Raw genomic sequence first — 46,154 nt, 5'->3', positions numbered from 1 at the left:
CGGCGACTGGTGTCCGGAGATTTTGCCAAATTAGGAAGTCTTTTTCAGAGTTTCCCTAACACATTCACTTCTTTTGTGGTGGCAGCGCCACCCAACTTGACGTGACCGTAGAACAACCGTTCATAGTCACTGGTATCAATAGAAGATGCCGAGCAGAAACCAGGCGAGCGCTTGAAGTGGTCTTCATTGAAAATCACTTTATACGTTGCGAAATAGTCGCTCTTACTACTGTAACTTACGGACTTGATCCACGGAGACGATTGAGCAACGACAGTGCCGTGCTGATCGATAGTCGCGGTGTGCAGCACAGGCAAGGCCAACGCACTGACGGAGGCGGCCATGACAGAGGCAGCCATTAGCAGTTTAAGACCAGTGTTCATATAATTTCCTTATTTAAATATAGAGCATTCAACCGCCCTGACAGGGCGACCTTACAGAATCAGATATAAGACATTCGATCAGCACACTGAAGGCGCCAACCAACAAAACCAGCTAATACCAGCGAAGATGAGAAATCAAGTACCTGATCGCATTAAACAAAGAGCAAGTCAGAAACTTCAATAAACAAGGAAATAACTTACATTGGCAAAGAGAAAGTCTTACCTGACGATGCGTGGAAGCACACAACGTTGTATCACATGAAAACAGCGCTCCTCTGCGCCATCAACCAAATCATGCCAGTAGAATGCCCGCACATCCCAAAATGCTATTAAATGCAGACGTCGGCCTCTAACCAAAGCCGCGCCAGGTGCCCAGCTCCCCTGGCCCGCCAGAGCTAAGGCTTGGCCGCCCAATAGCGGTCGGCAGTAAAAAACACCAGCAACAGCGCACCCGTAACCCCCAAGGTTGCGGGCGCGCCCATGAACGCTGCGCCCAACCCGGCCAATAGACCGCCGATGGCCTCAAAGCCGAAACGCATTGCGATATAAAACGCCACGACTCGCCCACGCAGTGCTGCGGGCGCCTTGCTTTGCAACAGCATGTTGGTGCTCACGTTACTGGCAGTAATACCGAACCCCACCAGCGCCAACAAGCCAAGCGCAGCTGCCAAAGGCACATTCAAGGCCATTCCCAGCATCGCCACCGAGCAACACAGAACGGCAGCCGTGATGAACGCGCCAAGCCGGTTGAGAGTCCCACCCAATGCCAGCATTAACGTCGAGACGAACGCCCCGGCGCCAGCAGCGCCCCACAACCAACCCAGGGTCTGCGCATCCCCTCCGTAAATTGACTTGGCCAGTATTGGCAGCAGCACGGCGTAGTTCGACGCCAGCAGATTGACGACGACCACGCCGATCATCAAGCGGCGAATATCAGTCGTACGCCAGATATAACTCAATCCTTCCTTGAACACCTGACCAGTGGAACCGCTGGCTTTTACCTCGGCAGCCACACGGGTTCTGATCAGGCTGACCAGCAACAGGCCGAAGGCAATCGAGGTCATGAAAAAGCAGGCGCCTTCACCGCTGACCGTGATCAGAAAACCCGCCAGCGGCGGGCCAATGAAACGAGCGGCGTTGATCAGCATGGCATTTAGCGCCAACGCATTGGGGAGATCGGCGGGCTCATCCACGAAACTGCTGATCAGAGCCTGGCGCAGCGGCGTTTCAACCGCGTTGAGCAGCCCCAGCAGCACAGCCATGACAATGATGATGGTGTCATCTATCCAGCCCAGCCAGGCGAGGATAGCGAGAGTGAGCGATTGCCCGGCCAACAGTGCCTGGGCAATGATCAGCAAACGACGCTTGTCGTGCCGGTCGATCCAGGCCCCGGCCAGCGGGCCGACCACCAACTGCGGCGCCAAGGTCAGAAATGTCAGCAGGCCCAGCAGGAATGCCGAACCCGTGAGATGGTAAGCCAGCCAGGAGAGCGCAACCTGCTGCACCCATTTACCCAAGGTGGAAATGGCCTGACCAGCGAAATAAATCTGAAAATTTCGATGCGCCAGCGCTCTGACTGGAGCAGGCCACCGCTTCAAAACGGGCGGATAGGAAGACGACATCAGAACCTCACATTAAGGCCCCACGCGATCGTCTTCTACCAGCGACGGTGATCGTGCGCGAGAGGCACGATACGCCTGCTCATTCGGGGAGCAGGCAGCCTTTCTTTTTCAAGGAATCGAGGACCCACGAACGGTCGTTTTCACCCTTGGCAATCTGATCAAGCTGCTTCTGCTCGGCATGATGCTTGGCAGAGGCGCGGTCGTAGACTTCCGCTACGTGGTCGTAAGGTACACACAGCAGGCCATCATCGTCACCTATCACCAAATCGCCCGGCTCGATCACCATGCCATCGATAGCAATAGGCACGTTGATTTCCCCAGGCCCGTCCTTGTAAGGACCACGGTGAGAAATACCTGCCGCGAACATCGGGAAATCACCGGCGCCGATGCTTGCCGCGTCGCGAATCGCCCCATTGATGACAATACCCGCCACACCGCGTTTGACAGCGTACGCCACCATCATTTCGCCGATCAGGGCGTTACTCAGATCGCCGCCTGCGTCCACCACAATCACATCCCCAGCCTCGGCGATGTCGATCGCGTGATGCAGCATGAGGTTATCGCCAGGCCGGGCTTTAACTGTCAACGCAGGGCCTGCCAGGACGCCCTCGCGGTGCATGGGACGCAGCCTGGCACCCGCAGCAGTCATTCGGTTCATCGAGTCGCTGATATTGGCCACCGGCACATCGCGGTAGCGATTGACCCACTCCAGGCTGACTTTTCGAGCTGCTTTGAGGACACGAAATCCAATGGTCATGTGGCATTTCTCTCTTGAAATTATGGGATGCCGCCGGGTATCAACTAGCCATTTACAGAATGGCATTTCATTAAAATAGAATCAACACCCAATAATCCGGAAATTTTGCGAGATAATAAATTTAATTATGCCTATATTGCAACGCCATTTCGTTATGGTAGGGTTTTGTTAACGACGGGGCAGCGACCCTTGCCGCCAACGACACAAACAAGAACAAGGTAACGACCATGACCCGCAAAATTCTGCTGACCGGCCCCGCGCTCGCGGCTGATGCAATGGCATTCGCCGCTTCGCAAGACATATCGATCATCCCTACAACGCCCTACCTGCCAGCCGAAAAGCTGACCGCGCTCATCTACGAGGAGCAGCCAGACGCGATCATCGTGCGTCAGGGCAAGCTGACACGTGAAATGATCCAGGCGTCGCCCAAATTGAAAATCATCGCCAAACACGGCGTTGGCTACGACACCATCGACATCCAGGCCGCCGCCGAACAGGGCGTGCCCGTGACCATCGCCCTGGGCGCCAACGCGCAATCGGTGGCCGAGCATGCCTTCGCACTGATGTTCAGCGTTGCCCGTCAAACCGCTGCGCTAGATGCCCGGATGCGCGCCGGTCACTGGGACAAAACCACGGCCAATGGCACCGAACTGTTCGGCAAAACTCTGGGACTGGTGGGGCTGGGCTCGATCGGCAGCATCCTGATGGACCTGGTCGCTCCGCTGCATATGAAGGTGAAAGTGTTTGATCCGTACCTGAAAACACTGCCGCAGCGCGATTACGTCGAGCGCGAAACCGATTTCGACAGCTTGCTGGCCACTAGCGATATCATCAGCCTTCACTGCCCCCTGACAGATCAAAACCGCGCTCTTTTTGGCCGCGATCAGTTTCGGCGCATGCGCTCAAGCAGCATCCTGATCAACACCGCGCGCGGCGAGTTGGTCGACACCGCGGCGCTGGTCCAGGCACTGATTGACGGCGATATTTCAGGGGCCGGTCTGGACACGTTCACCCCTGAACCACCACCTGCCGACAGCCCGCTATGGAGCCTGCATAACCTGGTAGCCACCCCCCACGTGGGCGCAAATACCACGGATGCACGCGACCGCGTCGGCCTGTTGGCGGTGCAGCAAATAGTCAAGGTCTGGCAGGGTGCCGAGCTTGATCCGCGCTGCGTGGTCAATCGCCAACTGTTGGGCACTGAAGCCTGATTAACCTGAGCCAGGGTTGACGATCAACCTTGCACTCAACCGAACAGCGTTTCTCCAGAAAAATAATCACAGGAGAGCACCAATGGCCATCGCTCAAACATCCCCCCCGATCAGCGATCTCGAACGCCTCACCATGAAGCGGGTCGCCTGGCGACTGCTGCCGTTTCTGATCGTGTGCTACCTCATTGCGATCATCGACCGTGGCAATATCGGCATGGCGTCGCTGCAAATGAATCAGGACCTGGGCTTGAGCCCGGCGATCTTCGGTTTTGCCAGCAGCCTGTTTTTCTTCTCTTACTTCCTGGTAGAAGTGCCCAGCAACCTGGCGCTGCAGAAGTTCGGCGCACGGATCTGGATTGCCCGAATCATGGTGACCTGGGGGATCATCTCCGCCGGGACGGCATTCGTGACGGGCGCGAATTCTCTTTATGTCATGCGCTTTCTGCTGGGCGCTGCTGAAGCAGGTTTCTTCCCGGGCGTGCTGCTGTACCTAACCTACTGGCTGCCATCGGCGTATCGGGCCCGCATGGTTGCCATCTTCATGGTCGCCATTCCTGGAGCCAATTTCATCGGTTCCCCCTTGTCGGGGCTGCTGCTGAGCCTGGATGGCTGGATGGGTATGCGTGGCTGGCACTGGCTGTTCATACTGGAAGGTATTCCCGCGGTCCTGCTGGGCATCGCGTGCCTGTTCGTTTTGACCGACAAACCCGATCAGGCGAAATGGTTGAGCGACGAGCAGCGTCACTGGCTGGTCAACAAGCTGGCCGAAGAGCGTCAACGCAAGACCAACATCGGCCATATCTCCCTATGGAAACTGCTCAGGCACAAAGACATCTGGGTCTTGGCGCTGGTCTACTCCGGGGCATCGGCGGCGGGCAGCACGATGAGTATCTGGGCCCCGCAACTGTTGAAGACCTTCGGCCTGTCGAACATGGAGATCGGCCTGGTCAATGCCATCCCCTACGGGATCGCATCGGTGGCAATGATCATCTGGGGGCGTAGCTCCGACCGGACCGATGAGCGGCGCTGGCACACCTCGCTCACCTTGCTGCTGATCACTGCCGGCTTGCTTCTGGCCTCCGTTACCTCCTCACTGCCGGCAACCGTGATGCTGTTGAGCATGGTGCTGATCGGTGCCTACTCCATGAAAGGACCGTTCTGGGCGCTGGTGTCCGGCTGGCTGTCTTCGTCGACAGCAGCTGCGGGGCTCGCCGCAATTGGAGCCCTGGCAAACCTGATCGGTGGTGGTGTGATGGTCAACGTCTACGGCGCCATTCATGGCGCAACCGGTAGTTACGCCCTGGCCATGCTGCCGCTGGCAGCATTGTGTGCGGCAGGAGGTGTGATGGTGCTGGTGATGGGCCGCAAGCGTCTGAAACAGGAAGCCGCTGAAGTAGAGCCTGTATAAAGCTCTCTGTCTTGCTGGACAAACAACGCCGCGCGCTTCATGCAAGCGAGTGGCGTTGTTACTTGTTTACCCTGTTATCTTCTGAAATCCCGAACTCCCTCCTGCGCCAGACCTGATTCATCCCTTCGCGAACTCAGCTGACCGCTTCGATACTGTCCGATTCAGCAGATTGCCGATCATCACGAAGCGTCTTGCCACCCAGGCTGCGCATCAAATCATCGGCCACTTCCGAGAAAATCTTTCTCAGGCGGCCGGCATGCTCCTCGGTCAAGCGACTGGCCGGACCCGACAACACCAGAGCGCCGATCAATTCTTGAATAGGCCCGTAAATCGGCAACGCCATGGAGGCTGCGTGAGGATCGGTGGCACCACATGAATAAATAGGATCGAGCCCATTGCGTGCCTCTTCTAAAGTGGTGCGCAAAGCTTGAGCGCCCGCAGCGCCGTCCATCGGCCGCATATCGCCTGGTTGCAAATGCAACCGCAGCCGATGAGGCGAGTTGACCCTGTACTGGCAGAGCCGGTAAGCCCCATGCCGCACATAGAAGGACGCAGTCTCGCCGGTTTCTTCGGTCAGGCGATGCAGTCGAGGCATCACATGCCGCTCCAGATCGAGGGCCTCCTGATAAACCGCATTGAGCCGCATCACCTCGCTGGCCAGCATGTACCGACCATCCGCAAGACGAGTGACAAGGCCGTAGGTTTCCAGGGAAACCATCAAACGCATGATGGTGCTTTTGATCAGGTCTGTGCGCTGCACCAGCTCAACCAGACTCAATGCAGTGTCACCCACCTGGAATGCAGTCAGAACGGTCAACACCCGATCAGCGGAAGCTACCCCGTTAACCGCAGGTCTTGGACGCGTTTTAACCATTGGATGCTCCTTAGCGCTTATAGGGCTCGTGATACCGAGCTAATGAGCGGGCATTATCAGCCAGGCAGACCCGAACCGCCACTGCGCGGGTTTTCAGGTGCTCTTGCATCCCGAGCAACCCCGCCACCCTACGGCCCGCCATCGCACGCGCCACTGATGAGCCTATTTGCGGCTCAGGCCGGGACAGGTGCCTAGGGAAATACGCAATTGCTTATCATGCCGATAGAAACGGAAATGCCAGCGCCTTCAACCCGCTTGGGGACGCAGGCAAGACGGGGAATATAACCCCCGCATTAGACGAACCCATACGAAACCTGATGCGCAAGGAGCCGTAAAAGGCTTTGCCAGCGGCGTACATGAATGTGTACTTAAAAACCGTGGCTGAAGATGGATTCCAACGAAATTCAGACACAAAAAAAAGCGGCACAAGGCCGCTTTTTCAAATAGCAGAAAGCCCGCACAAGGCGGGCTTTCTGTTTGCTTCAAGGAGTTCAAGGGCCTTGAAGCTGAATATGGCGCAGCGGACGGGACTCGAACCCGCGACCCCCGGCGTGACAGGCCGGTATTCTAACCGACTGAACTACCGCTGCGCGTAACACTAAAAGCGAGTTTGGTGGGTGATGACGGGATCGAACCGCCGACCCGCTGCTTGTAAGGCAGCTGCTCTCCCAGCTGAGCTAATCACCCTTCACTCTCGGTGTGGCGCGCATTCTACGGAGCGACCTGCACTCTGGCAAGCACTTTTTTAAATAATTTTTATAATCCTTCCAAAGGCTTACAAACGCTCTGTGCAGGGTTGGCCGCAGCCGCCGAGGAGCGAATAATGCCCGCCTTTGTATAGAAAGAGAGACTCACCTCATGTGGTTCAAAAACCTGCTTGTCTATCGCCTGACCCAGGACGTGCCTTTCGATGCCGAAGCGCTGGAGACAGCACTGGCAACCAAACCGGCTCGTGCCTGCGCCAGCCAGGAGGTGGCCACCTATGGTTTCGTCGCTCCTTTCGGCAAGGGCGAGGACGCTCCATTGGTACACATCAGCCAGGACTTCCTGCTGATTGCTGCACGCAAGGAAGAGCGCATTCTGCCGGGCAGCGTTGTACGCGACGCGCTCAAGGAAAAGGTCGACGAGATCGAAGCCGAGCAGATGCGCAAGGTCTACAAGAAGGAACGTGATCAGCTCAAGGATGAAATCATCCAGGCCTTTCTGCCGCGTGCGTTTATCCGCCGCTCCGCTACTTTCGCTGCCATCGCGCCAAAGCAGGGCCTGATTCTGGTCAACGCCTCCAGCCCGAAACGCGCCGAAGACCTGCTGTCGACCCTGCGTGAAGTGATCGGCTCGTTGCCGGTACGTCCGCTGACCGTCAAGGTTTCGCCAAGTGCGACCATGACCGACTGGGTCAAGACCCAGAAAGCGGCCGACAACTTCTTCGTGCTGGACGAGTGCGAACTGCGCGACACCCACGAAGACGGCGGCATCGTACGTTGCAAGCGTCAGGACCTGACCAGCGACGAAATTCAGCTGCACTTGAACACCGGCAAGGTCGTCACCCAGCTGTCGCTGGCCTGGCAGGACAAGCTGTCGTTCGTGCTGGACGACAAGCTGGTGGTCAAGCGCCTGAAGTTCGAAGACCTGCTGCAGGATCAGGCGGAACAGGACGGTGGCGACGAGGCACTGGGCCAGCTGGACGCCAGCTTCACACTGATGATGTTGACCTTCGGCGAGTTCCTGCCGGAACTGTTCGACGCGCTGGGCGGCGAGGAAATCCCGCAGGGGATCTGATCCCCGCCCGTCACTGCCTGCAACACCGCGCCGTCCTGTGAGACGGCGCGTTCATTTCACACAGGTTTTTTACAGGAGGGAGCACTCCATGCGTGCGTTGGCAGCCTTGAGTCGGTTTGTCGGTAATACCTTTGCTTATTGGGTGCTGCTGTTCGCCATCCTGGCGTTTCTGTTCCCGCAGGCCTTTATCGGTCTGAAAAGCTGGATCGTACCGCTGCTGGGTCTGGTCATGTTCGGCATGGGTCTTACCTTGAAGCTGGAAGACTTCTCTGAGGTGGCGCGAAACCCGTGGCGCGTTGCGCTGGGTGTGGTCGCGCACTTTGTGATCATGCCCGGCGTGGCCTGGTTGCTGTGTCAGGTGTTTCAACTGCCGCCGGAAATCGCTGTGGGTGTGATTCTGGTCGGCTGCTGCCCGAGCGGTACGTCATCCAACGTCATGGCCTGGCTGGCTAAAGGTGATCTGGCGCTGGCGGTGGCAATCGCGGCGGTGACCACCCTGCTCGCCCCGCTGCTGACCCCGACCCTGATCTGGTTCCTGGCGTCGGCGTGGCTGCCGGTGTCCTTCCTCGATATGTTCTGGTCAATCCTGCAACTGGTCATGCTGCCGATCGTGCTCGGTGTGGTTGCACAGCGTCTGCTGGGTGCGCGGGTCAGCTACGCCGTGGACGTGCTGCCTCTGGTCTCGGTGGTGAGCATCGTAATGATCGTCTGCGCCGTAGTTGCCGCCAGCCAGGCGAAAATCGCCGAATCGGGCTTGTTGATCATGGCCGTGGTGATCCTCCATAACACCTTCGGCTTTTTGCTGGGTTATTTCACCGGCAAGGTCTTCAAGCTGCCATTGGCGCAACGCAAGTCACTGGCGCTGGAAGTCGGCATGCAGAACTCCGGCCTGGGTGCTGCGCTGGCCAGCGCACATTTCTCGCCGTTGGCGGCGGTGCCGAGCGCGCTGTTCAGCGTCTGGCACAACATTTCCGGTGCGTTGCTATCGACGTATTTCAGGAAGATGCCGGAGGAAGAAACCAGGCAGGGTCGTTGATGAGCGGCGCATGACTGGGATGCAGAAATGCATGCCTACGAGCATTGGCACGATAGTCATATCGTGCCAATGCAGCGCGGAGCGCTTATTGCACCTTCCCTCTCAGCGCCTTCACCTCTTCACGCACATCCACCGGCGTTGCAACATCTGCTGCAATGGGCGAACCCGCGACCAGCACCACACGCGACCAGAGGCGACGGAACAGGGTCTTGCTCGGGTCACGGCTGAAAAAGCTGCCCCACAACCCTTGTAGTGCCAGCGGAATGACCGGCACCGGGGTTTCCTCAATGATGCGGCTCATGCCGCTCTTGAAGCCGCTGATCTCGCCGTCGGTGGTCAGCTTGCCTTCCGGGAAGATGCACACCAGCTCGCCTTCCGCGAGGTACTGAGCGATGCGCTTGAACGATTGCTCGTAGATGTCAATGTCCTCGTTGCGGCCGGCAATCGGGATGGTCCCGGCCGTGCGGAAGATAAAGTTTAGGACCGGCAACTGGTAGATCTTGTAGTACATAACAAAGCGGATCGGCCGCCGCACGGCACCGGCAATCAGCAACGCATCGACAAAGGACACATGGTTGCAGACCAGCAGCGCTGCGCCCTCATCTGGTATCCGGTTCAAATCGCGATGCTCGACGCGGTACATGGAATGGCCCAGCAGCCAGATCATGAAGCGCATGGTGAACTCGGGGACGATTTTGAAGATGTAGATATTGACGGCGATGTTCATCAGCGACACCGCCAGAAACAGCTGCGGAATCGACAGTTTGGCGAAGCTCAGCAGCAGGATCGAAACAATCGCCGAAACCACCATGAACAGCGCGTTGAGGATGTTGTTGGCAGCAATGACCCGTGAGCGCTCTTTCACCGGTGTTCGCGACTGGATCAGGGCGTACAACGGCACGATATAGAAGCCGCCGAACACGCCAATGCCCAAAATATCGAACAACACCAGCCAGCCCTGCCCGTAGGAAAGGACCGCCAGCCAGTCGTTGGCCTGCACGTTCTGCGGGAAACCGCCCGAATGCCACCACAGCAACAGACCGAAAATCGTCAGCCCCATCGAGCCAAACGGCACCAGCCCGATCTCGACCTTATGCCCGGATAACCGCTCGCAAAGCAGCGAGCCCAGCGCGATGCCAATGGAGAACACGGTCAGGATCAGCGTGACGACCGTTTCGTCGCCGTACATCCACTCTTTGGCGTAAGCGGGGATCTGCGTCAGGTAGATAGCACCGACAAACCAGAACCACGAGTTGCCGACAATCGAGCGCGAGACTGCGGGCGTCTGTCCAAGCCCCATGCGCAGGGTCGCCCATGACTGGGTGAAAATATTCCAGTTGAGTTTCATCTCGGGCGAGGCGGCAGTCGCGCGCGGAATACCGAAGCTGGCAACGAACCCCAGGCAGGCGACCAGCACGATAGCGGCCGCAACAACCCAGGCATAGTGCGCAGAAGACATCATCACGCCAGCACTGATGGTGCCGGCCAGAATCGCCAGAAAGGTGCCCATCTCGACCAGCGCGTTGCCACCGACCAGTTCGCTCTCGCGCAGGTGCTGGGGCAGGATCGAATATTTGACCGGCCCGAACAGTGCTGAATGCGTGCCCATGGCGAACAGCGCCGCCAGCATCAATTCAAGGTGATCGAACAGAAAGCCCGCAGCCCCGACCGCCATGATGACGATCTCGCCGAACTTGATAATGCGGATCAGCGTGTCCTTGGGGTACTTCTCGCCGAACTGCCCGGCCAGCGCCGAGAACAGGAAGAACGGCAGGATGAACAGCAAGGCACACAGATTGACATAGATCGAACGATCCCCGTCGATGCTCAGCTTATAGAGGATGGCGAGGATCAATGACTGCTTGAAAATATTGTCATTGAACGCCCCGAGGGACTGCGTGATGAAAAACGGCAGGAAACGGCGTTTCCCGAGCAAGCTGAATTGTGACTGTTGGCTCATCGTCCGTGGTCCTGAGAGGCTGGGGTGAACTGACGTAGCCGCCAATCCGAGGCACATTGAAGACGTAACGCTGCCGAATGTCGATAGGACATTTCTTTTTACAAAACACCCCGCACCTTTTTTCATCGTTACTAGCGTTTGCGTAACAGCTGCGACACCCCGCCACGCTCGACCTTGGTCGACAAAGACGAAGCGCGGCCATCGTGCGAGACTGCGCGCTATCGATACGGTGTGGAATTTCATATGTCGCTGTCCAGCGGGCTGATTGCGGCCGTTGCCCTTACCTACATGGCCATCATGTTCGCCATCGCCTTTTACGGCGACCGGTACAGCGCATCGCTGCGCCCGACCATGCGCGCCTGGGTGTACAGCCTGTCGCTAGCGGTCTACTGCACCAGCTGGACGTTTTTCGGTGCGGTGGGTCAGGCCGCCGAACAGCTGTGGTCGTTCCTGCCGATTTATCTGGGGCCTATCGTGCTGATGGTGCTGGCGCCATGGGTGCTGCAGAAGATGGTGCTGATCAGCAAGCAGGAGAACATCACCTCCATTGCCGACTTCATCGCGGCACGCTACGGCAAGTCCCAGTCACTGGCGGTCATGGTCGCGCTGATTTGCCTGATCGGTATGCTGCCGTATATCGCGCTGCAACTGAAAGGCATCGTGCTGGGCGTGAATATCCTGATCGGTGCCGTGGCTGATTCCACCGGCACCCGCGCTCAGGACACCGCGCTGGTGGTGTCGCTGATTCTGGCGTTGTTCACCATCGTCTTCGGCGCACGCAATCTGGATGTGACTGAACACCATCGCGGTATGGTGCTGGCTATTGCTTTCGAAGCGCTGGTCAAGCTGTTCGCGTTCATGGCAGTCGGCGTGTTTGTCACGTTCGGCCTGTACGACGGATTCGACGACCTGTTCAATCAGGCCAAACTTGCGCCACGCCTCGAGGAATATTGGAAGGACACGATCAACTGGCCGTCGATGTTCGTGCAGACCGGTGTGGCGATGATGGCGATTGTCTGCCTGCCCCGACAGTTTCACGTCACGGTGGTCGAAAACATCGAGCCTCAGGACCTGAATCTCGCCAAATGGGTGTTCCCGGCCTATCTGGCACTGGCGGCATTGTTCGTCGTGCCGATTGCGCTGGCCGGACAAATGCTGCTGCCCGCGTCCATGCTGCCCGACTCGTTCGTGATCAGTCTGCCACTGGCGCACGCTCACCCGTCACTCGCCCTGCTGGCCTTCATCGGCGGCGCATCGGCGGCAACCGGTATGGTGATCGTCGCCTGCGTGGCGCTGTCGACGATGATATCCAACGACATGCTGCTGCCCTGGCTGTTAAGGCGCAAAAACACCGAGCGGCCGTTTGAAGCGTTTCGTCACTGGATGCTCTCGGTAAGGCGCATCAGCATTGTGATGATTCTCCTGCTGGCCTATGTCAGCTACCGGATGCTGGGCTCAACGGCCAGCCTGGCGACTATCGGGCAGATTGCCTTCGCCGCGATCACCCAGTTGGCACCGGCCATGTTCGGTGCGCTGTACTGGAAACAGGCTAACCGGCGTGGTGTCTTTGCAGGCCTGGCGGCGGGGATCTTCATCTGGTTCTACACCTTAGTATTGCCGGTCGCGGCGCATGGCATGGGCTGGTCGCTGAGCAATTTCCCGCTACTGTCCTGGCTGCACAGCAACCCGTTCGACCTGCCGATCTCACCGATGACTCAGGGCGTGGTGCTGTCGATGGCCGGCAACTGCACGCTGTTCGCCTGGGTGTCGATGTTGTCCCGCACCCGAGTGGCGGAGCACTGGCAGGCAGGTCGTTTCATTGGCCAGGAAACCCAGGGGCGCGACTTCAGCCGACCGCTGCTCGCCGTCCAGATAGAAGACCTGCTCAACCTCTCGGCGCGCTTTGTTGGTGAAGACCGGGCGCGTCAGAGCTTCATTCGCTTCGCCAACAGACAAGGCAAGGGTTTCAACCCCAGTTTGAATGCCAACGGAGAATGGATCGCGCACACCGAGCGGCTGCTGGCTGGCGTGCTCGGCACTTCCTCGACCCGCGCCGTGGTCAAGGCTGCTATTGAAGGGCGCGACATGCAACTGGAAGACGTCGTACGCATCGCCGACGAAGCGTCCGAAGTCTTGCAGTTCAACCGTGCGCTGTTGCAGGGGGCCATCGAAAACATTACCCAGGGCATCAGTGTGGTGGATCAGTCCTTGAGGCTGGTGGCCTGGAATCGCCGCTACCTCGAGCTGTTCAATTACCCCGAAGGCCTGATTGGCGTCGGCCGGCCGATTGCCGACATCATTCGCTACAACGCCGAACGTGGGCTGTGCGGGCCGGGTGAGGCCGAAGTGCATGTAGCGCGACGCCTGCACTGGATGCGTCAGGGCCGCGCGCACACCTCGGAGCGGCTGTTCCCCAACGGGCAGGTGATCGAGCTGATCGGCAATCCGATGCCCGGCGGCGGTTTCGTCATGAGTTTCACCGACATCACTGCGTTTCGTGCCGCCGAACAGGCCCTCAAAGGCGTCAATGAAAGCCTTGAGCAGCGTGTCGCCGCACGTACCCATGAGTTGTCGCAGCTCAATCAGGCGCTGACCGAGGCCAAGGGCACCGCCGAAGCCGCCAACGAATCGAAAACCCGCTTTCTGGCCGCCGTCAGCCATGACCTGATGCAGCCGCTGAATGCTGCAAGGCTGTTTTCTGCTGCGCTGTCGCATCAGCAGGACGGAATTTCCAGCGACGCCCAGCAATTGGTCCAGCATCTGGACAGCTCATTGCGTTCTGCCGAAGACCTGATCAGCGACCTGCTGGACATCTCGCGCCTGGAAAACGGCAAGATCACCCCGGACCGCCAACCATTCCCGCTCAACGCGCTGTTTGACACCCTGGGCGCCGAATTCAAAGCGCTGGCCCAGGAGCAAGGTCTGGATTTTCGTGTCAGAGGCACTTCACTGCGCGTCGACAGCGACATCAAGCTATTGCGCCGGGTCCTGCAAAACTTCCTGACCAATGCTTTCCGCTATGCCAAAGGCCCTATTCTGCTGGGTGTCAGGCGTTACGGCGACAGCCTGAGCCTTGAGGTCTGGGACCGCGGGCCGGGCATCCCCGAAGATAAGCGCCAGGTGATCTTCGAAGAATTCAAACGCCTCGACAGCCACAAGACTCACGCAGCGAAGGGGCTGGGCCTGGGGCTGGCTATTGCCGATGGTTTGTGTCGCATTCTCGAGCACCCTTTGCAGGTGCGTTCGTGGCTTGGCAAAGGCAGCGTTTTCAGCGTGCGGGTGCCACTGGCAGCAGCCCCGGCGACAATGCCCGACACGCTGCCGGATATCAGCCGACCCGCGCTGAACGGCACGCAGGTGCTGTGTGTCGACAATGAAGACAGCATCCTGATCGGCATGAACAGCCTGCTGTCACGCTGGGGTTGTCAGGTGTGGACCGCTCGCAGTCGTCAGGAATGCGAAGCACTGCTGAACAATGGCGTCAGGCCGCAGATTGCGTTGGTGGATTACCATCTGGATGAGGGCGAGACCGGCACTGAACTGATGGCCTGGCTAAGAACACGCCTGGGGCAACCAGTGCCGGGCGTGCTGATCAGCGCTGATGGTCGTCCGGAGTTAATCGCTCAGGTGCACGCAGCAGGACTCGATTACCTGCCAAAACCGGTCAAGCCTGCAGCGCTGCGAGCGCTGCTGAGCCGGCATGTGAATCTGGACTGAGAAAGGGCTGACGGTTGTTCGCCGTGCCGCGGACAACCGGATCAAAGCGGTTGCTTAACCAAACAACCAGTAGCCCAACAATGTCAGCACCACTACCGCCAGCACAGGCCGCAAAACGCGGTAAGCCTTGGGATTGGCGCGCTTGAACTGCTTGACCTTGCCGCTGAAGCCGTCGCTGAAGCGCTTGCTGAACGCATACGCCTGATTGATCCCGCCGACCCGCTCGTCGTCCAGATTCTGCGGCGCGGTTGCGCGGCCCAAAAACGCACTGACGCTGCGGTTCACACGCGTCATGAAGCGGTTGGTCAGCGGACGCTCGACGTCACAGAACAGAATCACCCGGGTCTGCGGCGTTTCATTCTTGACCCAGTGCACGTAGGTCTCGTCGAACATCACGTCCTGGCCGTCACGCCAGGCGTATTCCTTGCCATCGACAAAGATCCGGCAGTCATCGGAGTTCGGCGTGGACAGCCCCAGGTGATAACGCAGGGAACCGGCAAACGGATCGCGGTGCGGATTGAGGTGGCTGCCGCCCGGCAACAGCGCGAACATCGCGCCTTTGACGTTGGGAATGCTGTTGACCAACTCAACGGTCTTCGGGCACAGCGCTTCGGCAGATGGCAGTGCCTTGTCATACCATTTCAGATAAAAACGCTTCCAGCCCTTCTTGAAGAACGAGCCGAAACCGACGTCGTTATTCTTCTCGGCCGCACGAATGTAGCCTTCATCGAACAGGTGCATGGCTTCGTCGCGAATGGTTTCCCAGTTGTCCTTGAGGATATCCAGCTCAGGGAATTTGCTGCGATCCAGATAAGGTTCGGACGGCACACGGGAAAACAGGTACATCAGTGCGTTGTAAGGCGCGAACAATGCCGAATGGTTGACGAACTGCCGCAACAGGGGCAGCCGGGCCCGACCGCGCAAATGAACGTACAGCGTGCTGCCCAGAAACAGCATCAGGATCGATGCCTTGGCAACAAATGAAAGGGTCATGAAGCTCTCCTTGAAGCGGGCAGATAACGCCAAACGTCACGCGGGCAGTACTGATGCATGATTCTGAATGAAGGACCGCAAGCACCGGACGAACAGAGATAATCGTCCGGTGACGCGTAAGCTGGCCATCATAAACCCTTGCGTTGCCCGCATGAAGTGCACACTTGCGAAGATGTGTTACTGAGAAAGCTCCTGATCGGTAAACAGGTCGCTGAACAGCATGCTGGACAGGTAACGTTCGCCAGAGTCAGGCAGGATCACCACGATAGTCTTGCCCTGCATCTCCGGTTTTTCAGCCAGACGAACGGCTGCCGCCATGGCCGCGCCGCAGGAAATACCACAGAGAATGCCCTCCTCCTGCATCAGACGCCGGGCCATGGCCTTGGACTCTTCATCGGTGACACGCTCTACCCGGTCGACAATCGACAGATCGAGGTTTTTCGGAATGAAACCGGCACCGATGCCTTGAATCTTGTGCGGGCTGGGTTTGATCTCTTCACCGGCCATCGCCTGGGTGATAATCGGCGAACCGTCTGGCTCGACCGCAACCGACAGGATCGGCTTGCCTGCGGTGTGCTTGATATAGCGGGAAATACCGGTGATAGTCCCGCCAGTCCCGACGCCTGCCACCAGTACGTCGATAGCGCCGTCGGTGTCCGCCCAGATTTCAGGGCCGGTGGTCTTTTCATGGATGGCCGGGTTGGCCGGGTTCTCGAACTGTGCGGGCATGAAATATTTTTCCGGATCGCCCGCCAGCAGCTCTTCTGCCTTGGCAATCGCGCCTTTCATCCCCTTTGCCGGTTCAGTCAACACCAGTTCGGCACCCAACGCCTTGAGTACCTTGCGACGTTCTATGCTCATGGAAGCGGGCATGGTGAGCATCAATTTGTAACCACGGGCGGCGGCAACGAATGCCAGGCCAATCCCGGTATTGCCCGAGGTCGGTTCGACGATGGTCATGCCGGGCTTGAGTTTGCCGCTGCTTTCAGCGTCCCAGATCATGTTGGCGCCGATACGGCACTTGACGGAGTAGCCCGGATTACGCCCCTCGATCTTGGCCAGAATCGTGACACCGCGTGGCGCAATACGATTGATCTGCACCAGCGGCGTATTACCGATGGAATGGGCGTTATCAGCGTAGATACGGCTCATGAAAGTGTCCTTGTGCACATCGGTTAAAGACCCAAAGCCTATGCCGCCAGCCCTGGGGCGTCCAGTCTGACCGAACGGATGACCGCGTGCGTAGTCAATCCCTCATTGAAACAGGAGACTCATGTCATGAAACGTCGCTACAGCTGGCCGCTATGGACCCTGGCCGCTCTGGTAGTTCTGCTGATCGCGATCAATATCGCCTTGCCCTATCTGGTGCGCGACTATCTGAACGACAAACTGGCCGACATGGGCGACTACCGAGGTGAGATCACCGACGTAGACCTCGCACTATGGCGAGGGGCTTACCGGATCAAGGGACTGAAGATCGTAAAGACCGATGGCAAGGTCCCGGTGCCCTTTTTCGACGCACCGATGATCGAACTGGCTGTCAGCTGGCATTCACTCTGGTATGACCATGCAGTGGTCGCGAAAGCCCTCTTCACCGGCCCGCAGATCAACTTCGTGGACGGCGGCAGCAAGCAGAACTCGCAGACCGGTCAGGGCACCGACTGGCGTACCCAGATGGACAAGCTGCTGCCCATCACCCTCAACGAATTGCGCATCGATAACGGGCGCATCACGTTCAATAACTTCAACTCCACGCCCAAGGTCAAAATCGAGGCGGATCAGGTCAATGCCAGCATCTACAACCTGACCAACGTGGTCGACGTGGAAGGCAACCGCGATGCCGAGTTCAAGGGCAAGGCACGTCTGCTGGGCCATGCCGATCTGGAGAGCACCGCCAGATTCGATCCGTTCAGCAACTTTGAAGATTTCGACTTCAAACTGCGCGCCACCGGCATTCAGCTCAAGAAGCTCAACGACTTCTCGTCGGCGTATGGCAAGTTCGACTTTAACGCCGGTGACGGCGATCTTGTGATTGAAGCGCAAGCGGATAAAGGGCAGCTCAGCGGCTACATAAAGCCCCTGCTACGCAACGTGGACGTGTTCAACTGGCATCAGGACGTCGAGAACAAGGACAAGGGCGTTTTCCGCTCGATCTGGGAAGCGCTGGTCGGCACCAGCGAAACCGTGTTGAAAAACCAGCGGGAAAACCAGTTCGCCACCCGTGTCGACCTGAGCGGCAGCGTCCATCAGCAGGACATCAGCGGCTTCCAGGCGTTTCTGCAGATTCTGCGCAACGCCTTCGTACAGGCATTTAATGCGCGGTATGAGAGCAGCAAGGGGTCTTAGTGGTTTTTTTTATCCACGGAATAAACGCCCCGCTCCTCGGCGGCATGTGCCTGTTGCTGCAATGCATCCCAGCCCAGGCAAGCCAGCGCAAGGGTACGTGGCGTAGCTTCGCGAGAGTTGCTGTAGCGAGTGATACTGCGAGGGCTGACACCCAACGCCTGTGCGGCCTTAGCCAAGGGCAAACCCGTGCGGGCACGCCACCCGATGAAAATACGCGTGTTTTCGTCGGTGGCAGCTTGAGCCTGAGCGTCGAGATACAGGGTATCCGCACCGATCTGGATATCCAGTTCCGGCCATTCAACCGTCCAGCCATCATCGCCCACTTGGGCGTGGGCGAAAGCTTCAGCAGCAATCAAGGGTCGTAACCCCGGAAAAGCCTGCACATCAGCGCTCATGTCGAGGACGAATTGTTGATCGTCGATGAATGTCAGGGCCAGCCGGTATCCGGACTGCGCCTGAACATCCTTGAGCCGGGGTCGTTTCATGGATGCCATCGTTTCCACTCCTCCATCAGTTCGTCGCGGTGAATTCGTATCCATTCGAGAGCTTCCTTAAGCACAACAGTCGGGGCATGTCCGCGCATGGGCTCTACGAGCTCAAGGCAAATCAGTACATCCAGACCACCACCGGTCAGATGCACATGCGGCGGCAGGTGGTCTTTTTCCCTCAACTGAATCCTGTATTTATCCCTGAATCTGTATTTAGTCGACATGAAGTGTATGGTATAGCCAAATTAGCCATACAGAAAGCAGCGTTACAATTTCGACCCGGTCACTGCGTGACGCCCCATTCAAGAACTGAATGAGGCGTCTGCGTTCACAGCCGTCCGGCAGCCGCGTTATAGTTCCGGCATTGCTTGCCCCTGTTACGGTGTGCGCACCGACAGGCTGCGCCTACCCACGTGAAAAGGATTGATCATGAAGTTCGAAGGTACCCCGGCATACGTCGCCACTGACGATCTCAAGCTGGCGGTCAACGCGGCAATCACGCTGGAGCGTCCGCTGTTGGTCAAGGGCGAGCCCGGCACCGGTAAGACCATGCTGGCTGAGCAACTGGCCGAGTCCTTTGGCGCGAAGCTGATCACCTGGCACATCAAGTCCACCACCAAGGCGCATCAGGGCCTGTACGAATACGATGCCGTCAGCCGTCTGCGTGACTCGCAACTGGGCGTCGACAAAGTCCACGACGTACGTAATTACCTGAAAAAGGGCAAGCTCTGGGAAGCCTTCGAGTCCGATGAGCGGGTCATTTTGCTGATCGACGAGATCGACAAAGCCGACATCGAGTTCCCCAACGACCTGTTGCAGGAACTCGACAAGATGGAGTTCTACGTCTACGAAATCGATGAAACGATCAAGGCCAAAAAGCGCCCGATCATCATCATTACCTCCAACAACGAAAAGGAATTGCCGGACGCCTTCCTGCGTCGCTGCTTCTTCCACTACATCGCCTTCCCGGACCGTGCCACGCTGCAACGCATCGTCGACGTGCATTACCCGGACATCAAGAAAGACCTGGTGAGCGAAGCGCTGGACGTGTTCTTCGACGTGCGCAAGGTGCCTGGCCTGAAGAAGAAGCCTTCCACGTCCGAGCTGGTGGACTGGCTGAAGCTGCTGATGGCCGACAACATTGGTGAAGCCGTGCTGCGTGAGCGCGACCCGACCAAGGCGATCCCGCCGCTGGCCGGGGCGCTGGTCAAGAACGAACAAGATGTGCATTTGCTGGAGCGTCTGGCGTTCATGAGCCGCCGCGGCAACCGTTGAGCGCCTTCATCCACCCCGTTACGTAAAAGGGCGACAGCCATGCTGCTCAACCTGTTCAACGAAATGCGCGCGGCCAGAGTGCCGGTGTCTCTGCGTGAATTGCTGGACCTGATCAATGCGCTGAAACAGCGGGTTATCTTTGCCGATATCGATGAGTTCTACTTTCTTGCGCGCACGATTCTGGTCAAGGACGAGCGCCATTTCGACAAATTCGACCGGGCCTTCGGTGCGTATTTCAAAGGTCTGGAAAATCTCGATGATCATTTGCAGGCATTGATCCCCGAAGACTGGCTGCGCAAAGAGTTCGAGCGCTCGTTGAGTGACGAGGAACGCGCGCAGATTCAGTCCCTCGGCGGCCTCAACAAGCTGATCGAGGAATTCAAGAAGCGTCTGGAAGAACAGAAAGAACGCCACGCCGGTGGCAACAAATGGATCGGCACAGGCGGCACCAGCCCTTTCGGCTCGGGGGGCTATAACCCTGAAGGCATCCGTGTCGGCGACGCAGGGGAACGCAAGGGCAAGGCAGTCAAGGTGTGGGATCAGCGCGAATATAAAAACCTGGACGATCAGGTCGAGCTGGGTACGCGCAATATCAAGGTGGCCCTGCGCCGTCTGCGCAAGTTTGCCCGTCAGGGCGCTGCGGATGAACTGGACATCGACGGCACCATTGATCACACCGCTCGCGATGCGGGCCTGCTGAACATTCAGATGCGCCCTGAGCGGCGCAACACCATCAAATTATTGCTGCTGTTCGACATCGGCGGTTCGATGGACGCGCACGTCAAGATCTGCGAAGAGCTGTTCTCGGCCTGCAAGACCGAGTTCAAGCATATGGAGTATTTCTACTTCCATAATTTCATCTACGAATCGGTGTGGAAGAACAACCTGCGCCGCGGCTCGGAGCGGACCGCCACTCAAGACCTGCTGCACAAGTACGGCGCAGACTACAAAGTGATTTTCATCGGCGACGCTTCAATGGCACCGTATGAAATCACCCAGCCCGGTGGCAGCGTCGAACACTGGAATGAAGAAGCAGGCTATGTATGGATGCAGCGCTTCATGGCTAAATTCAAGAAGATCATCTGGATCAATCCCTATCCGAAAGATGCCTGGGACTACACCACGTCCACGCATATCGTGCGCGACCTGATTGAAGGACAGATGTACCCGCTAACCCTGCGCGGCCTGGAGGAAGGCATGCGTCATCTGGCGAAATAAGCATGACGGGCGCGTGCTGACTCTACGCAACGCCCGTTCTCGTTATTACCCTCTCCAGCGATCAGCGCCAGTCCCGCTCAAGTTGCGGCTTGCGTCGTCCACCGTGGATCACCCAGCCGAGTAACAGCCCGACGCTTTCCACCACAAGAGCCAGCAGCAATGCACTGATGATGCCCCAGGCAATGACTTCGGGGGCCAGCAGGACTTGCCACGTATAACCGTTAAACGTTTCCCGGCGAATATCCGCATCGGCAGACGTGACGACGAACAGGGCTTTGGAATACCACGGTCCCTGGAGTCCGAGCCACTGACGCTCAAGGATATGGGTACGACTCATCAACGTATCGATGTTGTCCGCATCGGCTCGGAAAACCGGATCTTCGCTGCTGCGATAGTGCTGGATCAGCGCCTGTATATCGCCCTTGAAGAACTGCTGCGCAGTAGCGGTGTAGCCCTTGACGGCCTGTTGCGCCTCGATCAGATGCGCTTCGACACGCTTGCTGTAATCACTGATGAATCCGGGGATCTGTACCCCGAACAGCAGGCCTGTGGTGAACAGGACCAATCGCAGATAACTTCGCAGCATCAATATCCCTCTTCTTTTATCCAGTATGCCGGTGGAGGCGCTGTTACTGCACCGCTGTCTCGACCGAGCCTTGCGCCACGCACTCACCCTTGCGCCACAGGCTCCACTGGCCCGGCTCATAGCGCTTCCAGTTTTCGTTCTCGGTCAATGGCTCGGTGGCGATCACAGTCACCACGTCGTGCGGCGTTGTTTCAGCCTGAAAATCGACAATCACGTCGACATCTTTCAACCTTGCCGGGCCGAACGGCGCGCGCCGGGTAATCTGAACCAGTTTGGTACTGCAAAAGCAAAACAGCCAGTCGCCATCGCTCAACAGGCAGTTGAACACGCCTTTACTACGGTATTCAGTGCAGGCCTGGATCAGCGAAGGCAGTAATTGCTCAACCTCAACCGGCTCGGGAAAGGCTTCGCGAACGCGATTGAGCAGGTCGCAGAATGCAGCTTCGCTGTCGGTATCGCCCACCGGCCTGTAAAAGGTGGCAACGGGGGTGAAATCCGCCAGCTGGCCATTGTGCGCAAAGCACCAGTTGCGACCCCAGAGTTCACGCACGAAAGGATGTGTGTTGGACAGACACACCTTGCCGACGTTGGCCTGACGAATATGGCCAATTACCACTTCGCTTTTGATCGGATAGCGCTGCACCAGTTGCGCAACTTCAGACTCACTGCTGGCTGCGGGGTCCTGGAACAAGCGCAGGCCGCGACCTTCGTAGAAGGCAATGCCCCAGCCATCGCGATGCGGACCAGTACGCCCGCCACGCTGCATCAGCCCGGTAAAGCTGAAGACTATGTCGGTCGGGACATTGGCGCTCATGCCCAGTAGTTCACACATGCTCAGGTTCTCGCTTCAAGACGTTTTGCAGCAGGTCATGCGCCGACAATGACGGCGCATGCCAACGAAGCGGGATCTACAACCGCGGTTCGACTCGCGCAGCCCTGGTCGGAGGAAGCGGCGCAGCGGATTTGCGAGGGTAATGATCGTCCTCGGCAAACGGTTCGTCAGCGGGGTCTGTGTCGACAGGCTGAGCGGCGGGCCGGGGCTGGCGAGCCTTGCGGCTGCGCTCGATCGGCCAGCGGATGAGCACGAACAGCGCGTACGCAGCGAAGGCGAACATGCCATACATGGCCAGATCCGACACAGCGGTCCAGACATTGCTGCCGACCTTGAACATCAGGTCGAGCGCGGTAATCGCCACGGCTGGCGCCATCGCATCCTTGGCAGGGTCGACCATGGTCGGCGTAAACAGCAGCACCGCGACTGCTACCAGCAACGGTTCCTTGAGATAACGCCACATCCAGCGGGTCATCAGGAACCATACCAGCAGGCAACCCAACGCGGCGAAGGCGTAGACGCTCCAGGCGATCAGATAGTCGTTTTCGGTCATGACGTCCGTGGTAAGGCAGGTAAAGAGGCGCTTATGATAACGGCTTTTGCCTGACGCGGCTTGCCTCGCTTCAGTAATCGGTTCAGCGTGTACCGAATTTCCATGATTGATGCCTAAACAGAGAGCCCAGCATGTCCTTCTCGAATGCAACCTCCAGCGCCCCGATTGCTCGCAAGGCCGACGGTTCCGATCCCTATGCCTGGCTACAGAACCGCGACACTGACGAGGTGCTCGACTACCTCAAGGCGGAAAACGCCTGGCAGGAGCAGCAACTGGCAGAGCAGACCGGGTTGCGCGAAAACCTGTTTCAGGAGATCAAGGGCCGTATCCTTGAAACCGATCTGTCGCTGCCCTCCCCTTGGGGGCCGTACCTTTATTACACGCGCACCACACAAGGCGATGAATACGCCCGTCACTATCGCTGCCCGCGCCCGGCCGACGACTCCAATACCGTAGACGAAAGCCGTGAAGAACTGTTGCTGGACCCGAACGCCATGGCCGATGGCGGCTTCTTTTCGCTGGGCGCGTTCAGCATCAGCCCCGACCATCAGCGCCTGGCCTACAGCCTGGACACCAGTGGCGACGAGGTGTACCAGCTTTACGTCAAGGAGCTGAGCACCGGCCAGATCAGCAGCCTGCCGTTTGAGGACTGCGACGGCAGCATGACCTGGGCCAACGACAGCCAGACCCTGTTTTTCGGTGAGCTGGACGAGACCCATCGCCCCGGCAGGCTGCATCGCCACACATTGGGCAATGCATCGGCAGAGCTGGTGTTCGATGAGCCGGACGGTCGATTCTTCCTGCACTGCTTCCGCAGCAGTTCCGAACGCCAACTGATCATTCTGCTCAATAGCAAAACCACCAGCGAAGCGTGGGTGCTGGACGCCGATCATCCGCAACAGGCCTTCACCTGCCTCGCGCCGCGCAGCGAAGGGCACGAGTATTATCCGGATCATGGGCTGCTCGATGGTGTGTGGAGCTGGTTCATCCGCAGCAATCAGAGCGGCATCAACTTCGCGCTGTATCACGCAGCGGAACAGGCCAGTGGCGCCCCGGTTCGCGAAGACTGGCAGACCCTGGTTGCGCACGATGACAAGGTCATGCTCGAAGGCGTGAGCCTCAACACCAAGGCGATCAGTCTGAGCCTGCGCGAAGGCGGCCTGCCGATCATCGAAGTGCGCCCGCAGGATCTGCCTGCCTATCGCGTGCAGCTGCCCGACGCCGCGTACAGCCTGTATGTGCAGGACACCCTGGAGTTCGACAGCGACAGAATTCGCCTGCGCTATCAGTCGCTGAACCGTCCGGCACAGGTGCGTCAACTGACCCTGGCCAGCGGCGAGCAGGTAGTGCTCAAGGAAACGCCGGTGCTGGGCACTTTCAACGCCGACGCCTACATCAGCCAGCGTCTGTGGGCGACCGCCAGTGATGGCACTCAGGTGCCGATCAGCCTGGTGGTCAAGCGCGAACTGGCTGGCAAGGCGACCCCGCTGTATCTGTACGGCTATGGTGCCTACGGCGAAAGCCTCGACCCGTGGTTTTCCCACGCGCGCCTGAGCCTGCTTGAACGTGGCGTGGCGTTTGCCATCGCCCATGTACGCGGCGGTGGCGAGCTGGGCGAGGCCTGGTACCGCAATGGCAAGCAGGAACATAAACAGAACACCTTCGGCGACTTCATCGCCTGCGCCGAACATCTTGTTGCTCAGGGCCTGACCAGCGCCGAACAGCTTGTGATCAGCGGCGGCAGCGCCGGTGGCCTGCTGATCGGTGCCGTGCTCAATCAGCGACCCGAGCTGTTCAAGGCAGCAATTGCCGAAGTGCCGTTCGTCGATGTGCTGAACACCATGCTCGATCCGGACCTGCCGTTGACCGTCACCGAATACGACGAATGGGGCAACCCGCAGGAGCCTGAGGTCTATGAGCGCATCAAGTCCTACGCGCCTTATGAGAACGTCAGCGCTCAGGCGTACCCGGCCATGCTGGTCATCGCCGGTTACAACGACAGCCGTGTGCAGTATTGGGAAGCCGCCAAATGGGTCGCGAAGTTACGCGCCCGCAAAACCGACGATAATCTGCTGCTGCTCAAGACCGAACTGGGTGCCGGACACGGCGGCATGAGCGGTCGCTATCAAGGGTTGCGTGACGTGGCGCTGGAGTACGCGTTTATCTTCAAGGTATTGCAGATCGCCGAATGAACTTGGCGTGAAACACCTGTCTTACTAGCATCGGGGGGCACGGAGCTGCCCCCTTCGTATCAGGATTGAAAGACCGAACCATGTCAGAACCATTGTCCAACCTGAACAACGCCATACGCGACATGCTGCTGGACTGCGGCCTGTTCGACACGCTGCTGCCCGGCGACTTCGTGACTGTAGCCGGGTATTTCAGCATTACCGACATCGAAAAAGGCGAGACCATCTTTGCCGAGGGCGATGCCGGGACATTCATGTGCATCATTCATCAAGGCACTGTGTCTGTGCAGAAACTTGCCGCAGACGGTCAACAGGTCGAAATCGCCGTTCTGCGGCGCGGGCGGGCGTTCGGGGAAATGGCTGTACTGGATGGCGAACGTCGCTCGGCCAGCTGTATCGCGGCCACCCAATGCCAGTTATTGAACCTGGGACGCGACTCTCTGGACAAGATGCTCGACGAAGCGCCGAAAATCGCCGCCAAGATCATTCGTGCCCTGGCCATCTCGTTGTCCAGGCGCCTGCGCATGGTCGACGGCCAATTACTGTCGCAGCAGGTGTGAGTTTGCCCATCTGGCGCTAAACTTGCCGATATTCCGCTTTCAATGCGCACACGCACAGGTGACACCATGAGCACGGCCAATCCTCCTTCCCATACTGCCAAGCTGGACCGCATTCTGGCCGACGCCCAGCGCGACCGAGAAATGGGTTACCGCGACAAGGCGTTGCGCATGTACCCGCACGTTTGCGGCCGTTGCGCGCGCGAGTTCGCTGGCAAACGCCTCAGCGAACTGACCGTGCACCACCGCGACCACAACCATGACAACAACCCGCAGGACGGTTCCAACTGGGAGCTGCTGTGCCTGTATTGCCACGACAACGAGCACTCGCGTTACACCGATCAGCAGTATTTCGCCGACGGTTCGCTGAGCACTCCGAAAACCGCCAAGGCAACCCACAACCCGTTCGCCGCGCTGGCGGGATTGATGAAGAAGGACGAGTAACCCGGTACTTTCCCGCAACCGTATTTCCCCGCCCTACCCACGCAGTCTTCGGCCTGCGGCCAACCGACTGACCGGATACTTCGCCATGCCCTCCCGTACCTCAAGAAGAACCTTTGTGAAAGGGCTTGCCGCCAGTGGCATCCTCGGCGGCCTGGGGCTGTGGCGCAGTCCGGCATGGGCGGTTCCGAACCCGGGTCAGCCGGCCGGGCTGTCCGGCACCGAGTTCGATCTGTATGTCGGCGAAACCGAGGTCAATATCACCGGTAATACCAGAACCGCGATGACGATCAACGGCGGTATTCCAGGCCCGCTGTTGCGCTGGCGCGAAGGCGATACGGTGACCATCAGGGTAAAAAACCGTCTCGACGAAGCCACCTCGATCCACTGGCACGGCATCATTCTGCCCGCCAACATGGACGGCGTTCCGGGGCTGAGCTTCGACGGTATCGCGGCCGATGGCATGTACGTCTATCGCTTCAAGGTCAAACAGAACGGCACCTATTGGTACCACAGCCACTCGGGCTTTCAGGAACAGTCGGGGGTTTACGGGCCGCTGGTGATCGACGCCAAAGAGCCAGAGCCATTCAAATACGACCGCGAACACGTGATCATGCTCAGCGACTGGACCGACGAAGAGCCGCTTCAACTGATGAAAACGCTCAAGAAGCAGTCCGATTATTACAACAATAACAAGCGTACTGTCGGCGACTTCATCAACGACGTCGGTGAGAAAGGCTGGAGCGAGACCACTCGTGATCGCTGGATGTGGGCGAAAATGGGGATGGAGCCGACTGACCTGGCGGATGTCAGCGGCGCGACCTACACCTACCTGATGAACGGCCAGGCCCCGGACATGAACTGGACCGGCCTGTTCAAGCCTGGCGAGCGGATTCGACTGCGCTTGATCAACGGCTCGGCCATGACGTATTTCGACGTGCGTATCCCGGGCCTGAAAATGACCGTAGTCGCCAGCGATGGCTTGCACGTCAAGCCAGTAACGGTCGATGAATTGCGCATCGCAGTGGCAGAAACCTTCGACGTTGTCGTCGAGCCTGCCGAAGGAGCCTACACGCTGTTCGCCCAGTCGATGGACCGCACCGGCTATGCCCGCGGCACCCTGGCCAGCAGGCCCGGCTTGCATGCCGTGGTCCCGCCTCTGGATCCACGCCCATTGCTGAGCATGAATGATATGGGCATGGCGGGAATGGATCATGGCAGCATGAACCACGGCGCAGCCCCGGCGATGGACGACATGTCAGGCATGGACCATAGCAAGATGGGCCATGACTCGATGCCCGGCATGGACCACAGCAAGATGCCGATGAAAGAAACACCTGCCATGCAGTCACACCCGGACAGCGAACAAAACAATCCGCTGGTCGACATGCAGGCCATGAGCACCTCGCCCAAACTCGACGATCCGGGCATCGGCCTCAGGAACAACGGGCGCAGAGTTCTGACTTACGCAGACCTGCGCAGCACCTTCGAAGACCCGGACGGTCGTGAGCCCAGCCGCACGATCGAACTGCACCTGACCGGGCACATGGAAAAATTCGCCTGGTCGTTCGACGGTGTGAAATTCTCGGACGCCAAACCGCTCATGCTCAAGTACGGCGAGCGAGTGCGTGTCGTGCTGGTCAACGACACGATGATGTCTCACCCCATCCATCTGCACGGCATGTGGAGCGATCTGGAAGACGAAAACGGTCAGTTCATGGTGCGCAAACACACCATCGATATGCCTCCGGGGTCACGCCGCAGCTATCGCGTCACCGCTGACGCACTGGGCCGTTGGGCTTATCACTGTCACATGCTGTACCACATGGAAATGGGCATGTTCCGCGAAGTACGGGTGGAAGAATGAGGATTTTACCGGTGAATGGATTGCGCAACTCGTCCTGCCTGCCAACCCTGCTGCTGACGGCAGGCCTGGCCATAACACCCTGGGCAACCACGCTGGCTGCCGGAATGGAAGGCATGGATCATGGCAGCCACTCGATGCCTATGGACGCCAGCGAGCACAATGCCGTCCCCATGCAGAGCCGGACACCAATCCCGCCCGTCACCGACGCCGACCGGGCTGCGGTGTACATCAGCCATAGCGGGCATCAGGTCCACGACAGCGCCATCAACAGTTACTTTCTGGCCGACAAGCTGGAATGGCAGGACGCAAACGACGGCAGCGCGCTGGCCTGGGACCTGTCCGGCTGGATTGGCGGTGATGTCGACCGCTTGCTGCTGCGTTCAGAGGGCGAGCGCAGCAACGGCAAGACCGAGGAAGCGGAAGTCCAGGCGTTATGGGGTCATGCCGTCAGCTCATCGTGGGACGTAGTCGCTGGCGCACGCCAGGACTTCAAACCTGGCGCGCCACAAACCTGGGCGGCTTTCGGCCTGCAAGGGCAGGCGATTTCGGATCTTGATATCGAAGCCACCGCATTCATCGGTGAAGCCGGGCAGACCGCGGCGCGCCTGGAAGCCGACTACGACCTGTTGCTGACCAACAATCTGATTCTTCAACCCACTGCCGAGCTGAATTTCTACGGCAAGAACGACCCGCAACGCGGCAATGGCTCGGGCCTGTCGACCAGTGAGTTCGGCCTTCGGCTGCGCTATGAAATCACCCCGCAATTCGCTCCTTACGTGGGCGTAACCTGGGATCGGTCCTACGGCAATACCGCCGATTACGCACGCGAAGACGGCGAGGACGTTGCCGATGCACGGCTGGTCGTCGGTTTACGCATGTGGTTCTGAGAGCGTCGGAATTGAAAATGGCATTGCTCTGACGCTGCCGTATAATCCCCGGTTTTCTTCAGAGCACCCTCCCCGTGGCCAATAAACGGTACGCCTGCATCGGTCTTTACAACCCCAAGTCCCCGGAAAATGTCGGCTCCGTCATGCGAGCAGCCGGCTGCTACGGTGTGGCGTCGGTGTTCTATACCGGTAAACGCTATGAGCGTGCGCGGGATTTCATCACCGACACCAAGAAAATCCATCAGGACATCCCGCTGATCGGCATCGAAGACCTCAAAAGCATTCTGCCGCTGGGTTGTATTCCGGTGGCCGTCGAACTGGTGGACGGTGCCCGTGCCCTGCCTGAATACACGCACCCTGACCGCGCGTTGTATATCTTCGGTCCGGAAGACGGCTCGCTGGATCAGGACATTCGCGACTGGTGTGAAGACGTGGTCTATATCCCGACCGAGGGATGCATGAATCTGGCCGCGACCGTCAATGTGGTGCTCTACGACCGCATGGCCAAAGGCATCAATACCCGCTCGGGGCCACAGTTTGGTCGCGAGAAAATCGATCCGGCCAGCGACCGCTGACGGAAAAGCATTGAACCTGTGTCGCGGGCGAGCAGTCAGTTTCTCTGAACCGGTTTACTACCTACTTCCTGCGAATTACCGCCTCATGGAGAGCCATCATGCGCGACACCCCGATTATCGAACGCATCGACACACCTGAACTGCTGCAGCGCAACCCTGATCAGAACGTCCACGGCTGGGAGCGCATTGGCTCACTGGCTGGCGGTGTACTGATGATGGGCAAAGGTGTCCGTCGTGGCGGCTTTCTGGGCCTGATCCAACTGGCCATCGGCGGCGCAGTGCTGGCTCGCGGCATCAGCGGTCACTGCTCGGCCAAAAGCCTGGTGGAAAAAGGTCGCAGCGACCTGCACAGCGCCCGCTCGACTATCGAACGTGCCGGTGCCCAGTTGAACAACCTGAAAGACGACGCCGAAAACGCGGTGAAAAACGCTGCCGTCAAAGGTGTGGAAGCGCTGGCCGAGCCAAAGCCGGTCGTTTAAACGCTCAACCTGCGCGAAAGATCAGGTAATCCTCCCAGTCGTCTTCGGCCACACTGTTCTCGCTGAGCATGCGGCCTGACTGGGAGATACGCTCGTGATGCACAGCCGTGCGATCACCACACACCAAGTGATGCCAGAGCGGCAAATCCTTGCCCTCGCTGACCAGCCGATAGCCACAGGTCGGCGGTAGCCATTTGAATTCATCTGCCTGCCCCGGCGTCAGCTGAATACAGTCAGGCACCGACGCACGACGATTGGCGTAGTCGGAGCACTGGCAGGTCTTCAGGTCCAGCAGCTTGCAAGCGATCCGCGTGTAATAAACGCTGTTGTCCTCTTCGTCTTCCAGCTTCTGCAGGCAGCACAAGCCACAGCCATCGCACAACGATTCCCACTCCTCGGTGTTGAGCTGGTCGAGGGTCTTGCGAATCCAGAAGGGTTCAACTTTAGCGGCCATGGTTCGGACAACGATATCGAAAATGAAAAGGCCGTCAGTCTAGAGGTACAAGGGGTGCGGGCCAAGCACTTGCGACTGCCGGTAGCCGGGACTTGTCAGCGACAGGGCAAAACAGTAGCGTTAACGGGTTTTCCAGTGCGCTCAAGCGATGCCTGCCGACCACGGCCCATCAAGCCACGCTCGTTTTTCACCTTCGCTATCAAGGACTTTCATGAGCACGAACCCTCGCATCGCCGATCACCCTATCGACCCGCAATTCACCGAGCGCTGGTCGCCACGTGCATTCAGTGGCGAAAGCATCGATCAGGAAACCCTGCTGAGCTTTTTCGAAGCGGCACGCTGGGCACCCTCGGCCTACAACACGCAGCCTTGGCGTTTTCTGTATGCACGTCGCGACACGCCTAACTGGGAGCGTTATCTGGGCCTGCTGAACGAGTTCAACCGCAACTGGGCGCAACATGCAGCAGCATTGGTGATCATCGTCTCCAAGACCACCTTCGTCGCGCCAGGCGCAACCGAAGAAAGCCCGGCCTTGTGGCATACCTTCGATACCGGCTCGGCCTGGGGTTATCTTGCGCTGCAAGCGAGCCTGAGCGGCTGGCACACCCACGGCATGGCGGGCTTCGATCAGGACCTGACCCGCAAGGAGCTGAACATTCCCGAGGATTACGCACTGCATGCCGCGGTGGCCATCGGCAAAATCGGTGACAAGTCGACGCTGCCGGAATACCTGCAAGGCCGCGAAGCGCCAAGCCCGCGCAAGCCACTGGCAGAACTGGCCGCTGAAGGTAATTTTTCGCTGTAACTGACTGTTCTCTGCAATCGATGCCGACGAGCCGACGCCTAAACGTCGGCTCGTTCGGAACGGCTTCAATAACCTCGCGAAAAATCGACCTCTCCGCGCAGTGCTTCTCCAGCCTGAAACGCCTTGAGGTTTTCAACGAAAAGCTCGGTCATGGCTACCGGCGATGTCGGTGCCGAACTGTGACCGGTCAACAGCAGACCATAGGCGGTCCAGAATGGATGGCGCTGCGGCAAAGGTTCCTGACGGCAGACGTCAATGACCGCACCGGCCAGATGGCCTTCCTTCAACGCCTCGACCAGATCTGCGTCCACAACCGCTACACCGCGCCCAACGTTAATGAACAGCGCCGTTGGCTTGAAGCTGGCAAACAGCTTCGCGTCATACAGGTCGTGGGTCTCAGGTGTGTTGGGCAGTAGATTGATGACGTAATCCATCTCGCCAAGCAGCCGCGTCATGTCTGACAGCGCTATTACCTCGATGAACGGCGCCTGAGTGCGCGCACTGGAGGCCACGCCGTAGACGTGCACACCGAACGGCAAAAGAAACTCGGCGACACGCTGGCCGATATCACCGGCGCCCACGATCAATACCTTGCGACCAGACAGACTCTGGCCAGTACGATTATCCCACTTGCGCTCGACCTGACTCATCAAACGCGCCAGCACCTCACGCTCGTGGCCGAGCATGTAGGTCAAAACAAATTCGGCCATGACCTGACCGAAAATCCCGACTGCACGTGTCAGGCGATATTCGCGCGACAGGCTGTCGGCCAGCAGTGGCGTAATACCCGCCCAGGTGGATTGCAGCCACTGAGGCTTGTGCCCTTGACGCAGCAGGTTGGCCATCAGGTCCGGCTGTCCCAGCCAGACCGGGCAATCGCTGGCCATTCGCGACAGCTCGGCAGAGTCGCCCGTGCTGAAGACTTCCAGATCAGGCGCAGCCTTGCGCAACAATTGGGTGTAAACGTGATAATCGTGCTCGGCAATCAGAACGCGCATGTTTCAAAAACCTTAAAAACAGGACAGGCAGCCCACGGCGATGTGGACCGCTTTACAACGTGAGCAACTATTACATCGGATCGTTGCGGCGCAGCAGCTCTTCCGGCAAATGCTCGATGTAGTCATCTTCGGCAGGGGGCATCTGCAGGTGATAGCCCTGGCTGTCGAGATTCTCCAGCACCACATTGATGTCCTCGCGCGACAGCGCACGCTCGGGACTCAGGACCAGGTCAAATGCATGAACCGGCTTGCCAAACGCGACCAGCAGTTCAGGCGGCACGCGTTTGAGGACATCGCTTTTCAAGACGTAAAGGTACATCTCGTTTCTTTTCGGGCTGCGATAAATCGAGCAGATACGCTTCAAGACTGTTCTCCGGGGGTGGCCAGGCTGTCCAGCAGCGCCTGACCCATCAACTCGCGACGCCAGCCACGCAGCGAGTCGGGCAATTGGTAAGGACCGTCGGGGTAACCGCTCTTGAGCAGCGCTTCGAGAGTCTTCTTGCGCAGCATCAACTCCGGGGCCATGTCCAGTTGCTCGGCGTATTGCTGACCGATTGCACGCAGACGCTTGATCGACCCGGCCGCATCAATGGGCAGTGGCTCAGGCAATGCAGGAGGCCACTCTTCTGGCGGAAGCGTGCCTGCGGTCTTTATCAGCTCAAGCAGAAACTCGCCGTCATGGCGAACGGTGCGCGGGTGCATGTCTTCGATACGCCCCAGTGCAGCGAGGTTATCCGGCTGCGTCTTGGCCAATGGCCACAGCGAGTGCTCACGCACAATGCGGTTGCGCGGCAGGTTGCGGGCGCGCGCCTCGCGCTCACGCCAGGCACACAACTCACGCAGCACCGCCAACTGGGCACGGGACAGTTTCCAGGCCAGTTTGGCCTCACGGTACACCTCGTACGGGTCAACTTCGCGGCGCAGGTTGGCGACCAGTTCGGCACCGTCATCCAGCAGCCAGGCGTATTTGTCATCGGACAAACGCGGACGCAGGATGGAGAAAAGCTCGGCAAGGTGCACTGCATCTTCAGCGGCATAGCTGATCTGCGTTTCCGACAGCGGACGTTGCAGCCAGTCAGAACGGGTTTCGCCCTTGGGCAGGTCGATGTTGAGGACCTCCTGCACCAGACGCGAATAGCCCATGGAAAAACCGAGGTTCAGGTAAGCGGCTGCCAACTGGGTATCAAACAACGGCACCGGCAGGCTGCCAGTCAGACGCAGCAAAACTTCGAGGTCCTCGCTGCACGCGTGCACTACCTTGATGACGTCGGGGTTTTCGAGCAGCGCAGACAGCGGCTGCCAGTCGTTGATCAGCAAAGGATCAATAAGCCAGGCGCTTTGCCCGTCGCCAATCTGCAGCAACGCTGCTATCGGGTAAAAAGTATCGACCCGCATAAACTCGGTGTCGAGCGCGACAAAAGGCAGCAACTGCCATTCTGCGCAATGCCGGGCGAGGCTGTCGTCGTCGCGAATCCAGTGAATATCGATGGCCACACGGCTCTCCCTTCAACAATGGCGCGCAGTATATATCGTGATGGGAGATTATCGCGCGTCTGTCGTCCCGGTCTGGCGTATCTTCACGCAAATGACGGACAGGAGGAACTGTTGCCTGGCAAAAGGGCCAAGGATGAGCGTCCCCACGCAAGCGTGGAAACGATCTCTATCCTGAGCAAGCACAGATTTTACTGCTTGTCAGCGGCCGCCAGCTCAGTGCGGCACCCGGCGAACATATCCAGGCTTGGGTTGTAGACCTGAGTGTCGACTTTCAACAAGCCGAGCATTGAATGAAAGAGATTGTCCTGGCTCAACGGCGCATTGCGCTGTTTGGCCAGGCACTCCGGGCTGACTGCAAAGGACTTCTGATAGGTATCGGACAACCAGATAAGCATCGGCACATGCTTTTGCTGATCAGGAGCCAGCACATACGGTGTGCCGTGCAAGAACAAGTTGTACTCGCCAAGCGACTCACCATGGTCCGACAGGTACACCATGGCAGTGTCGACCTTGTTTTGATTACTGCGCAACAGATCAATCAACGTGGCCAGTACGTGATCGGTATACAACAGTGTGTTGTCGTAGGCATTGACGATGCTGTCCCGGCTGCAATTGTTCAAGGCATTGCTTTCACACACCGGCGTAAACTTTTCAAACTCTTTAGGGTAACGCTTGAAGTATTCAGGGCCATGGCTACCCATCTGGTGCAGCACCAGAACAGTGTCCTTGTCGAGGCTGTCGATAAAACCCTGCAGGTTTTGCAACAGTATCTCGTCGCGGCATTCATGGCTGTTGCACAACAACGGGTCCTTGAGATTACTGACATCCTGGAAGGTCACTCGATCACAGGTCCCTTTGCAGCCCGCCTGATTATCACGCCACACCACTTCTATACCGGCACGCTTCAGGACATCCAACAAACCTTCCTGATTACGGGCCTTGGTTGCGTTGTAGTTCTTTCGACCCATGTTGGAGAACATGCACGGCACCGACACTGCGGTTTCGGTGCCGCACGAGTAAACATCGGTAAACGCCACCAACCCGCTCTCCTTGTTCAGGTTGGGCGTGGTGTCGCGACCATAGCCAAGAATTCCGAAGTTTTCGGCACGGGCACTTTCACCCACGACCAGTACGGTCAACGACTTGCGGGCATGCGTGGCCCAGTCCGCCGACCGCTTGGCGTCCTCGCCAATCTTGACGAACGGGCGCTGTGCGGAGATCACTTGCTCGCTCAGGTAGCCAAGCGAGGCACCGATGTAATTGCTTGGGACGACCATCAGGCGCAATTCGTGATGGTTGCGGAACAACGAGGACAAACCTTGATAATTCGCCAGCGCAACGCCGCCTATTGCCACGCAACAGACCACGCCTACCACCAGCTTGCTGAACAGCTCCAGGTGCCAGCGACGGTAGCTGATCGGCAGTTTCCACAGAATCAGCGAAGGCAGTACACCCAACAGAACGATATACAACGCCAGTTTAAAAGACAGCAGCCCCTGCACTTCCGTCACGTTGGTTTCGGCAAAGTTTCGGAACATCCCGGCGTCAATCATGACACCGTACTCGGTCATGAAATACACCACCCCGGCGCTGATCATAAACAGAGCGATCACCACAGGCTTAAACACACGGCGAAATGCCAACAGCGTCAGAACGATATTGAATACGCAGAAAATCATCAGCCCGAATGCAAAGCGCATGGCCAGACCTTTGGCATCGGAGCTGGTAATCGCGAAAAGATGCTGCCACAGATTTATATTGAAACCCAGTAACAGAAAGGCACTGGCAAGTAAGGTAACAACCTCTGGACGAACAGTTCTGGGTGTCGGCATCGTGGTCTGCTTATCGAATTAATACGCATCGGGCATTCAGGAGCCAGATAACTCCCGATGGCGCGCACTCTAGGCAGCGCTTCATCAATTTTATGTGAAAACGGTGAGAGGATTGGGTTGAATGAAGCTTATTTCACCGTGAAGCAATACGCGCCCATGAACGCTCAATAACCCCGCCAATACAGCATCTGCGCAAGCAGGCTCGCGCAGACGCTGTCACTCTGGAAACGCTCGATCAGACCGAACGACGGCGATAGGCACGATAGCCCGGCAGCCAGAAATTACGCTCGATGGCTTCAAGCAGTGCCTCTTCGGAAGTTTCCAGTGCCAAGCCTTCAGCCTGGGCCTCTTTGGCAACAGCCAGGGCAATTTTACGGCTCACTTGCTGAATTTCCTTGAGTGGCGGCAACACCGCATCGCCCTGCCCCGTGACCATCGGCGAACACTCGGCCAGCGCATTGGATGCCGCCATCAGCATACGGTCGGTGATGCGCGACGCCTTGCAAGCCACCACGCCGAGGCCGATGCCCGGAAAGATATAGGAGTTGTTGCACTGAGCGATGTGCACGGTGCGACCGTTGATCTCCACCGGCGCGAACGGACTGCCGGTAGCAACCAGCGCATTGCCATCCGTCCAGCGCAGGATTTCTTCCGGCGTGGCTTCTACCTTGGAAGTCGGATTGGATAGCGGCATTACCAGTGGTTTGGCGCAATGTTTGTGCAGTTCGCGAATCACTTGCTCGGTGAACAGACCACGCTGCCCGGACACGCCGATCAACACCGTGGCCCCGGCGTTCGTCACCACGTCGGGCAACTGCGGGAAGGCTTCTGTGCCAGCAGTCCAGCCAGACACATCGGCGGTCTTCTGCGCCAGACGCTTCTGGAAATCGAGCAGGTTATCCATGCCTTCGGTCAACAGGCCGAAACGATCGACCATGAAGATACGTTTGCGCGCTTCGCTTTCGCTCAGGCCTTCGATGCGCATCGCTGCGATGATGTGCTCGGCGATCCCGCAGCCCGCCGAACCGGCACCGACAAACACCACTTTCTGCTGGCCAAGGGTTTCATTCTTGGCCTTGCAGGCCGCCAGCAATGTACCCACGGCAACCGACGCAGTGCCCTGAATGTCATCGTTGAAGCAGCACAGCTCATCCCGATACTTCTCAAGCAACGGCATGGCGTTGGACTGGGCAAAATCTTCAAACTGCAACAGCACATCCGGCCATCGACGCTGTACGGCATCGATGAACAGTGCGATGAAGTCTTCGTATTCCTTGCCCGATACCCGCTCGTGACGCCAGCCCATGTACATCGGGTCATCCAGCAGCTCACGGTTGTTGGTGCCCACATCCAGCACGATCGGCAGCGTGTAAGCAGGGCTGATGCCGCCACAGGCGGTGTACAGCGACAGTTTGCCAATCGGAATGCCCATGCCGCCGATGCCCTGGTCGCCCAGACCGAGAATTCGCTCGCTGTCGGTCACGACAATGATTTTGATCCGGTCTTTGGTGGCGCTGCGCAGAATGTCATCGATGCGGTCGCGCTCGGGGTAGGAAATGAACAGGCCACGGTGCGTGCGGTAGATCTTGGAGAATTCCTGACACGCCTGACCCACCGTCGGGGTGTAGATAATCGGCAGCATCTCGTCCAGATGCGAGTCCAGCAGGCGGAAGAACAGGGTTTCGTTGTTGTCCTGGATCGAACGCAGGTAGATATGCTTGTCCAGATCGCTCGCGCACTGCTTGTACTGGCTGTAGACCCGGGTGACTTGCTCTTCGATGGTCTCTACGTTCTGCGGCAGGAGCCCGATCAGATTGAATTCGACCCGCTCTTGCGGGGTGAAGGCACTGCCTTTGTTCAGCAGGGGCATTTCCAGCAGTGAGGGTCCTGCATAGGAAATATACAAAGGTCGCGAAGTTTTGGTCATTTTCTCTAATCGCCTTTTTCGTCTACTCATTAATTCTTTACGTCGACCGGGGCGGGCAGCCTGGCTCGTTTCTTGTTATTTTTTCTTGTCGCCAGTTCTCTATCAGGCCATGCCGAAAACCATTCGGCGTGTAAGGTCAGGGCGAACATATTACCCGGCTAAAGGCCCATTGCGACATTTTGTCGCGCAAAGAATGGCTAAGTGACGCTACTACCGGCGCAGCTTTCCAGACCAGCGGGTACACATAGCACGCTGGAGACCGTCATCAGAATGGATGAGAACGCCCCGACGAAAGCCGGGGCCTGAAAAGGTCAGGACACGCCTGGTTTTTCAGCGATGAGCCCGATGGTGAAGCCGTCCACCGCCGAGATCCTGCCGCGCCACAACACACCTGCGTCGCAAATCGGATTACCGTCAGTGGAATAGGTCCGGCAATCCTTCAGGTGAATGAAATGGAATGCTGGCGTGTCTTCGGAAGACTCTCCCGGCTTGAAGGACAGAATCATTTCTTTCATCGTCGCGTCAGTGCCATTGGCAAACGAACTGAACGGCGCCGAAATATCGTCGGCCAACTGCTCAAAATAGGTGTCGTGAGAAATCAGATGCCCGGAAACCAGATTCCCGCCCACCGACAGCGTCACGCCCAGCTCCACCTTGGTGTTCGCGACAAACTTGACCAGCCATTGCAGCAACCAGTCGATCTGCTTGCCCTGCCACTTGAACTGGGCAATCACATCATCATGGCTCTGACTGGGAGAGGGTTGCGACTTTTGTACCTGATCTACGTCCGACATCTGATAGCTCCTCGCCTCACAAAACGTTGAACCCAAGGTATAGATCAGAAAGGGCTAAAGGGGAAACCGGGAGGGGTGAATAGTTTGGGAGTGGTGATGGGGCGGCATCGTCCCGACTTCGCTCAAGCGTTCGGGGTTGCTGTCGATTTCCAAAAAGTGAATAGCAACTCGGCGAAAAGCACACAAATTTGTTGCGCAATCAAGGCCTCAAGTATACTTTTCAGGAGTCTGTATACAATGTTTACAATCACCACCCGTGGAGGCCAATATGGCATCGCCTGTTTTGTCATTCCGTGTCGAAGAAGGCTTGGTCGAAATGCTCGACCAGCTAGCGCTTGCCACGGACCGTGATCGTCAGTACCACCTGAAACGTGCTTTGTCTCGCTATATCGAAGCAGAAGCCTGGCACCTGAAAGCCATTGACGAAGGCTTAGCCGACATTGATGCAGGAAAGACGATTAATCTGGAAACGGTTAAAGCCAAGTGGGTAGCACGTGCCGCAAATCGAGTTAAGTGAAAAAGCCGATAGCGATCTGGAAGCGATTCATGAGCATTATGCGGGGCTGATGGGCCATCAGAGAGCTGACGAAGTCGTCAGCACCATTCTGGAATCCATTGAGCAGCTCGCAACGTTTACAGGTATGGGACGCCCTTCCCAAGCCCCGGACGTACGCGAGCTGGTACTTACTCGCTACCCCTTCTTAGTGAGCTATGTGGTTCGCAACCAGGTCGTGTTCATCGTCCGCGTGCTGCATGAACGGAACGAGCGCCTGAACACTCCAAAAATCCCGGATCAATTCAGCTAGTTCTGACCGGCCAGCTATCTTCGACTGCGGAAAAAACGGAGTCGGGGAAGGGGAAAATCTGGGAACGAGGGAGGTAGTACAACCTAAAAACAAAAAGCCCCGTGAATCAAATATTCACGGGGCTTTTCAAATAATGGCGGAGAGATAGGGATTCGAACCCTAGGTACCGGTGAAGGTACAACGGATTTCGAATCCGTCCCATTCGGCCACTCTGGCATCTCTCCAACGGCGCGCATCATAACAGTATCAGCGCAGAAGGCGAAGCCCTTCTGCTGTTTTTTTTCGTGCTATCAAGCGCTTGCGTGTTTTTTCCGCTTATAGCGGCACGCCCAGACGGTTTGCGACTTCTTCGTAAGCTTCGATGACGTCGCCCAGACCCTGGCGGAAGCGGTCCTTGTCCATTTTCTTGCGAGTGTCCTTGTCCCAGAGGCGGCAGCCGTCCGGGCTGAATTCGTCGCCGAGGACGATTTCACCGTGGAATACGCCGAATTCGAGTTTGAAGTCGACCAGCAGCAGGCCAGCGTCGTCGAACAGTTTGGTCAGAACTTCGTTGACCTTGATCGACAACTCTTTCATGCGAACCAGTTGCTCGGCAGTGCCCCAGCCAAATGCCACAACGTGGGATTCGTTGATGAACGGGTCGCCCTTGGCGTCGTCCTTGAGGAACAGTTCGAAGGTGTACGGATTGAGCCTGGTACCCTCTTCGATGCCCAGACGTTTGACCAGGCTGCCGGCAGCATAGTTACGCACGACGCACTCGACCGGGATCATGTCGAGCTTCTTGACCAGGCACTCGTTGTCGCCCAGCAGCTTGTCGAATTGGGTGGGAATACCCGCTTCTTCAAGCTTCTGCATGATGAAGGCGTTGAACTTGTTGTTCACCATGCCTTTGCGGTCCAGTTGTTCGATGCGCTTGCCGTCGAACGCCGAAGTGTCGTTACGGAACAGCAGGATCAAGCGGTCAGCGTCGTCGGTCTTGTAAACCGATTTGGCTTTGCCGCGGTAGAGTTCTTCACGTTTTTCCATGATGGGCTCCGCTTGCTAAGTAGTTGGGCTAGGCGATATGTCGCCAGTCGAGCCCTGAATCTTGATCGGCCAGTTGCAGCCAGTCCGGGTCGCACCCAAGGGTGTCGACAAAACATTGCCGGGCCAGATGCGGCAGGTTGTTCTTGCTGCTCAGATGCGCCAGCACCAGGTGCTGAAGGTCCTGCCATCCCAGCTCGCTCACCAGGCTGGCGGCCTGATGATTGTTCAAATGACCTGTTTCACAGCCAACGCGCTGCTTGAGAAAGACCGGATACTGGCCTCGGGCAAGCATGTCGCGACAGTGATTGGCCTCGATTATCAAGGCATCCAGGCCTTGATAACGCTGCAATACGTTAGAGCAGTAAGAGCCGAGGTCGGTCAGCAGACCGAAGCGGCGCTTGCCGTCGTTGAAGACAAACTGCGTCGGTTCAAGCGCATCATGAGCGACAGACACCACATCGATGCCCAGCGCGCCAACCTGCAAGCTCTCTCCGCCCGCCAGCAAACCGGCAACTTCAACCGGTTTGCGCATACCGCGCAATGTGCCGCTGCTGAGGTAGACCGGCACATTGTAGCGCCGCGACAGCAAACCCACGCCATGCACATGATCGGCATGCTCATGGGTTACCAGAATCGCACTCAACTGGTTTGCAGCGACGCCCAGACGCGCCAGGCGACGCTCGGTTTCCCGCAGGGAGAAACCGCAATCGACCAGTACGTACGTATCGTTGCTTGCGACCAGCGTGCCGTTGCCACGACTGCCGCTGCCGAGAACCGCGAAACGCACTTAACCCAGGTTGTCTTGAATAACGCTCAACACCCGACGCGCGATATCCGCAGGCGCAACGGTATTGATGTTCTTTTCGACGGTCACTTGAACGTTATCACCCACCTTGCTCAGGCGAACCTGATAACGCTCGGCACGGGCATCGATCTCTTCCTTGCTCGACTTGCTGCCAAACAGGCGACCGAAGAAACCAGGCTCGTTTTCAGGCGTTTTGGCCTTTTCAGCCAGGTTGATGTAGTACAGACCCAGGCTGCGGTTTATGTCCTCGACGCGCCAGTCACCTTGATCAAGCGCACGGCCGACACTCGACCACGCACGGTCGAGATCGGCACCGAGGTTCAAGACCGGGTTGCCGCTACCGTCTTCGCTCAAGGCAACACGGCTCGGGGTGTCGTAGTCACGTGCCGCCAACAGGGAAATAGAACCGCCCTTCTCGGCGTTGCGCCCCATGCTGGCCAGCAGATCGTCGGTCAGTGCGGCATCGAGGCCCAGGTTGGTGGTGCGCGTCGGGAAGGCCACATCGGCAGTGCTGCCGGCAGGACGCTCGACGCTTACCACATAGACTTCACTGGTATTGCGCTGCACGCCCGGCTCAATACGAACCCGCACGCGGGTTTCAGCATCGGCTGAAACGCCAGCGGCGCTCAGGCGCTTGGCAACCGAAGCGGACAGTTCATCAAGACGCTGCCACGAAGAGCTGAATTCGCCAGTCTGCGGGCGCTCTTCAGCGATACGGAAACCATTGTCTTCAAAGTATTGATGAGCCACCGGCCAGACTTCGGCTGGCTGACGCTGAGCCAGAATCCAGCGCGCATCGCCGCTTTTCTGCAGACTGAAATCGCTCGACTCGGAAGTCGTGCCCAGTGGCAGAGGGCGAGGAACCGTGTATTCACCCTCTTTCTGGGTGCTGTCAGCCACATTGCGCGGGATCGGCAGCAACGGGTCGAGGCGCTTGACGCCGGACACATCGGCAGGCACCTGCATGGGTGGGGTCTGGGTAGCCTGGAGGTAATCGCTACCGCGATCACGGAAGTAACCATCTTCGCCCCAGAGCCAACCGCAACCGCTGGTGCTGGAGATAATAAGAGCAAGTGCGGAAAGTCCGGCCAATCGCTTCATTGCGTGATACTTCCTCAATTAAACCAGGACGCCGGACTGGCGCAGGGCCTGACGCAGCGGTTCGTGACAGGCTTCGCTGAGCCAGGTAAGCGGCAGACGGATACCGGCTGGCATCTTACCCATTTCATGCAAGGCCCACTTCACGGGGATAGGGTTGGATTCGATAAACAGGGTGTTGTTGAGCGGCATGAGCTTTTCGTGAATCGCCCGCGCCGTCTCGGCATCGCCACGCATGGCCGCTGCGCACAGATCGCTCATGAGGCGCGGTGCAACGTTGGCAGTGACGGAAATATTGCCCTTGCCGCCCAGCAGCATCAATTCGACTGCCGTAGCGTCGTCACCGGAGTACACCAGAAAATCACTGCTGACGCTGGCCAGAATGTCCTTGGCGCGCTGCAGGTTGCCGGTGGCTTCCTTGATGCCGATGATGTTTTTTACCGCAGACAGACGCGCAACAGTCTCTGGCAGCATGTCGCAGGCCGTACGGCCCGGCACGTTGTAGAGGATCTGCGGGATGTCTACGGCGTTGGCGATGTGGCTGAAATGCTGAAACAGGCCTTCTTGCGTCGGCTTGTTGTAATAAGGCGTTACCAGCAGGCACGCATCGGCGCCAGCGGTCTTGGCGTTGGTGGTCAGCTCGACGGCTTCGCGCGTCGAGTTGGCGCCTGTACCGGCGATGACCGGAATACGTCCTGCAACCTGGGCAACCACACGGCGGATGACCTCGATGTGTTCGCTCACATCCAGCGTCGCCGATTCACCGGTGGTGCCGACGGCAACAATGGCGTTGGTGCCCTCTTGCAAGTGGAAGTCAACCAGTTTGCTCAGGCTGTCCCAGTCCAGACGACCTTGTGCATCCATTGGTGTGACCAGTGCCACCATACTGCCCGCAATCATGCAACCGCTCCTGCCGGAAAAAGAGAGCCGTAATGGTACTGGCGCTATCAGCCTTGTACAAGCGAAGTACCGCGCTCTGAGCATTCCCCTGAGCGATGGTTTTCGCTACCCTTCGTCCTTTGATCGGTACTGGTCACCTGCGCACCTCGCTCAATCGGTCGAATTTGTCGCCAGAAGCCCTGCCCCAGTGCATTCCAGCCCCGTCATGGTACTTCCATGCAAGGCAGGCGCTCCGGGACCCGGGAAGGTATCTCGCGCCATCGATTGTCGAAACAGCCCCGCAAGTCCGAAAAAGTACCGACCGCTCATCGTCTAGGAATGCTGCATGTCGTCCACCCCCACAGTTCGCGAACAATTCCTTGTCATCAGTGCCCTTGGCGCAAACCCCATGGAGCTGACCAACGTCCTGTGCCGTGCCAGCCATGAAAACCGCTGCTCGGTAGTCACCTCGCGCCTTACTCGCCACGGTGAGTGCAGTGCGCTGATTCTTCAGGTGTCAGGCAGTTGGGACGCTCTGGCGCGCCTTGAAACCGGCCTGTCGAGCCTCTCCAAGAAGCATGCGTTCACCACCAGCGTGGTACGCAGCGCTACCCTGGAGAACCGCCCGGAAGCCCTGCCCTACGTGGCTTACGTCAGCTCGGCGTACCGCCCGGACATCATCAATGAGCTGTGCCAGTTCTTCATTGACCACAACGTCGAGCTGGAAAATCTGATCTGTGACACGTATCAGGCTCCGCAGACCGGTGGCACCATGCTTAATGCCACATTCACGGTGACACTGCCTGCCGGGACCCAGATCAGCTGGCTGCGCGATCAATTCCTCGATTTCGCCGACGCGCTGAATCTCGACGCACTGATCGAACCCTGGCGCCCACAAGCCCCAATGTAAGGAGTTCCCATGACCGTCACAGTAGATCAACCGGTTCCCGACTTTCAGGCACCTGCGACCAGCGGACAGACCGTAGAGCTGTCCGCGCTCAAGGGTCAGCAGGTCGTGATTTATTTTTACCCGAAAGACAACACGCCCGGCTGCACCACGCAGGGTCAGGACTTTCGTGACCATATCGCGCAGTTTCAGGCGGCCAATACGGTTGTGCTCGGTGTTTCCCGAGACAGCCTGAAGACCCATGAAAACTTCAAGGCCAAGCAGTCTTTCCCGTTCGAGCTGATTTCGGACAAGGACGAAGCCGTCTGCCAGTTGTTCGACGTTATCAAGCTCAAGAAGCTCTACGGCAAGGAATACCTGGGCGTTGACCGCAGCACCTTCCTGATCGACAAGGAAGGCGTACTGCGTCAGGAATGGCGCGGCGTTAAAGTGCCGGGCCATGTGGCTGAAGTACTGGCGCAGGCCGAGGCCCTGAACAAAGGCTGATATTCCGATAAGCGTTGCGGCACGCAAGGTGCCGCAACGATCCAGACTTGCTGCTTAAAGCAGTGGTGCCACAGTGGGTTCATTACGCGGCCAGGCATCGAGGACGGCCTTGAACAACGTGGCCAGCGGAATCGCAAAGAAGATCCCCCAGAATCCCCACAGCCCGCCAAACAGCAGCACGGCGCAAATGATTGCAACCGGGTGCAGGTTGACGGCCTCGGAAAACAGCAACGGCACCAGAACGTTGCCATCCAGCGCCTGAATGATGCCGTGGGCAATCATCAGGTAGATGAACTGATCACCCCAGCCCCACTGGAACAATCCGATCAAAGCCACCGGCACTGTGACCACCACCGCGCCAACGTAAGGCACGACCACAGATATGCCGACCAGCATCGCCAGCAGCGCTGCGTAGTTGAGCCCGAGCGCGGCGAACGCGATGTAGGTCACGCCACCACAGATGAAAATCTCTATGACCTTGCCGCGAATATAATTGGCAATCTGACGCTTCATCTCATCCGCCACCCGGTTGATCAACGCACGCTCGCGAGGCAGATAGCCGCGCGCCCAGCGGCCGATCATGTGCCGATCCTTCAGAAAGAAGAACACCAGAATCGGCACCAGCACCAGGTAGATCATCAGGTTGACCAGCAATGGCAGGCTGGAGATCGAGAAGGTCAGCGCCAACTGACCGATCTTGCCCACTTCACCACGGGCGACTTCGATCGCCAGCAACACTTGCTCGTCGGAAACCAGATGCGGGTAACGTTCGGGCAGCAACAGCAGTACAGACTGCCACTTGGCAAGCATGCCCGGTGCTTCGTTGAACAGCGTGATCAACTGGTGCCAGAGCAGTGGTACCAGCACCAGCAGGAACAGCAGCAGCGCACCGATGAACAGCGTGAAGACCAAGCCGACTGCGGCCATTTCAGGCATGCGCAGGCGCTCCAGAACACTGACCAACCCGTGCATCAGGAAGGCCAGCACCAACCCCGCAATGACTGGTGCGAGCATTCCGCCCAGGGTCAGGACAAGGGTAAACGCCAGAAACAGCAAGACCGCCAGTACCACCGCTTCCTCATCGGAGAAGTAGCGCTGCACCCAATTGCGAAGCACATTGAACATCAAACATCCTTTTCAAAAAAAACGGCAGTGGTGATTCAAGCCTTGCGCAGCCAATAAAGATAAGTGCCGGCGTCGACCTCTTCATGCAGCAACTCATGCCCGGAAAGTCTGGCAAAAGTTCGAAAATCCCGCTGCGATCCGGCGTCAGTCGCGATCACCTTCAGCACCGCGCCACTGGCCAGACGATTGAGTTCCATCTTGGCTTTCAGCAGAGGCAGCGGACAGTTGAGACCACTGGCATCCAGTTCGGCGTCGCACACCTTGGGGCGCACTACAGCGTCAGACATCGTTTCTCTCCAGGCGGACACATCGAATTACAAACCATGTCCGAAAAGGCATGGCGGATAAGGCGGCAAGAATACCTCACTCTGGTCAGCACGCCATTGAGCCAGCTACAGTACAGGTTCTTCTGACCAGAGCTTCGTGCATGAATTTTTTGCGTCCTACACTGCTCACCCTCGCTTGCCTGTTCGCTACGCATGGCATGGCTGATGACCTGCCTTCACTTGGCGACGCCAGCTCCTCGATTGTCTCCCCCGAACAGGAACACCGCCTGGGTCGAGCGTGGCTGGGATTGCTGCGTGGCCAGGTGGCGCAGCTGTCGGACCCGCAACTCAAGGACTACGTCGAGACCTCGGTGTACCGCCTGGCCGAGACCAGCCAGGTTCAGGACCGGCGTCTTGAATTC

46 protein-coding genes and 3 tRNA genes (1 of these 49 only partly in view) are annotated in these 46,154 nt (G+C 58.1%); 21 read left to right on the top strand and 28 right to left on the bottom strand.

Going from position 1 to position 46,154, the window contains the following annotated elements; translation table 11 throughout:
- Positions 1-44 precede the first annotated feature (44 nt).
- From RYA97_RS22855 to RYA97_RS22845, 3 genes are all read right to left on the bottom strand, one after another.
- On the bottom strand, positions 45-380 hold the full coding sequence (locus RYA97_RS22855) for a hypothetical protein (protein ID WP_316893154.1): 336 nt from the start codon (positions 378-380) through the stop codon (positions 45-47).
- A gap of 395 nt (positions 381-775) precedes the next feature.
- Positions 776-2,002 (bottom strand): MFS transporter, encoded by a 1,227-nt coding sequence (locus tag RYA97_RS22850; protein ID WP_005747138.1) that lies wholly within the window; start codon positions 2,000-2,002, stop codon positions 776-778.
- A gap of 79 nt (positions 2,003-2,081) precedes the next feature.
- Positions 2,082-2,759 (bottom strand): RraA family protein, encoded by a 678-nt coding sequence (locus RYA97_RS22845; RefSeq protein ID WP_122322512.1) that lies wholly within the window; start codon positions 2,757-2,759, stop codon positions 2,082-2,084.
- A 227-nt stretch (positions 2,760-2,986) separates the two neighbouring features.
- Between RYA97_RS22845 and RYA97_RS22840 the strand changes: the two genes are divergently transcribed.
- Together RYA97_RS22840 and RYA97_RS22835 are read left to right on the top strand one after the other, a co-directional pair.
- Positions 2,987-3,970, top strand: a complete 984-nt coding sequence (locus tag RYA97_RS22840; RefSeq protein WP_005782793.1) for a hydroxyacid dehydrogenase — start codon at positions 2,987-2,989, stop codon at positions 3,968-3,970.
- Positions 3,971-4,052: 82 nt separating this feature from the next.
- Positions 4,053-5,378, top strand: a complete 1,326-nt coding sequence (locus RYA97_RS22835) for an MFS transporter (protein ID WP_005747135.1) — start codon at positions 4,053-4,055, stop codon at positions 5,376-5,378.
- 133 nt (positions 5,379-5,511) lie between these two features.
- On the opposite strand, the gene RYA97_RS22830 is transcribed toward RYA97_RS22835, so the two are convergent.
- From RYA97_RS22830 to RYA97_RS22820, 3 genes are all read right to left on the bottom strand, one after another.
- A complete protein-coding gene (locus RYA97_RS22830) occupies positions 5,512-6,252 on the bottom strand; it encodes an IclR family transcriptional regulator (protein WP_005747133.1) in 741 nt (246 codons plus the stop codon).
- Positions 6,253-6,765: 513 nt separating this feature from the next.
- A tRNA-Asp gene (locus tag RYA97_RS22825) sits at positions 6,766-6,842 on the bottom strand.
- A 21-nt stretch (positions 6,843-6,863) separates the two neighbouring features.
- Positions 6,864-6,939: transfer RNA gene (locus RYA97_RS22820), tRNA-Val, on the bottom strand.
- 171 nt (positions 6,940-7,110) lie between these two features.
- On the opposite strand from RYA97_RS22820, the gene rdgC reads away from it, so the two are divergent.
- Both rdgC and RYA97_RS22810 read left to right on the top strand, forming a co-directional pair.
- A complete protein-coding gene (gene rdgC, locus RYA97_RS22815; RefSeq protein ID WP_002552626.1) occupies positions 7,111-8,031 on the top strand; it encodes a recombination-associated protein RdgC in 921 nt (306 codons plus the stop codon).
- Between the two features lie 88 nt (positions 8,032-8,119).
- The gene (locus tag RYA97_RS22810) at positions 8,120-9,067 is read left to right on the top strand and encodes a bile acid:sodium symporter family protein (protein WP_005747132.1); all 948 of its coding nucleotides are present in this window, start codon (positions 8,120-8,122) and stop codon (positions 9,065-9,067) included.
- Positions 9,068-9,152: 85 nt separating this feature from the next.
- Here RYA97_RS22810 and RYA97_RS22805 read toward each other — a convergent pair whose 3' ends face one another.
- Positions 9,153-11,027: an MFS transporter gene (locus RYA97_RS22805; protein WP_057405459.1), complete on the bottom strand. Its 1,875-nt coding sequence runs from the start codon at positions 11,025-11,027 to the stop codon at positions 9,153-9,155.
- A 243-nt stretch (positions 11,028-11,270) separates the two neighbouring features.
- Between RYA97_RS22805 and RYA97_RS22800 the strand changes: the two genes are divergently transcribed.
- Positions 11,271-14,744 carry a PAS domain-containing hybrid sensor histidine kinase/response regulator gene (locus tag RYA97_RS22800; RefSeq protein ID WP_117139793.1) on the top strand — a complete coding sequence of 1,158 codons (3,474 nt, stop codon included), beginning with the start codon at positions 11,271-11,273 and terminating at the stop codon, positions 14,742-14,744.
- A 54-nt stretch (positions 14,745-14,798) separates the two neighbouring features.
- On the opposite strand, the gene RYA97_RS22795 is transcribed toward RYA97_RS22800, so the two are convergent.
- Together RYA97_RS22795 and cysK are read right to left on the bottom strand one after the other, a co-directional pair.
- Positions 14,799-15,737: an aspartyl/asparaginyl beta-hydroxylase domain-containing protein gene (locus tag RYA97_RS22795; RefSeq protein WP_005782799.1), complete on the bottom strand. Its 939-nt coding sequence runs from the start codon at positions 15,735-15,737 to the stop codon at positions 14,799-14,801.
- A gap of 177 nt (positions 15,738-15,914) precedes the next feature.
- Positions 15,915-16,889 carry a cysteine synthase A gene (gene cysK, locus RYA97_RS22790; RefSeq protein ID WP_002552621.1) on the bottom strand — a complete coding sequence of 325 codons (975 nt, stop codon included), beginning with the start codon at positions 16,887-16,889 and terminating at the stop codon, positions 15,915-15,917.
- 126 nt (positions 16,890-17,015) lie between these two features.
- Between cysK and RYA97_RS22785 the strand changes: the two genes are divergently transcribed.
- A complete protein-coding gene (locus RYA97_RS22785; RefSeq protein WP_005740961.1) occupies positions 17,016-18,083 on the top strand; it encodes a DUF748 domain-containing protein in 1,068 nt (355 codons plus the stop codon).
- Here RYA97_RS22785 and RYA97_RS22780 read toward each other — a convergent pair.
- Positions 18,080-18,568, bottom strand: a complete 489-nt coding sequence (locus RYA97_RS22780; protein ID WP_004657733.1) for a DUF2442 domain-containing protein — start codon at positions 18,566-18,568, stop codon at positions 18,080-18,082. The genes RYA97_RS22785 and RYA97_RS22780 overlap by 4 nt on opposite strands.
- Positions 18,565-18,795 carry a DUF4160 domain-containing protein gene (locus RYA97_RS22775; RefSeq protein ID WP_044317730.1) on the bottom strand — a complete coding sequence of 77 codons (231 nt, stop codon included), beginning with the start codon at positions 18,793-18,795 and terminating at the stop codon, positions 18,565-18,567. The genes RYA97_RS22780 and RYA97_RS22775 overlap by 4 nt, the downstream gene beginning before the upstream one ends.
- A gap of 205 nt (positions 18,796-19,000) precedes the next feature.
- Here RYA97_RS22775 and RYA97_RS22770 point away from each other — a divergent pair, with 205 nt between their 5' ends.
- Complete coding sequence (locus RYA97_RS22770) at positions 19,001-19,846, top strand: AAA family ATPase (protein WP_002552618.1); 846 nt, start codon at positions 19,001-19,003, stop codon at positions 19,844-19,846.
- A 39-nt stretch (positions 19,847-19,885) separates the two neighbouring features.
- Entirely contained in the window at positions 19,886-21,064 is a 1,179-nt protein-coding gene (locus RYA97_RS22765) for a vWA domain-containing protein (RefSeq protein ID WP_117139794.1), read from the top strand.
- Positions 21,065-21,125: 61 nt separating this feature from the next.
- Here RYA97_RS22765 and RYA97_RS22760 read toward each other — a convergent pair whose 3' ends face one another.
- From RYA97_RS22760 to RYA97_RS22750, 3 genes are all read right to left on the bottom strand, one after another.
- Complete coding sequence (locus tag RYA97_RS22760) at positions 21,126-21,650, bottom strand: DUF2937 family protein (RefSeq protein ID WP_002552616.1); 525 nt, start codon at positions 21,648-21,650, stop codon at positions 21,126-21,128.
- A gap of 43 nt (positions 21,651-21,693) precedes the next feature.
- On the bottom strand, positions 21,694-22,482 hold the full coding sequence (locus RYA97_RS22755; RefSeq protein ID WP_002552615.1) for a class II glutamine amidotransferase: 789 nt from the start codon (positions 22,480-22,482) through the stop codon (positions 21,694-21,696).
- Between the two features lie 76 nt (positions 22,483-22,558).
- On the bottom strand, positions 22,559-23,035 hold the full coding sequence (locus RYA97_RS22750) for a hypothetical protein (RefSeq protein WP_005740964.1): 477 nt from the start codon (positions 23,033-23,035) through the stop codon (positions 22,559-22,561).
- Positions 23,036-23,166: 131 nt separating this feature from the next.
- Between RYA97_RS22750 and RYA97_RS22745 the strand changes: the two genes are divergently transcribed.
- The 7 genes from RYA97_RS22745 (at position 23,167) to RYA97_RS22715 (ending at position 30,030) form a co-directional block, all read left to right on the top strand.
- A complete protein-coding gene (locus RYA97_RS22745; protein WP_316893144.1) occupies positions 23,167-25,227 on the top strand; it encodes a S9 family peptidase in 2,061 nt (686 codons plus the stop codon).
- Positions 25,228-25,307: 80 nt separating this feature from the next.
- Positions 25,308-25,784: a cyclic nucleotide-binding domain-containing protein gene (locus tag RYA97_RS22740; protein ID WP_002552612.1), complete on the top strand. Its 477-nt coding sequence runs from the start codon at positions 25,308-25,310 to the stop codon at positions 25,782-25,784.
- A 66-nt stretch (positions 25,785-25,850) separates the two neighbouring features.
- Positions 25,851-26,225 (top strand): YajD family HNH nuclease, encoded by a 375-nt coding sequence (locus RYA97_RS22735; protein WP_002552611.1) that lies wholly within the window; start codon positions 25,851-25,853, stop codon positions 26,223-26,225.
- An 85-nt stretch (positions 26,226-26,310) separates the two neighbouring features.
- Complete coding sequence (locus RYA97_RS22730) at positions 26,311-28,089, top strand: copper resistance system multicopper oxidase (RefSeq protein ID WP_316893142.1); 1,779 nt, start codon at positions 26,311-26,313, stop codon at positions 28,087-28,089.
- An 11-nt stretch (positions 28,090-28,100) separates the two neighbouring features.
- A complete protein-coding gene (locus RYA97_RS22725) occupies positions 28,101-28,976 on the top strand; it encodes a copper resistance protein B (protein ID WP_005782808.1) in 876 nt (291 codons plus the stop codon).
- A 74-nt stretch (positions 28,977-29,050) separates the two neighbouring features.
- Positions 29,051-29,551, top strand: a complete 501-nt coding sequence (locus RYA97_RS22720; RefSeq protein WP_002552608.1) for an RNA methyltransferase — start codon at positions 29,051-29,053, stop codon at positions 29,549-29,551.
- Positions 29,552-29,649: 98 nt separating this feature from the next.
- On the top strand, positions 29,650-30,030 hold the full coding sequence (locus tag RYA97_RS22715; RefSeq protein WP_002552607.1) for a DUF2892 domain-containing protein: 381 nt from the start codon (positions 29,650-29,652) through the stop codon (positions 30,028-30,030).
- 4 nt (positions 30,031-30,034) lie between these two features.
- On the opposite strand, the gene RYA97_RS22710 is transcribed toward RYA97_RS22715, so the two are convergent.
- Positions 30,035-30,484 carry a YcgN family cysteine cluster protein gene (locus RYA97_RS22710; protein WP_002552606.1) on the bottom strand — a complete coding sequence of 150 codons (450 nt, stop codon included), beginning with the start codon at positions 30,482-30,484 and terminating at the stop codon, positions 30,035-30,037.
- A 211-nt stretch (positions 30,485-30,695) separates the two neighbouring features.
- Here RYA97_RS22710 and RYA97_RS22705 point away from each other — a divergent pair, with 211 nt between their 5' ends.
- A complete protein-coding gene (locus RYA97_RS22705; RefSeq protein WP_005782810.1) occupies positions 30,696-31,289 on the top strand; it encodes a nitroreductase family protein in 594 nt (197 codons plus the stop codon).
- Positions 31,290-31,354: 65 nt separating this feature from the next.
- Here the strand turns inward: RYA97_RS22705 and RYA97_RS22700 are convergent, their stop codons facing one another.
- The 6 genes from RYA97_RS22700 to gvpU all read right to left on the bottom strand — a co-directional run bounded on the left by RYA97_RS22700 (position 31,355) and on the right by gvpU (position 38,334).
- Complete coding sequence (locus RYA97_RS22700; RefSeq protein WP_005782812.1) at positions 31,355-32,287, bottom strand: D-2-hydroxyacid dehydrogenase; 933 nt, start codon at positions 32,285-32,287, stop codon at positions 31,355-31,357.
- Positions 32,288-32,357: 70 nt separating this feature from the next.
- Positions 32,358-32,651, bottom strand: coding sequence for a YcgL domain-containing protein (locus RYA97_RS22695; protein ID WP_003407219.1), 294 nt, complete (start codon positions 32,649-32,651; stop codon positions 32,358-32,360).
- On the bottom strand, positions 32,648-33,781 hold the full coding sequence (gene rnd, locus RYA97_RS22690) for a ribonuclease D (protein WP_004664279.1): 1,134 nt from the start codon (positions 33,779-33,781) through the stop codon (positions 32,648-32,650). The genes RYA97_RS22695 and rnd overlap by 4 nt, the downstream gene beginning before the upstream one ends.
- Positions 33,782-33,969: 188 nt before the next feature.
- A complete protein-coding gene (locus tag RYA97_RS22685; RefSeq protein ID WP_005740972.1) occupies positions 33,970-35,613 on the bottom strand; it encodes a phosphoethanolamine transferase in 1,644 nt (547 codons plus the stop codon).
- Between the two features lie 235 nt (positions 35,614-35,848).
- On the bottom strand, positions 35,849-37,540 hold the full coding sequence (locus tag RYA97_RS22680; protein ID WP_316893137.1) for an NAD-dependent malic enzyme: 1,692 nt from the start codon (positions 37,538-37,540) through the stop codon (positions 35,849-35,851).
- A 311-nt stretch (positions 37,541-37,851) separates the two neighbouring features.
- Positions 37,852-38,334: a gas vesicle accessory protein GvpU gene (gvpU, locus tag RYA97_RS22675; protein WP_002552597.1), complete on the bottom strand. Its 483-nt coding sequence runs from the start codon at positions 38,332-38,334 to the stop codon at positions 37,852-37,854.
- Between the two features lie 268 nt (positions 38,335-38,602).
- Between gvpU and RYA97_RS22670 the strand changes: the two genes are divergently transcribed.
- Both RYA97_RS22670 and RYA97_RS22665 read left to right on the top strand, forming a co-directional pair.
- Positions 38,603-38,851 carry a CopG family ribbon-helix-helix protein gene (locus RYA97_RS22670; RefSeq protein ID WP_057405476.1) on the top strand — a complete coding sequence of 83 codons (249 nt, stop codon included), beginning with the start codon at positions 38,603-38,605 and terminating at the stop codon, positions 38,849-38,851.
- Positions 38,829-39,140: a type II toxin-antitoxin system RelE/ParE family toxin gene (locus RYA97_RS22665; RefSeq protein WP_057405452.1), complete on the top strand. Its 312-nt coding sequence runs from the start codon at positions 38,829-38,831 to the stop codon at positions 39,138-39,140. Before RYA97_RS22670 ends, RYA97_RS22665 begins: the two co-directional genes overlap by 23 nt.
- A gap of 134 nt (positions 39,141-39,274) precedes the next feature.
- Here the strand turns inward: RYA97_RS22665 and RYA97_RS22660 are convergent.
- The 5 genes from RYA97_RS22660 to dapA all read right to left on the bottom strand — a co-directional run bounded on the left by RYA97_RS22660 (position 39,275) and on the right by dapA (position 42,969).
- Positions 39,275-39,364, bottom strand: a tRNA-Ser gene (locus RYA97_RS22660).
- Positions 39,365-39,455: 91 nt separating this feature from the next.
- Positions 39,456-40,166 (bottom strand): phosphoribosylaminoimidazolesuccinocarboxamide synthase, encoded by a 711-nt coding sequence (gene purC, locus RYA97_RS22655; protein ID WP_005760457.1) that lies wholly within the window; start codon positions 40,164-40,166, stop codon positions 39,456-39,458.
- A 28-nt stretch (positions 40,167-40,194) separates the two neighbouring features.
- Complete coding sequence (locus tag RYA97_RS22650) at positions 40,195-40,953, bottom strand: MBL fold metallo-hydrolase (protein WP_057402073.1); 759 nt, start codon at positions 40,951-40,953, stop codon at positions 40,195-40,197.
- Positions 40,954-42,072: an outer membrane protein assembly factor BamC gene (bamC, locus tag RYA97_RS22645; RefSeq protein ID WP_005732873.1), complete on the bottom strand. Its 1,119-nt coding sequence runs from the start codon at positions 42,070-42,072 to the stop codon at positions 40,954-40,956.
- Positions 42,073-42,090: 18 nt separating this feature from the next.
- Positions 42,091-42,969: a 4-hydroxy-tetrahydrodipicolinate synthase gene (gene dapA / locus RYA97_RS22640; RefSeq protein ID WP_044345199.1), complete on the bottom strand. Its 879-nt coding sequence runs from the start codon at positions 42,967-42,969 to the stop codon at positions 42,091-42,093.
- 325 nt (positions 42,970-43,294) lie between these two features.
- Here dapA and RYA97_RS22635 point away from each other — a divergent pair, with 325 nt between their 5' ends.
- Both RYA97_RS22635 and RYA97_RS22630 read left to right on the top strand, forming a co-directional pair.
- Positions 43,295-43,858: a glycine cleavage system protein R gene (locus tag RYA97_RS22635; protein ID WP_003317383.1), complete on the top strand. Its 564-nt coding sequence runs from the start codon at positions 43,295-43,297 to the stop codon at positions 43,856-43,858.
- 9 nt (positions 43,859-43,867) lie between these two features.
- Positions 43,868-44,341, top strand: coding sequence for a peroxiredoxin (locus tag RYA97_RS22630; protein WP_002552589.1), 474 nt, complete (start codon positions 43,868-43,870; stop codon positions 44,339-44,341).
- A gap of 54 nt (positions 44,342-44,395) precedes the next feature.
- Here RYA97_RS22630 and RYA97_RS22625 read toward each other — a convergent pair whose 3' ends face one another.
- On the bottom strand, positions 44,396-45,466 hold the full coding sequence (locus tag RYA97_RS22625) for an AI-2E family transporter (RefSeq protein ID WP_005740979.1): 1,071 nt from the start codon (positions 45,464-45,466) through the stop codon (positions 44,396-44,398).
- Between the two features lie 35 nt (positions 45,467-45,501).
- Positions 45,502-45,753, bottom strand: coding sequence for a sulfurtransferase TusA family protein (locus RYA97_RS22620; RefSeq protein ID WP_005740980.1), 252 nt, complete (start codon positions 45,751-45,753; stop codon positions 45,502-45,504).
- A 140-nt stretch (positions 45,754-45,893) separates the two neighbouring features.
- Between RYA97_RS22620 and RYA97_RS22615 the strand changes: the two genes are divergently transcribed.
- Positions 45,894-46,154, top strand: partial view of a M48 family metalloprotease gene (locus tag RYA97_RS22615; RefSeq protein WP_005732870.1) — the 5' portion only. It continues 1,173 nt past the right edge of the window; 261 of the gene's 1,434 nt are visible here — the first part of the coding sequence; it begins with the start codon at positions 45,894-45,896; its stop codon lies off the right edge, out of view.

This window comes from Pseudomonas syringae group sp. 26L6, from assembly GCF_032587815.1.
GTDB lineage: Bacteria > Pseudomonadota > Gammaproteobacteria > Pseudomonadales > Pseudomonadaceae > Aquipseudomonas > Aquipseudomonas amygdali.
Note: the sequence above shows the minus strand (reverse complement) of the source record. Positions and strands in the feature narration are given on the sequence as shown.

Coding starts and splice junctions, on each gene's coding strand:
- RYA97_RS22855 (WP_316893154.1), bottom strand. CDS start 380: ATGAACACTGGTCTTAAACTGCTAATGGCTGCCTCTGTCATGGCCGCC.
- RYA97_RS22850 (WP_005747138.1), bottom strand. CDS start 2,002: ATGTCGTCTTCCTATCCGCCCGTTTTGAAGCGGTGGCCTGCTCCAGTC.
- RYA97_RS22845 (WP_122322512.1), bottom strand. CDS start 2,759: ATGACCATTGGATTTCGTGTCCTCAAAGCAGCTCGAAAAGTCAGCCTG.
- RYA97_RS22840 (WP_005782793.1), top strand. CDS start 2,987: ATGACCCGCAAAATTCTGCTGACCGGCCCCGCGCTCGCGGCTGATGCA.
- RYA97_RS22835 (WP_005747135.1), top strand. CDS start 4,053: ATGGCCATCGCTCAAACATCCCCCCCGATCAGCGATCTCGAACGCCTC.
- RYA97_RS22830 (WP_005747133.1), bottom strand. CDS start 6,252: ATGGTTAAAACGCGTCCAAGACCTGCGGTTAACGGGGTAGCTTCCGCT.
- rdgC (WP_002552626.1), top strand. CDS start 7,111: ATGTGGTTCAAAAACCTGCTTGTCTATCGCCTGACCCAGGACGTGCCT.
- RYA97_RS22810 (WP_005747132.1), top strand. CDS start 8,120: ATGCGTGCGTTGGCAGCCTTGAGTCGGTTTGTCGGTAATACCTTTGCT.
- RYA97_RS22805 (WP_057405459.1), bottom strand. CDS start 11,027: ATGAGCCAACAGTCACAATTCAGCTTGCTCGGGAAACGCCGTTTCCTG.
- RYA97_RS22800 (WP_117139793.1), top strand. CDS start 11,271: ATGTCGCTGTCCAGCGGGCTGATTGCGGCCGTTGCCCTTACCTACATG.
- RYA97_RS22795 (WP_005782799.1), bottom strand. CDS start 15,737: ATGACCCTTTCATTTGTTGCCAAGGCATCGATCCTGATGCTGTTTCTG.
- cysK (WP_002552621.1), bottom strand. CDS start 16,889: ATGAGCCGTATCTACGCTGATAACGCCCATTCCATCGGTAATACGCCG.
- RYA97_RS22785 (WP_005740961.1), top strand. CDS start 17,016: ATGAAACGTCGCTACAGCTGGCCGCTATGGACCCTGGCCGCTCTGGTA.
- RYA97_RS22780 (WP_004657733.1), bottom strand. CDS start 18,568: ATGAAACGACCCCGGCTCAAGGATGTTCAGGCGCAGTCCGGATACCGG.
- RYA97_RS22775 (WP_044317730.1), bottom strand. CDS start 18,795: ATGTCGACTAAATACAGATTCAGGGATAAATACAGGATTCAGTTGAGG.
- RYA97_RS22770 (WP_002552618.1), top strand. CDS start 19,001: ATGAAGTTCGAAGGTACCCCGGCATACGTCGCCACTGACGATCTCAAG.
- RYA97_RS22765 (WP_117139794.1), top strand. CDS start 19,886: ATGCTGCTCAACCTGTTCAACGAAATGCGCGCGGCCAGAGTGCCGGTG.
- RYA97_RS22760 (WP_002552616.1), bottom strand. CDS start 21,650: ATGCTGCGAAGTTATCTGCGATTGGTCCTGTTCACCACAGGCCTGCTG.
- RYA97_RS22755 (WP_002552615.1), bottom strand. CDS start 22,482: ATGTGTGAACTACTGGGCATGAGCGCCAATGTCCCGACCGACATAGTC.
- RYA97_RS22750 (WP_005740964.1), bottom strand. CDS start 23,035: ATGACCGAAAACGACTATCTGATCGCCTGGAGCGTCTACGCCTTCGCC.
- RYA97_RS22745 (WP_316893144.1), top strand. CDS start 23,167: ATGTCCTTCTCGAATGCAACCTCCAGCGCCCCGATTGCTCGCAAGGCC.
- RYA97_RS22740 (WP_002552612.1), top strand. CDS start 25,308: ATGTCAGAACCATTGTCCAACCTGAACAACGCCATACGCGACATGCTG.
- RYA97_RS22735 (WP_002552611.1), top strand. CDS start 25,851: ATGAGCACGGCCAATCCTCCTTCCCATACTGCCAAGCTGGACCGCATT.
- RYA97_RS22730 (WP_316893142.1), top strand. CDS start 26,311: ATGCCCTCCCGTACCTCAAGAAGAACCTTTGTGAAAGGGCTTGCCGCC.
- RYA97_RS22715 (WP_002552607.1), top strand. CDS start 29,650: ATGCGCGACACCCCGATTATCGAACGCATCGACACACCTGAACTGCTG.
- RYA97_RS22710 (WP_002552606.1), bottom strand. CDS start 30,484: ATGGCCGCTAAAGTTGAACCCTTCTGGATTCGCAAGACCCTCGACCAG.
- RYA97_RS22705 (WP_005782810.1), top strand. CDS start 30,696: ATGAGCACGAACCCTCGCATCGCCGATCACCCTATCGACCCGCAATTC.
- RYA97_RS22700 (WP_005782812.1), bottom strand. CDS start 32,287: ATGCGCGTTCTGATTGCCGAGCACGATTATCACGTTTACACCCAATTG.
- RYA97_RS22685 (WP_005740972.1), bottom strand. CDS start 35,613: ATGCCGACACCCAGAACTGTTCGTCCAGAGGTTGTTACCTTACTTGCC.
- RYA97_RS22680 (WP_316893137.1), bottom strand. CDS start 37,540: ATGACCAAAACTTCGCGACCTTTGTATATTTCCTATGCAGGACCCTCA.
- gvpU (WP_002552597.1), bottom strand. CDS start 38,334: ATGTCGGACGTAGATCAGGTACAAAAGTCGCAACCCTCTCCCAGTCAG.
- RYA97_RS22670 (WP_057405476.1), top strand. CDS start 38,603: ATGGCATCGCCTGTTTTGTCATTCCGTGTCGAAGAAGGCTTGGTCGAA.
- purC (WP_005760457.1), bottom strand. CDS start 40,166: ATGGAAAAACGTGAAGAACTCTACCGCGGCAAAGCCAAATCGGTTTAC.
- bamC (WP_005732873.1), bottom strand. CDS start 42,072: ATGAAGCGATTGGCCGGACTTTCCGCACTTGCTCTTATTATCTCCAGC.
- dapA (WP_044345199.1), bottom strand. CDS start 42,969: ATGATTGCGGGCAGTATGGTGGCACTGGTCACACCAATGGATGCACAA.
- RYA97_RS22635 (WP_003317383.1), top strand. CDS start 43,295: ATGTCGTCCACCCCCACAGTTCGCGAACAATTCCTTGTCATCAGTGCC.
- RYA97_RS22630 (WP_002552589.1), top strand. CDS start 43,868: ATGACCGTCACAGTAGATCAACCGGTTCCCGACTTTCAGGCACCTGCG.
- RYA97_RS22625 (WP_005740979.1), bottom strand. CDS start 45,466: ATGTTCAATGTGCTTCGCAATTGGGTGCAGCGCTACTTCTCCGATGAG.
- RYA97_RS22620 (WP_005740980.1), bottom strand. CDS start 45,753: ATGTCTGACGCTGTAGTGCGCCCCAAGGTGTGCGACGCCGAACTGGAT.